At 64.6% G+C, this 57,671-nt stretch carries 43 protein-coding genes (1 of these 43 running past the window's edge); 12 read left to right on the forward strand and 31 right to left on the reverse strand.

The features are described 5' to 3' along the window. Positions 1–70: 70 nt before the first annotated feature. The gene (locus ACERNI_RS14850) at positions 71–1,402 is read right to left on the reverse strand and encodes a tyrosine-type recombinase/integrase (protein WP_448834035.1); all 1,332 of its coding nucleotides are present in this window, start codon (positions 1,400–1,402) and stop codon (positions 71–73) included. A gap of 290 nt (positions 1,403–1,692) precedes the next feature. Between ACERNI_RS14850 and ACERNI_RS14855 the strand changes: the two genes are divergently transcribed. Further along, positions 1,693–3,222, forward strand: coding sequence for a hypothetical protein (locus ACERNI_RS14855; protein WP_448834036.1), 1,530 nt, complete (start codon positions 1,693–1,695; stop codon positions 3,220–3,222). A 202-nt stretch (positions 3,223–3,424) separates the two neighbouring features. On the opposite strand, the gene ACERNI_RS14860 is transcribed toward ACERNI_RS14855, so the two are convergent. From ACERNI_RS14860 to ACERNI_RS14870, 3 genes are read right to left on the reverse strand one after another with little or no spacing between them, the layout of a single operon-like run. Beyond that, positions 3,425–4,360, reverse strand: coding sequence for a plasmid partitioning protein RepB C-terminal domain-containing protein (locus ACERNI_RS14860; protein ID WP_448834037.1), 936 nt, complete (start codon positions 4,358–4,360; stop codon positions 3,425–3,427). Further along, positions 4,353–5,258, reverse strand: a complete 906-nt coding sequence (locus ACERNI_RS14865; RefSeq protein WP_448834038.1) for a plasmid partitioning protein RepB C-terminal domain-containing protein — start codon at positions 5,256–5,258, stop codon at positions 4,353–4,355. The genes ACERNI_RS14860 and ACERNI_RS14865 overlap by 8 nt, the downstream gene beginning before the upstream one ends. Continuing rightward, a complete protein-coding gene (locus ACERNI_RS14870; RefSeq protein WP_448834039.1) occupies positions 5,258–6,751 on the reverse strand; it encodes a recombinase family protein in 1,494 nt (497 codons plus the stop codon). Before ACERNI_RS14870 ends, ACERNI_RS14865 begins: the two co-directional genes overlap by 1 nt. Positions 6,752–6,942: 191 nt before the next feature. On the opposite strand from ACERNI_RS14870, the gene ACERNI_RS14875 reads away from it, so the two are divergent. Together ACERNI_RS14875 and ACERNI_RS14880 are read left to right on the forward strand one after the other, a co-directional pair. Beyond that, the gene (locus ACERNI_RS14875) at positions 6,943–7,572 is read left to right on the forward strand and encodes a hypothetical protein (protein WP_448834040.1); all 630 of its coding nucleotides are present in this window, start codon (positions 6,943–6,945) and stop codon (positions 7,570–7,572) included. A gap of 156 nt (positions 7,573–7,728) precedes the next feature. Beyond that, on the forward strand, positions 7,729–8,013 hold the full coding sequence (locus ACERNI_RS14880; RefSeq protein WP_145752293.1) for a helix-turn-helix transcriptional regulator: 285 nt from the start codon (positions 7,729–7,731) through the stop codon (positions 8,011–8,013). Here ACERNI_RS14880 and ACERNI_RS14885 read toward each other — a convergent pair. Beyond that, entirely contained in the window at positions 7,991–9,247 is a 1,257-nt protein-coding gene (locus tag ACERNI_RS14885; RefSeq protein WP_160985201.1) for a tyrosine-type recombinase/integrase, read from the reverse strand. The genes ACERNI_RS14880 and ACERNI_RS14885 overlap by 23 nt on opposite strands. A 387-nt stretch (positions 9,248–9,634) precedes the next feature. Between ACERNI_RS14885 and ACERNI_RS14890 the strand changes: the two genes are divergently transcribed. Then, the gene (locus ACERNI_RS14890; protein ID WP_448834041.1) at positions 9,635–9,847 is read left to right on the forward strand and encodes a DUF4287 domain-containing protein; all 213 of its coding nucleotides are present in this window, start codon (positions 9,635–9,637) and stop codon (positions 9,845–9,847) included. A 116-nt stretch (positions 9,848–9,963) separates the two neighbouring features. Here the strand turns inward: ACERNI_RS14890 and ACERNI_RS14895 are convergent, their stop codons facing one another. Both ACERNI_RS14895 and ACERNI_RS14900 read right to left on the reverse strand, forming a co-directional pair. Continuing rightward, entirely contained in the window at positions 9,964–13,005 is a 3,042-nt protein-coding gene (locus ACERNI_RS14895; protein WP_448834042.1) for a cytochrome P450, read from the reverse strand. A 2-nt stretch (positions 13,006–13,007) separates the two neighbouring features. Beyond that, positions 13,008–14,525 (reverse strand): acyl-CoA synthetase, encoded by a 1,518-nt coding sequence (locus ACERNI_RS14900; protein WP_448834043.1) that lies wholly within the window; start codon positions 14,523–14,525, stop codon positions 13,008–13,010. 359 nt (positions 14,526–14,884) lie between these two features. On the opposite strand from ACERNI_RS14900, the gene ACERNI_RS14905 reads away from it, so the two are divergent. After that, positions 14,885–15,679 (forward strand): GntR family transcriptional regulator, encoded by a 795-nt coding sequence (locus ACERNI_RS14905; RefSeq protein WP_448834044.1) that lies wholly within the window; start codon positions 14,885–14,887, stop codon positions 15,677–15,679. 213 nt (positions 15,680–15,892) lie between these two features. Here the strand turns inward: ACERNI_RS14905 and cls are convergent, their stop codons facing one another. Both cls and ACERNI_RS14915 read right to left on the reverse strand, forming a co-directional pair. Then, positions 15,893–17,353 (reverse strand): cardiolipin synthase, encoded by a 1,461-nt coding sequence (gene cls, locus ACERNI_RS14910; protein WP_448834045.1) that lies wholly within the window; start codon positions 17,351–17,353, stop codon positions 15,893–15,895. 75 nt (positions 17,354–17,428) lie between these two features. After that, on the reverse strand, positions 17,429–18,220 hold the full coding sequence (locus tag ACERNI_RS14915; RefSeq protein ID WP_448834046.1) for an AraC family transcriptional regulator: 792 nt from the start codon (positions 18,218–18,220) through the stop codon (positions 17,429–17,431). Positions 18,221–18,343: 123 nt separating this feature from the next. Here ACERNI_RS14915 and ACERNI_RS14920 point away from each other — a divergent pair, with 123 nt between their 5' ends. Beyond that, entirely contained in the window at positions 18,344–19,561 is a 1,218-nt protein-coding gene (locus ACERNI_RS14920) for an MFS transporter (RefSeq protein WP_448834047.1), read from the forward strand. Positions 19,562–19,589: 28 nt separating this feature from the next. Here ACERNI_RS14920 and ACERNI_RS14925 read toward each other — a convergent pair whose 3' ends face one another. Beyond that, complete coding sequence (locus ACERNI_RS14925) at positions 19,590–20,015, reverse strand: PaaI family thioesterase (RefSeq protein ID WP_448834048.1); 426 nt, start codon at positions 20,013–20,015, stop codon at positions 19,590–19,592. A gap of 503 nt (positions 20,016–20,518) precedes the next feature. Here ACERNI_RS14925 and ACERNI_RS14930 point away from each other — a divergent pair. Further along, positions 20,519–20,857, forward strand: coding sequence for a hypothetical protein (locus ACERNI_RS14930; RefSeq protein WP_448834049.1), 339 nt, complete (start codon positions 20,519–20,521; stop codon positions 20,855–20,857). A 440-nt stretch (positions 20,858–21,297) separates the two neighbouring features. On the opposite strand, the gene ACERNI_RS14935 is transcribed toward ACERNI_RS14930, so the two are convergent. The 4 genes from ACERNI_RS14935 to ACERNI_RS14950 form a co-directional block, all read right to left on the reverse strand. Next, entirely contained in the window at positions 21,298–21,504 is a 207-nt protein-coding gene (locus ACERNI_RS14935) for a hypothetical protein (protein WP_448834050.1), read from the reverse strand. A gap of 324 nt (positions 21,505–21,828) precedes the next feature. After that, a complete protein-coding gene (locus ACERNI_RS14940) occupies positions 21,829–23,037 on the reverse strand; it encodes an ABC transporter substrate-binding protein (RefSeq protein ID WP_448834051.1) in 1,209 nt (402 codons plus the stop codon). A gap of 426 nt (positions 23,038–23,463) precedes the next feature. Continuing rightward, positions 23,464–25,392: a glycogen debranching protein GlgX gene (glgX, locus tag ACERNI_RS14945; protein ID WP_448834052.1), complete on the reverse strand. Its 1,929-nt coding sequence runs from the start codon at positions 25,390–25,392 to the stop codon at positions 23,464–23,466. A 49-nt stretch (positions 25,393–25,441) separates the two neighbouring features. Beyond that, on the reverse strand, positions 25,442–27,925 hold the full coding sequence (locus tag ACERNI_RS14950; protein ID WP_448834053.1) for a glycogen/starch/alpha-glucan phosphorylase: 2,484 nt from the start codon (positions 27,923–27,925) through the stop codon (positions 25,442–25,444). Positions 27,926–28,707: 782 nt separating this feature from the next. On the opposite strand from ACERNI_RS14950, the gene glgA reads away from it, so the two are divergent. The 4 genes from glgA to malQ all read left to right on the forward strand — a co-directional run bounded on the left by glgA (position 28,708) and on the right by malQ (position 35,152). Next, positions 28,708–30,240 (forward strand): glycogen synthase GlgA, encoded by a 1,533-nt coding sequence (glgA, locus tag ACERNI_RS14955; protein ID WP_448834054.1) that lies wholly within the window; start codon positions 28,708–28,710, stop codon positions 30,238–30,240. A 97-nt stretch (positions 30,241–30,337) separates the two neighbouring features. After that, positions 30,338–30,607 carry a DUF2934 domain-containing protein gene (locus ACERNI_RS14960; protein ID WP_448834055.1) on the forward strand — a complete coding sequence of 90 codons (270 nt, stop codon included), beginning with the start codon at positions 30,338–30,340 and terminating at the stop codon, positions 30,605–30,607. Positions 30,608–30,863: 256 nt separating this feature from the next. Further along, positions 30,864–33,104, forward strand: coding sequence for a 1,4-alpha-glucan branching protein GlgB (gene glgB / locus ACERNI_RS14965; protein WP_448834056.1), 2,241 nt, complete (start codon positions 30,864–30,866; stop codon positions 33,102–33,104). Next, positions 33,101–35,152, forward strand: coding sequence for a 4-alpha-glucanotransferase (malQ, locus tag ACERNI_RS14970; protein ID WP_448834057.1), 2,052 nt, complete (start codon positions 33,101–33,103; stop codon positions 35,150–35,152). Before glgB ends, malQ begins: the two co-directional genes overlap by 4 nt. Before the next feature lie 100 nt (positions 35,153–35,252). On the opposite strand, the gene ACERNI_RS14975 is transcribed toward malQ, so the two are convergent. The 17 genes from ACERNI_RS14975 to ACERNI_RS15055 all read right to left on the reverse strand — a co-directional run bounded on the left by ACERNI_RS14975 (position 35,253) and on the right by ACERNI_RS15055 (position 57,507). Beyond that, on the reverse strand, positions 35,253–35,972 hold the full coding sequence (locus tag ACERNI_RS14975; protein ID WP_448834058.1) for a carbonic anhydrase: 720 nt from the start codon (positions 35,970–35,972) through the stop codon (positions 35,253–35,255). 227 nt (positions 35,973–36,199) lie between these two features. Next, positions 36,200–37,408 (reverse strand): ABC transporter substrate-binding protein, encoded by a 1,209-nt coding sequence (locus tag ACERNI_RS14980; protein WP_448834059.1) that lies wholly within the window; start codon positions 37,406–37,408, stop codon positions 36,200–36,202. A gap of 239 nt (positions 37,409–37,647) precedes the next feature. Continuing rightward, positions 37,648–38,280: a TetR/AcrR family transcriptional regulator gene (locus ACERNI_RS14985; RefSeq protein ID WP_448834060.1), complete on the reverse strand. Its 633-nt coding sequence runs from the start codon at positions 38,278–38,280 to the stop codon at positions 37,648–37,650. Between the two features lie 260 nt (positions 38,281–38,540). Continuing rightward, a complete protein-coding gene (locus ACERNI_RS14990) occupies positions 38,541–40,073 on the reverse strand; it encodes an acyl-CoA carboxylase subunit beta (RefSeq protein ID WP_448834061.1) in 1,533 nt (510 codons plus the stop codon). Continuing rightward, on the reverse strand, positions 40,060–41,697 hold the full coding sequence (locus ACERNI_RS14995; protein WP_448834062.1) for an AMP-binding protein: 1,638 nt from the start codon (positions 41,695–41,697) through the stop codon (positions 40,060–40,062). The genes ACERNI_RS14990 and ACERNI_RS14995 overlap by 14 nt, the downstream gene beginning before the upstream one ends. 27 nt (positions 41,698–41,724) lie before the next feature. Beyond that, on the reverse strand, positions 41,725–43,293 hold the full coding sequence (locus tag ACERNI_RS15000; RefSeq protein ID WP_448834063.1) for an ABC transporter substrate-binding protein: 1,569 nt from the start codon (positions 43,291–43,293) through the stop codon (positions 41,725–41,727). Between the two features lie 56 nt (positions 43,294–43,349). After that, on the reverse strand, positions 43,350–45,005 hold the full coding sequence (locus ACERNI_RS15005) for an acyl-CoA carboxylase subunit beta (RefSeq protein ID WP_448834064.1): 1,656 nt from the start codon (positions 45,003–45,005) through the stop codon (positions 43,350–43,352). Between the two features lie 355 nt (positions 45,006–45,360). Then, positions 45,361–47,100 (reverse strand): protein kinase domain-containing protein, encoded by a 1,740-nt coding sequence (locus ACERNI_RS15010; RefSeq protein WP_448834065.1) that lies wholly within the window; start codon positions 47,098–47,100, stop codon positions 45,361–45,363. Between the two features lie 165 nt (positions 47,101–47,265). Then, positions 47,266–48,111, reverse strand: coding sequence for a formate/nitrite transporter family protein (locus ACERNI_RS15015; protein ID WP_448834066.1), 846 nt, complete (start codon positions 48,109–48,111; stop codon positions 47,266–47,268). A 73-nt stretch (positions 48,112–48,184) separates the two neighbouring features. Beyond that, positions 48,185–48,517 (reverse strand): nitrite reductase small subunit NirD, encoded by a 333-nt coding sequence (gene nirD, locus ACERNI_RS15020; protein WP_448834067.1) that lies wholly within the window; start codon positions 48,515–48,517, stop codon positions 48,185–48,187. Further along, entirely contained in the window at positions 48,514–50,964 is a 2,451-nt protein-coding gene (gene nirB, locus ACERNI_RS15025; protein WP_448834068.1) for a nitrite reductase large subunit NirB, read from the reverse strand. Before nirB ends, nirD begins: the two co-directional genes overlap by 4 nt. 508 nt (positions 50,965–51,472) lie before the next feature. Next, positions 51,473–52,996, reverse strand: coding sequence for a siroheme synthase CysG (gene cysG, locus ACERNI_RS15030; RefSeq protein ID WP_448834069.1), 1,524 nt, complete (start codon positions 52,994–52,996; stop codon positions 51,473–51,475). 383 nt (positions 52,997–53,379) lie between these two features. Beyond that, positions 53,380–54,723: a CmpA/NrtA family ABC transporter substrate-binding protein gene (locus ACERNI_RS15035; protein ID WP_448834070.1), complete on the reverse strand. Its 1,344-nt coding sequence runs from the start codon at positions 54,721–54,723 to the stop codon at positions 53,380–53,382. 4 nt (positions 54,724–54,727) lie between these two features. Beyond that, positions 54,728–55,336: an ANTAR domain-containing response regulator gene (locus ACERNI_RS15040; protein WP_448834088.1), complete on the reverse strand. Its 609-nt coding sequence runs from the start codon at positions 55,334–55,336 to the stop codon at positions 54,728–54,730. Positions 55,337–55,675: 339 nt separating this feature from the next. Continuing rightward, a complete protein-coding gene (locus ACERNI_RS15045) occupies positions 55,676–56,020 on the reverse strand; it encodes a DUF2322 family protein (RefSeq protein ID WP_448834071.1) in 345 nt (114 codons plus the stop codon). Between the two features lie 199 nt (positions 56,021–56,219). After that, positions 56,220–56,843 (reverse strand): ABC transporter substrate-binding protein, encoded by a 624-nt coding sequence (locus ACERNI_RS15050; protein WP_448834072.1) that lies wholly within the window; start codon positions 56,841–56,843, stop codon positions 56,220–56,222. Positions 56,844–57,036: 193 nt separating this feature from the next. Then, positions 57,037–57,507, reverse strand: a complete 471-nt coding sequence (locus ACERNI_RS15055) for an FAD-dependent monooxygenase (RefSeq protein WP_448834073.1) — start codon at positions 57,505–57,507, stop codon at positions 57,037–57,039. Between the two features lie 158 nt (positions 57,508–57,665). Here ACERNI_RS15055 and ACERNI_RS15060 point away from each other — a divergent pair, with 158 nt between their 5' ends. After that, positions 57,666–57,671, forward strand: the start of a protein-coding gene (locus ACERNI_RS15060; RefSeq protein WP_448834074.1) for a helix-turn-helix domain-containing protein. 471 nt of this gene lie beyond the right edge of the window; 6 of the gene's 477 nt are visible here — the first part of the coding sequence; its start codon is at positions 57,666–57,668; its stop codon lies off the right edge, out of view.

Raw genomic sequence — 57,671 nt, forward strand, 5'->3', positions numbered from 1 at the left:
TTTTTACACAGCCTCAGTCAGAACCAGTCCCCGCGCCTCGTCGTTTGAATTTCCTGGACTGGGTGCAGATTCAGGGTTGAGCTTGGCGTTCGCTAGGGAGGCGCTCGGGCGTTCGCCCGCGCCTCGTCGCGGAAGGGACCTTCCGCGCTCTAGGAGGCTTGCGCACATTGATCGCCGACGCGTCGAGGGTGTTCTTGATGTGCGAAGCGTAGAATTTCTCGATCATCTCGACGCTGGTGCGGCAGTTCTTTGCGATCTGATAGATGTCCGCGCCCTCCATGAGACGTAGGCAGATGTAGGTGTGCCTCAGGCTGTACGCGGTGCGTGGATTGCCCTCCCGGTCGGTCTTGAGCCCGAGCTCATCCAGAATGGTGTTCAGCAGTTCGCGCTGCACTTTCCCAAAGATCAGATCCGTTGGCCGCGGATCGTGCCGCTTCCGGAGCCGAAGGAGCGGCTGTACGGCGCCGGGCATACTCTTGCAGTAGCCCACACCCCGCTTTCCGCGGACCTCAATCTCCAGGATCCGTTGGTTGGTCTCATCGTCGACGACAACGCTAACGTCACGGTACTCAAGCCTCGACGCTTCGTCAGGCCGGAGCCCCGTGTTGACCATGAACAGCACGAAGTCGTGGAGCTGTTCGCACTCACCGCGCCAGCGCTCATTCTTTGGGTTGCGCGCGCGTTCTCGCGTTGCCACGTAGAGCTGCTTGTACTCATCCGGAGAGAACCAGGCTCGATGTGAAATCTTGCCTGAGGCTTTGTAAGGCGCCGACATGTCCGGAAGCGCGGCGATCCAGCCCTTGCGGTTCGCGGTCTTCAGCACCTGGCGAAGGGTTACGAGCTCCTGGTGCATAGTGCTGCGAGCCGGACGCTTCGGCAGCGCCTTCGCCCGGCCCCGGCTGCGCTTATCCTGCGGAACCTCCGACGGGTTGAGCCTATGAACCCGATACTCCTGGATTAAGCCCGCCGTGATCTCATCGAGGGGTCGATCACCAAAATACGGGAGCAGGTACAGCCTCAAGTGCCGCGATTTCTGCTCAACGTATTCGGCATTCCGCTCGCCGCGAGTGATCACACCGTATTCGGCCACGAAGGCCTCGGCCGCCTCTCGGAATGTGGGCCCCGCAGGCTTGGCCTTAGGCCTCGGCCGAAGGAACAGGGGCTCACCTGCCGCGGCGCGCTCATCGTCCGTCGGCAACGGCAGCCCACGTCGGCGCAGCCGATCGTCGGCGTACCGCTCCATGTACCACTCGCGTGCAAAATCCATCGCCAAGGCGAGGCTCTTCTGGCGCGTGGTCTGGCGGTGGTTTCGTCCGCCAAGGAACACAGCGCACTGCCAGAAGCGGCTGTTCTCGCGGCGGTACACATGGACTTTGCCGTCCATGAGGGTGTGGCTTTCCATTGGCCTGCCTCACATCCCGGGTCACGGGGTTTATGTGTAAGGCATGTGTAAATTCGATGCACCACGTTAAGCCGCTGAAATGACTACGTAAGTTTACGACTTTTTGGCCCGAAAAGCGCTTTTGAGTCACCAATTGCTTCAAGCCGCCCAAAGAGGGTTGGGGAAGCGCCAAGCTCCGTGCCCTCAACGGCCTTGTGCCAACCGAGGCCCTTGCCCTTCCGTGGGTGTTGCCGTCGCTGACTTGGTGGGCGCCTTCCGGCCCATGGGCAAAGGTGACGCAATCGCCCAAGATGCTGATCTTCAGCCGATTCAGGGCCACACCGCAAAGCCTGGCAGCCCTTGTCAGCCTTGAGGTCGAGCGCAAATGCGTGGCGAAAAGCAATCTTCCCTACGCTGCCGCGTGGAAGAAACGCCACCTGAACCCGAAGCCGAACCAAGGCCCCACGCTCGCCCTGTTTCACCCGAGCCCTTTCCTGATCCGCGCTGTCGATCCCCTAGATGTGAAGGGCAAGGCTGCGATCAAGCAGATCCGGGCCAGGGCGCGGCAGCAGATCATTCAGGCGCTGCCCCCGTCCATCGCGCCGGAGGCTCCGAATGCGCGAAGCAACCGACGGCGCAAACCGGCGTGGGCGATCCTCGCGGCCATTGAGCGCGCGCAAAAGGCGCCGCTGGCTCGGGAGTTCGCGGCGGTCCAGAAGAACTGGGGTCGGGTCGCCCCGAAGGATGCAACACTTCAAACCTTGCTCAAGCAGCGCCAAGAGGCCGAGGCGATCACCTGGCTAAGCCGATGGGAGCTGGACGCTCTGGTGGATATGGCTCTCGGCGCCCCTGGCGTCGTGACGGGCCGAGCACTCTATCGCCACCTTCCTGAGCTTTTCGATTACCAGGAGCAGCATTTCGCGCGGCTTGTGCGCTTCTGCTGGACGAGGCTGCGCACCTATCTGGATCGCCCCGTTTTCTGGTCGATCTTGCCCGGTGAGGACGCCACGCAGAAATATCAGAATGCGTGCGTTGATGGCTGCCTGGAAGCCGTCCTTGACGAACATTTCTGGCTGCGCAAATCCAAGGTCAATCCTGATGGATTGATCGAGGATCTGTCGGCGGCGCTCGCAGCGAACGTCGGCACTTTCGGGTTCAAGGGCGCGAAGAAAAAGGACAAGATCCGTATCCGCTGTCACGCTGCGGTGCCGTTTGGGGGCACTGAGACAGAGACGCATCGGCAGGATCATGATGTCAATGAACCGCCACCGGCGCGCTCTGAGGAAATCCGCAGCGCGTTCAATACGCCGTTCTGGCCCCATGTCCTGGCAACGACCTCTGTCGGACAGGAAGGTCTCGACTTCCATAGCTGGTGCGACCGGCTGGGCCACTGGGATCTTTGTTCCAGCCCGGTTGACCTGGAGCAACGAGAAGGTCGCGTCCAGCGCTTCGGCGGACTGACTGTCCGACAACCGCTCGCCCGAAAACTAGGCGAACAAGCGTTGGCGCAGGCACGCGGCCAAGCATCGTCGCCGTGGGACATCATCGCACGCGACGCCGACAAGGCGTTCGCGGACGACAAAACCGGCCTCAGCCCCTGGTGGGCGATGGAGGGTGCGGAATTGAAGCGACATTTGTTCGCGCTTCCCCAAAGTCGCGATATTGACCGATTCGCAAAGTTGAGGACGCAGAGGCTGCTCTATCGCCTTGCTTTGGGGCAGCCGGACCAGGAGGATCTTGTCGATCTCCTGACCCATCACGACGTGGAAACGACGCGGTCGCTGCAAGCATTGACCCTCGATCTGTCTGCATTCTCACGACAGAAGCATCCCGATGAATAACGTGCGTGCCGGCCGGCGCGTCCGGCACGCACGTCCTGCTCATGCGGGGGAAGCGCCCCCTCATGCGGCTGGCTATATGTGGACCAGCCTGGTGGGCTTCATGCGGGTTCGCCGCCATTCCCACCACCATGCTTGATCCGCCCCACGGTGCGGCTTCTCCCATGGTCCCCGCGCTTATCGGGTCCGGGTCCCCATATCTGACTCAGGCGCCCGGCGTTTCCGCGATCGGGCCGAGCGTGTCGATCTCGGCGATCTTCTGAAACTCGCTGAGATAGTCCTGTTGATGGGTCGCCAGCCAGCGAACCACCCGGTTGTTCGCCAGCAGCTTGGCGACATAGCCGCGGGCGACGGTCAGATGCAGATTGTCGATGCCGTAGGTTTCCTCGACCGACTTCACCTGGGTCTGGAGCGCCGCCAACTCGCGTTCCATGCGGGCGATCTGCTGGCCCGAGGGCGTTGGCTTGCCTCCCCCTTTTCCTTTGCGGGTGGCGGCGAGTTGGTTCTCGGACGTCGCCGCACGCAGCGCACGCGCAAACATCACGGTGAAATTGTTCTGACCGATCATCAGGTCTGCGGCTTCGATCTGCCTGACCGACGTCATCTGGCGCAGGATGTCGAACACCTTCATCGAACAGGGCGTATCCTTCAACATCTCGGCCGCCTCGGGGCTGATCCCTTCCAGGAGCCGGAAACGCCGCAGCACAGACTCGACCTGAAGGTTCAAGGCTGCGGCGATGTCGGTCGATGACACGCCCCGGTCCATTGCCCGCACGATCATCCGATGCTCCTGGATCGGCGGTATGCGATTGACGCGCTTGTTGTAGGTGTAGGTGTCGTCGTCAGCCGCAAGCAGGCACTCGACCTCGGAGATGCCGAGTTCCTTCAGCGCCTCAAGCCGCAGATGACCATCGAGGAGAAACCAGGTTCCGGCATTCTTTTCGTCTGCCATGACGACGGGCGCTTCGATCAGGCCGATCGCTTTGATCGAACTCAGCACCTGCGAATAGGATCGGCTCTCCCTGGCGCCGGGCGGCAACGTCTTCAGCGGCACGATCGCAGCGACGGGGATCGTCAGAAAATCGCGGTCGAAGCCAAAATGGATACGGCCGTCATCCCGATCCTTCGGTTCTTCAGTCATGATCGTTTCCCGACACACGGACCTTGAGCGCGCGTGGCATGGTCGCCAGCCCCTCCGCCCTCAACAGATTGATGAAACCGTCATTGCCAAGCAGATCCTTCAGCGCCTCGACGACGAACAGCAGCCGGGTCTGGGTGAAGTCCGACTTCTTGACCAGCAGACGCTGCTTTTCCGCCTCCCGCTGATAGACCTGCATGAGATCGGCGGCCGTCATCCGACGGACGCCGGTGCCCTTTCGGCCTAACCGCCCGACAGGCAATCCACCCTTGCGCTGGCTGCGCATCCGCATTTCCAGCAGACGTCGAACCGCGGCGAGTTTCTTGCCCCGAAGCTTGCCGGTCTCATAGGCATCGAGGAGCAGGTTCTGCGCCTCTTCCGTTTCGGCTTTGGAAATCTCCATTGCCAAGGTGATCGGAATGAGCCCGGTTTCGACGGCGGACACCAGCCGTTCCTCGCCACGCTCGAGTAGCGACGCGATCATGTTCACCCAGGATGCCCCGACACCGATCTTCTCCGCGATGGCAGCGTCGTTGTAACCGCGAGATCGTAGCGCGCCGATCTCCTTCATGAGGTCGATGGGCCGCGGCGTGCGCCGGGCGATATTCTCGACCAGGCTCATGACGAGGCACTCGCTTTCGCTGGCCTCGATCACCACGGCCGGAATCTCGGTCTGACCAAGCATCTGGAAGGCTTCCAACCGGCCCTCACCACAGACGAGATCATATCTCGGCCCGCCTGCGCCATCGCGGCGGCTCACCGTGATCGGCCTCTTCAAGCCGATGGCTTCGATGTTGTTCACGATCTCCAGATGCTGGCGCTTGTTGCGTGCGCGAGGGTTCAGAACCGTGATCCGGGAGATAGGGATCATTTCGATCTTGTTCGGTCGAACAGCAGGCATCAGGCGGCCTCCCCAAGAGGAACAGGCGCGGCGATGTCATAGAGAAGCTCAAGGTCGTCGAAGCGGTAGGCATCGAGCGCGAGCGCATTCTCCTCTCCTAGCCGCAGCTTTTCGAAGAGCATGTCAATGCGGGGGAACAGATAGAAGTCGAACGGCGCGCGATTGGCTCTATCCATCCGCGCGACAATCGTGATGTCGGGCGCGAGCGAGGTATCGAAGTGCAGGTTCCACCGAAGGAGCCCGGTCGGCGTCTCGATGCACCGCGCGATCACCAACGAGACGCTGAACTCACCGTTGACGACTATCCGGTCGGCCTCGATATCCTGCCAGGCATCGCTGCCCGTTGCCCGCAATCCATCGAGCACCTCACGAAGAATGCCGGGATGGAGCTTTCGCAGTTCGCGGTTGATTTCAACGTAGCGGTAATCGCGATCCGGCGTGAAGCCCACGAGACCGTAGGCGCGAAGCAGGCTGCCAAAGCGGGAGCTGTAGGCGCTGCTGGACGGCATCCCATCGGATTCGTCGATGACGATGCCGGAGAGCAAACCTTTTTGCTGATAAAGCGCCCTCAGAGATTGCAGCATCTCTTCATCGCTCAGCCGAAAGGAGCGCACACCGATGATGGTCCTGGCCGCCTCGAACAGTTCGCGTTCGATGACGGCCGCAAACGCATCCTGTGCCCTGATCCACATACCGGGATCGTTCCGGACGCGCTTCTTCTTCAGCTTGAAAGAGCGGCGGTTCCATACGTTGTCGCCGACATATTTCTCGTTGATGAGAATCTGGTGGACGGTTCCCCTGGTCCAGGGTCGTCCAAGGTCGGTGGAAATACCCCGTCTGTTGAGATCGGCCGCGATCTCGCTCTCGCTATACCCTTGATGGACGAACGCCCGGTAGATTTCGCGAACCAGATCGACCTCCTCGGCCGGGCCGAGTGTCAGGATCACGCGGTCAGTCTGGAGACTCTTCTGCTCGCCCCGTTCAAGACATCCCTTGATAGCGCCGTGCTCATCGATGAGCGTTCGCCGTAGTCCAAAACCCGCCGGGCCTCCCTGACGATACCCTTTCTCGATCAGGCGCCCCTGGCCGGCGAAAACCTTGACGGAAAGCTCACGGCTATATTCCCCGGCCATGGCGCTCTTCACGCCCTTGATGATGGCCGCGATCGGGCTTCCGTCATTCTCGAACTGTTCGGCGCAGTATTGGACACGAACGCCGGCGCGCTTGCAGATATATTCGTAGTAGGCGCTTTCGTCGGTGTCCTGGAAGCGCCCCCAGCGGCTCACGTCGTAGACGAGGATCATCTCAAAGTCGGCGCGGCCTTCCACGACGTCCGCGATCAGCCGCTTGAACGCATCACGGCCATCGACGCTGAGCCCGCTCTTTCCTTCGTCGGCGTAGGTACAGACGATCTCGATTCCGCGCGCCTCGGCATAGTGCTTGATCGCGTCGGATTGGTTTTCCGTCGAATACTTCTGATGATCCGTCGACATGCGGACGTATTCGGCAGCCCGAAGAGGACGTTCGGGCTGCTCTGACCGCTCATTATCGTAATCTCTCCGGCTCATCACATTACGCCTCACGAACTTGCCTGCGGCGGTCCGGGCGACCTACCGCCGCAGCGCATGACGGGGCTCTGCCGTCACTCCGCACTGGAACAGTTTAGCTGCGGAGAAAACGGAAGATGTTGCCGAAAACGGGCAGGAAATTACCCCTATGGACAGGCGTTCTTGGCGGACGCGAAGTCTATGCGCGGACCATCGCTGAGCTGCTACGCAAAGAGCATGGCGACAGTCGCCGCGCGATTAAGCAGCTCATGCGCCAGACGGACGCAAGCGAGCGAACCGTCAAGCACTGGCTCTCAGGCCAGCACGGGCCAGACAGCGTCTATTTCCTGCGGCTGGTGGTCTCGTCCCCAGTCATCAGGGCCTTCGTTCTCGGCCTGATTGATGGGCCGGCAGCCATCCCGCTGACCGGGCCAGTGGATCGCATTTCCCTGGTCAGAGCGCGCGAAGCCTATGCCGCCGGGGAAGCCGCAGGGGGACGATCGGCAACGGGCGCGCGGAAAAATGTCCCTGAACGTGTCCCTGAACGCGACCCTATAAATGTCCCTGATCGGGCCGAACTCAACGAGCGGCAGCACTGGTTTCTCGACCGAGTCGCGGCAGGTCGAAGTGACGCACGGGATATTGTGGCAATGTGGGCGGTTAGCCTGAAAACCGCGCGTCGGGACATCGCCGCGCTCAAGGCGGCAGGTCTCATATGCTACGTCGGCTCACGCCGGAAAGGCCGGTATCGACGGTCATCCAAATGAATCGATTGGAGGTCTGGCTGGGTGCGGCGAGGGCCGCGCCTCATCCGATATGCACGCCAGAGCGCGATACCGTTCTACGCCTCTCAATCCGGGCTTTCTTTAAACGTCGTCTATCGACTTCTATCCGTTGAACCCAATGGCTGACGGACTCCTCTGATGAAATCACAAGAACCTCCCGCCGTGACACGGACCATCCGGCGCCATGAGCTTCGGCAAATCGTCCCGTTGGCCGACACGACCATCTACGACATGGAGCAGCGCGGTGAATTTCCGCAGCGCTTCTATCTTACGTCTCGCTGCGTGGTCTGGGACCTCGCCGAAGTCGAAGCCTGGCTCGAGGAGCGCCGCCGCGCCTCGCGCGCGAAAACCGTGAAACGCGCCCCCATGCCCGATGTCCAGCTTCGCAAGACCCGCCCCATCAAACATCCGGCTCGGGCGTAAGCAGGTCCATAGTCGGCGGATAAAGGGTCGGCGTGTATTTCTCCCCCACGACCCAAGCGTCCACGATGTTGGACCATTCCTGGATCATGTGCCGGCGCTGATGCTCATATTCCGCCTTGTTGTAGATGCCCCGTGAGGATCGGCCATCCTCGTGCGCCAAGCACTTCTCGATCCAGTCGCTGTTGAAGCCCAGTTCGTTCAGCAGAGTCGAGCCGGTGCGTCGGAGATCGTGAACCGTAAAGGACTCCAGCGGCATTCCTTCCTTCTTGGCCCGCACCACCACCGCCGTCGTGACGCGATTGAACGTGGCCCGCGACATCGGCGCGTCAGCGTCGTAGCGCGACGGCAGGACGTATTTCGAGTTACCGGCGCAGGTCTTGAGAGCGATGAAGATGTCGAGCATTTGCTGCGATAGATAGACGTTGTGCGCCTTCGAGCGCTTCATTCGCTCCTTGGGGATCGACCAGACGGCGTTCTCAAAATCGACCTCGTCCCAAACTGCATCCTGCAATTCGCTCTTTCGCACCATCGAGAGCAGAATCAGCTTTATTCCGAGACGGATCGTCGGCAGCGTCGGGACATGCTCAAGCTGTCCGAGCATGATGCGGATCTCCGCGGGAGATAGCGACCTGTCCTTCGGCACGAAGGTCGCGATCGACGATGGGCCAACCTCGTCGGCCGGGTTGGCGACCTTCTCCCCGTGCAGGATGGCGAAGGCGAAAACCAACTTCACAATGTCTCTGACGTGGACCGCTGTTGCCGGCGCCCCGCGTTCCTTCACCTTCGCGCACAACCCGCGCAAATCCTCCGGCAGGATCTCGGTTAGCAGTCGATTGCGAAAAGCCGGGAGGATGTCGCGCTCGAAGATCGACCGCCGCATCGCGCGCGTACTGTCCGCCATCCTCGCTTCCTGAAGCCAGCGTTCACCGAACTGGCCGAAGCTCTTGGCTTCCTTGATCCTCCGCTTCTCGCGCTGCTTTTCCTGCGCCGGCGAGCGACCCTCGGAAATCGCGCGCTTGGCATCAATCAGCTTCTCACGCGCCCGGGCCAGAGACAGACCCGCCGGGCCATAACGACCCAACGTCAAGGTCTCCCGACGGCCGTTGAGCCGGTAGTCCAAGCGGAACACGATTGAACCTGAAGGTTGGACCACGACGTACATACCGTCACGATCCACAATCTTGTATAATTTATCTTTTGGTTTCAGTGCCTTGATGGCGGTGTCGGTCAGCATCTGCACCCTCCAGATCGGTCAAAAAATGCAGGAGAGCACCCAATTATACCGTCAGGCCAAAATTGGGCCGCCTGACAGGATTTTTATCCAGCACTTACAGGTGTTTAGGCCAAAAAATATACCGTCAGAAGCTCTCTTGCCCCTGACGGTATATGCGTTTTTCGGTTGAGACAAGACGCGCCATACCGCCAGCCATACCGTCAAACGGGAGGCTAACCCGGCGATAGATGCTGAAAGTCTCAGAGAGATTTTTTTAGCATTTTCATTAACTTATGTCGTATTATAGCGTGATTTCGGATACGCCCGGAGGGGCAAAAATTATTCCCCTTCTATTGTGGAAGCAGGGCGCGGATTGTCCGCGTCCTGGAAACAGCGAAAGCGGCAATCATGGTTGATGACGTGGTCAAGGGCCCGGCCTCCTACTTCCCATCGATCGAGAAAAAGTACGGGCGGCCCATCAGCGAATGGAAGGAACTGGTGCGCCAGCGGCTTCCCGCGAAGCACATGGAACTGGTTGCGATGCTGAAGGACGACCATCAAATGGGTCACGGGCACGCCAACGCAATCGTGGCGCATACGCTGGCCGAAGCGAACAAATAAACCCATCGGTGCGCGTTCCGGGGCCATTTCCGGTCAAGATGGAGCGGGACCGCTCCAGCCGCCCTGTTTTGGGCGAATGCTGGTCGACCAGACGGTCCCGTCTGGTCGGAACCATTTTAACCGGAAGCCCAGACGTCGACGCGATAGCGGTTGTCGGCCCGCAGCCGGTCGAATTGTCTGGTCGCGGCGGCGGCGTCCACGCCGAGCTTCGCGCCGATGACGTCCGTGAGGGCCTGACGCACGCCTGGCTCCATCCGGCTGGCGTCGCCACAGACGTAAATGATCGCGCCCGCCTCCAGCAGCGACCATACGTCGTCCTGCTGCGCGCGGATCGCGTCCTGCACATAAACCTTCTCCGGCTGCATCCGGGAGAAGGCCAGGCAAAGCCCGGTGACCCCGGCCTGCCCGAAAGCATTCAGTTCATCGGCATAGATGAAGTCCTGGTCACGGTGACGACAGCCGAAAAACAGTAGTGACCGCCCGATGCGCTCCCCGCGCGCCTGCGCTGCGCCGCGCTCCTGCAGGAAGCCGCGAAATGGCGCCAGACCCGTGCCCGGCCCAATCATGATGACCGGCGTGGCGTGATCGTCGGGCAGGTAGAAACTGGTCTTCGTATCGCGCACGAAGCCATAGATCACATCATCTCCCGCCTGCCGGCCCACATAGCTGGAGCAGACGCCGGCGAACACACCCTGGCCGGATCGCGCTGGCCCCTTCACCGCGCCCACCGTAATGCTGCACCGGTCAGGCCCATCGGTCGGCGACGATGAAATCGAGTAGTAGCGCGGCGCCAGCGGCGGCAGCATTTCCAGATAGCTCTCCAGCGGCAGCCGGCAGGCCGGGAAGCGCTCCAGCAGGTCGATCACCGTTGTGCGCTTCAGCAGCACCTCCCGGCGATAGGCGTCATCATTGTCACTGGCCAGATTTTCCAGCGCTTCGCGGGTTACCGGGCAGACGGCGCACGCGGCCATGGCGCGGATATTGGCCCGCGAGGCGGTGTCCTGAAGCTCTACATAGTCCGACAGCAGCGCATGCACCGAGATGCGTTCGCCAACGGGCAGGAAGGTGCGTCGATCATTGCGCGCATGGATGCGGATGAACGCGTCCTTCTCAAAGCCAAAACGCGCCGCCACCCGGTGCACAAGCGTCGGGTTGTTGTGGGGAATAACCCCGAGATGATCACCGGCGCGATAGCTGACGCCTTCCGGCAGCGCCAGTTCAATGTGGCGGGTCGATGGAGCCAGCGGATCGCGCGCATCCGTTGTCTGCAACTCGCGATTGACCAGAACGCGCATGGGCAGGGCGCCGAGCGAGGTCACGAATGGGCTTTGCCGCTCGCCGGGAACAATCTCGATGGCGAAAGCCGGGCCCGCCGTCTGGCTTTCCAGCGCGACCCCAAGGGCGTCCGCGACTTTCGCCAGCAGCGGCGTGCGCCAGCTTTCCAACTGGCCGTCAAAATCGTCCGCCGCGTCGCCTTCGCCGCGAATATGCAGGCGCCGGGCGCCGCGCTGTTCGAGCAGATGATCGACCTTGCGGGGAATATCCTGAAACGTGGCGGCCCATTCATGGTTGCCGCAGCCGAACACGGCGTAGCGAACGCCTTCCAGCGGCTCCGCGCCGCTCCCGAGCCATTCAACGAAGCGGGCGGCGTTGTCGGGCGGCGCGCCATTGTAGGTCGCGGTGACAATGATCGCGGTGTCCCCGGCCCTGAGCTTGCCGGCGTAGTCGTCCAGCGCAGCGACGGTGGTGGCGAAACCATGCGCATCAGCATCGGCGCCAATCCGCTGGGCGATGTCTTCCGCCGCGCCAAAGTTCGAGCCGTAGAGCACCAGCAGGGGCGCGCCATGCCGGCTGGCCCCGGGCGCCGGAGCTGAAACTGAAGCTGTCTCGGCCCTGATGGCGGGGACCGAAGCTTCGCGCGCAAGCGGCCCCAGGCGCCTGCCTGGCGTGAATTTTGCCCGCATGTGTTTGAAGTTGGCAACGAAATTGGAGCGCATCCGCTCCGGCTCGCCAACGATTTCCAGGTCCGGCAGCCGCGTCAGCAGCTCCGTGAAAATTACCCGGGCCTCCATGCGGGCCAGATTGGCGCCAAGGCAGAAATGCGTGCCGTCTCCAAACGACAGGTGCGGGTTGGGCCCGCGCCGGATATCGAAAACGTCGGGATTGCTGAAGACCGTCTCATCCCGGTTGGCGGAGGCGTAGAACACCACCACCTTGTCGCCGCGCGCGATTTTTTGTCCCGCCAGTTCCGTATCCACGGCGGCGGTGCGGCGGAACTGGATAACGGGTGGGGCAAACCGCAGCATTTCCTCGATGGCGCCAGGCAGCAGGCTCATGTCGTCCAGCAGCAGCCTGCGCTGGTCCGGATGCTGGCTGAGCAATTGCATGCCGCCGCTGATCAGGCTGCGCGTTGTTTCGTTGCCAGCGATGACGAGCAACTGGAAAAAGCGGTCGAGTTGCCCCTGGCTCAGCTGCTCGCCATCCAGTTCGGCATTGGCGATCAGGCTCCACACATCGCCTGTGGGGCTGGCCCGCCGTTCGGCGGTGCGCGCCGAGGCGTAAGCGAACATCTCCTTGACCGTGGCGATGATCGCCGCCGCTTCCGCCGGGCCAGCGTCCGGGTCGTCATAGGCGATCATCGTGTCGGTCCAGCGATGCAGCATCTGCCGGTCGCCGGAAGGGAAGCCGAAGATGTCCGCCAGCACCAGCAGCGGCATTTCGGCGGCCACCTCCTCCAGAAAATCAACCGAGCCGCGCTCCACGATCGCGTCGACGACCTCGCGGGCGTGGTCCGCGATCGAATCCCGCAACTGGTTGACCACCTGGGGCGTGAACGCCCGGCTGACGATCTTCCGCATCCGCGTGTGATGCGGCGGATCCATGTTCAGCATCATGTTCCGGACGACGTCCAGGTCCCTGGGCCGCAGGTCCCGCAGGGTCGTGCCGCCGAGGTTGGATGAGAAGATCTCCGGGTGACGTGAGACGGTCTGGATATCGACATGGCGGAACACGGCCCAAAAGCCTGGCCCCCCGGCGAAATTGCCGCGCGCTGGCTCCGCGACCCAGCGCACGGGCGTCTCGCGCCTGTACCGGGCAAAGAGATCGTAAGGGATCCCGTTGGCGTAAAGCGCGAAGTCGCCAAGGTCGATATCCGTCATGGTCACGCGCCCCTGTACTGTTTGCGCAGTTCAACCTTCAGGATCTTGCCCGTGGCGTTGCGCGGCAGCGCTTCGGTCACTTCCAGGTGGCGGGGCAATTTGTACCGGGCGAGTTCGTTGCCGGCGAATTCCCGCAGTTCCTCCAGATCCAGCGAGGCCCCCGGAGCCAGCACGACAATCGCGGCGACGGATTCGCCCCATTTGGGATCAGGCAAGCCGATCACGGCGACGTCGGTGATGGACGGATGGCGGAACAGCACGCTTTCCACCTCTGCGGGGTAAATATTCTCGCCGCCGCTGATGATCATGTCCTTCACGCGGTCGCAGATGTAGAGGAACCCTTCTTCATCGGCCCACGCCACGTCGCCCGTGCGGAACCAGCCCCCCGCGTCGAACGCCGCCGCGCTGGCCTCCGGCAGATTCCAGTATCCAGGCGTGACGTTCGGGCCGCGCACCTGCACCTCGCCGCGCGCGCCTGGCTCCGTGAGGACCCGCCCCTCGCCATCGACCAGCCTGACCTCGGTGAACATCGGCGTGCGCCCGGATGAACCCAGCCTGGTGTTGGCGAATTCCGGCGCAAGGAATGTCACCATGGGCGCGGTTTCCGTCAGGCCGTAACCCTGCTGCACCGAGACGCCGCGCCTGGCGTAGGTTTCAAGCAGTGGCAGCGGGCATGGGGCGCCGCCGCAGACCAGCATGCGGACGGAGGACAGGTCGGCGGCGCCAAAGTCGGGATGCTGGGCCATGAACTGGAACATCGCCGGCACGCCAAACATGGTCGTGATGCGGAATTCACCCATTGCCCGCAGGGCCTCGACCGGATCGAAAGTCCTGAACAGAACCACTGTTCCACCCTTCTGGAGGGTGATGAGCGTGGTGACGTTCAGGCCGCCAATATGAAACAGCGGCGCGGCGACCAGCGTGATGTCATCCTGCAGGACATCCAGATTGTAGATGGCGTTGATATTGTTCCACCACAGATTGCCGTGGGTCAGGATCGCGCCCTTCGGCCGCCCCGTGGTGCCCGAGGTGTACATGATCACGGCCGGATCATCGCCAGTCACGGGCGTGGCGGCGGCCAGCGGCGTGGCAGGCTGCTCCAGCGCCAGCCAGCCATCGCCGCCGCCATCGGTCAGGAAATGCCGGACGCTGGCAAGCTCGCCGCGCACGCTGTCGAGAATGGGGCGGTGCGCCGCATCGGCGATCACCACGGCGGCGGCGGCGTCATTGATGATGAAAGCCAGTTCGGCGGCGCTGAGCCGGAAATTCAGCGGCGTGAAAATGGCGCCCAACCGGGCCGCCGCGAACATGGTGATCAGGAAATTCGGCTGGTTGAGGCCAAGGAACGCGACCCGGTCGCCCTTGCCGACGCCCAGCGCCGCCAGCCGCCCGGCCTGCAGGTCGATATCCCGCATCAGTTCAGCGTAGGTCCAGGTCTGCCCCTCGAAGACCAGCGCCTTGCGCTCCGGCGTGCGCAGCGCGCGCTGCAGGATCCAGTTTCCGAGCCCGATATCCGGCATGTTTCTCCCCCCAGTTGAACAATGTTGACCCATTCCGCGCCGCCGGTCTTGCGCCGGCCGGATGTGCGCGTCTGGAAAAATGCTAAAAATAGCACTAATGTCTGTCAAGCGGATTGGCGCGCTTTCCGGCTGGAGCGAGCTGCGGATCGGGCAAAATTCGCCCGAAACAGGGCGGAGAGACGCAGTATCCGCTTCAGATTGGGCGGAAACGGCCACAAACGGCCGTCGAATGGAAAAGCCGGACCTGCCAGGCGCCACCCACGCCGCGCGGGAGTATTCCTGTCCGATCCATGCGGACGGCTGCGCTTTGTTCCTGCCGGCATCCATGCGATGGATACCGGCGCAAGCAGGAGACCACGATGGCTGCCCGGGGCATCGACAGGGCGTCGGGAGCGCCCGGCCCACAGAACGACAATGACCGGATTGCGCTCTACATCCGGCTGTCGCGGGTGTTTCGCCAGCAGATCGTCTCAGGCGCATGGGGCGTGGGCGCGCGCCTGCCGACCATCGCCGAACTCGGGGAAACCTATGGGGTCGCGGCGATCACAGTGCGTCAGGCCCTGCGCCTGCTCGCGCATGAGGGCCTGGTGGAAAGCACGCGCGGGCGGGGCACCTTTGTAACGGGCGCGGCCCATATGCTCGACCCGGCCACCGGCGGCCCGGCGCTTGAGGCGCTCGCCAATCCCGAAATCCGGATCTTGCGCCGCATCAGCCCGACTGTTCTGCCCGACAGTCTCGAAGCGACGACGGCAGCCGCTGCCTACACGCGCATCGACAAGGTGCACTTTGCCGATGGCGCGCCGTTCGCACTGATGGAAATCTATATAGATAGCGACACTTACGCCCTGTTTCCTTCGGGCGCGGATGAAGTTGACAGGATCTCGGTGCTGTTTCGCAGATATGAGCGGGCGACCGTCGTGCGGGACCGCCAGGTTTTCATGATTGCGTATGCTGATCGGGAAACCGCCGCACACCTGGCATGCTCACTGGGAACCGTCCTGATCCACATGCGGGCATGGTGGTTCGATCAGTCAGACAGGGTCGTATTCGCCGGCTCGTTTCTCTATCGCGGCGACAGGTTCGCGCTGGAGCGCGGCGGCCCGCACCCCGTCGGCGGCCTGCTGCCAACGGCGCAAAGACAACCCGACATTTGACGATCTCCGGAGGCCCCGGGGCAACCCGCGCGAATTCCGGGATGGACGCCATCGCTGCGGCGGTCATCCACGCGACAGCCGTCGTTCGGTTGCCGGGCCGCCTGCCCTGGCGCGAGCCCGCTCCCTGTTTGCAGGACCTCGCATGGCAGGACCTCGCATGGCGGGGCCTGGCATGGCGGGGTGTGGCATGACGGAATCCTGCGCGCGCCCCATTCAGAGCACCGGCCCGAGCATGCTCACCGCGTTCTGCACCAGACGCGTGCGAAATGGCCAGTTTTTCACGGCGCCGGGCGTCACCTGCTGTGAAACGCCCATATAGCCCTGCTGACGCAACCGGATGGAAGCGACGAGGTCCGCATCGGCGGCCAGCAGATTGTTCTCGAAGTTAAGCTGCATGCTGCGCCGGTCCATGTTGGCGGAGCCAACCAGCGCGATCCTGCCGTCGATCGTGATTGATTTGGCGTGCAGCAAGCCCAGCGGATACTCGTAAATTTTGACGCCACTGGACAGCAGATCGGCGTAACAGCTGCGGCTGGAGCTGGCCACGAGCCAGGAATCGTTGCGCGCGGGCAAGATCAGCGTCGTGTCGACGCCGCGCCGGGGGGCCGCGCACAATGCGCGCAGTACGGCTTCGTCCGGCACAAAATAGGGCGTTGTAACAATGAGCTCCCTGTGGGCGGCGTATATGGCGCCGACGAACGACGCCGACATGACGTTGCCCTGGGTGGTTGGTCCGGTTCCGTACATCTGCGCCACGCAGCCGGATTCAAAGCGCGCGGGCGCCGGGCCGGCGACCGCGAGCCCTTCCAGCGCCTCGCCAGTTTCAGCTATCCAGGCGCACAGGAACAGGAATTGCGCCTGGCGCACGACCGGCCCCTCGCAACGCAGGAAGATATCGATCCAGGGCGCGTATTTCGCCTTGATGCGAAATGCGGGATCCGCACAGTTCTGGCTGCCGCAATAGGCGATGCGGTTATCGATCACGACAAGCTTGCGGTGATTGCGCAGATCGACCCGGCCGACGGCCAGATGCCCGAGACGCGGGATGTCGTTCATCGTCGCCACGACGCTCACGCCCGCGTCACGAAGCTGTCGCCAGCGGGGCCCCCGGATGAAGGCGCGCGAGCCCAGGGCATCGGCGATCACCCGGCAGCGCACGCCGCGTCGCGCCGCGTCCGCCACGGCGTCGGCGACCCTGCCGCCATTGTGATCGTCAAGCCAGATGTAGAAGCTGATGTGAATGTGATCCGCGGCCTGCGCGATATCCCGCGCCAGCGCGTCGATTGCGCTGTCTGAATCCCGTTCTGGCTGGCTGCTGGATGCGTCCGGGTCTCCAAGGAGCGTAATCCGGTTTCCAGCCACCGGCGCCAATCCGTCGATCGAACGGCACAGGGCGAACTGGCTGCGCGCCTCCGGATCCGCAAACTCTGGCGCAAAGGCGGCTTCTTCAGGCCTGGCCGTCCGGTCTTCCGCCGCCCTCAGCCGGCGCAGGCGCTCGCGCCCGATGCTGGTCTCCCCGAGAAACAGATAGGCAACCACGCCCAGCAGCGGGAGAAACATGATGACCGCAACCCAGGCGACGCGGGCCGCGGGCTCCCGGTTGGGGCGGGTGATCGCGCGGGCTGCCGTGAGGATGTGCAGGATGAAGAGCGACAGATCGAATAAAGTCCGCATTCCCGGATAACCCCTGCGATCAACAATGCGCCGTCTGCCGGCCCCGCCCTGGCCCGCGTGGCGCCGGGCCCGAACTCAGGCTTCCCGGCGGATATCCCTTAGCCCAAGATAGGCAAGCGGCGCGTGGCCAAAAGCGCGCCTGAACATGAGCGTGAAGGCCGCCGGGTTCTCATACCCCAGGTCAATCGCGACTGTCGTGACCCGCTCGCCCGCCGCCAGGCGCGGCACCGCAAACAACAGGCACGCCTGCTGCCGCCACGCCATGAAACTGAGACCCGTCTCGCGCTTGAAGCAGCGGGTAAAGGTGCGGCGGCTCATTCCCAGATCCAGGCGCCAGTCATCAATGGTTTCGTGAATGCGCGGTTTCTGGATGAACTTGCGGCACCTGGCGGCCAGCGCGCCGGTGGTCGGATATTGCAGGGAAAGCGGCAGGGCCTGAAGCTGCTGCATTTCGTGCCAGATCAAGGTCATCAGCGCCCCCGAACGGCCGCCTTCCTCGTACTCAAGCGGCAGATTCAGCGCCTCGGTCATCAGGCTGCGCATGAAGGGCGTTATGCCGACCACCTGGCAGGTTTCCGGCATCCCCCGGGCCGCGTCCGGCTCCAGATAGAGGCTCTGCACGCACACCGGACCGATCATGCTCACCCTGTGTTCGGTGGCGGGCGGAATCCACATGCCGCGCTGCGGCGGCATCACCCACGTCCCCTCCGGGGTGGTCAGCACGAGCACGCCGGAAGAGCTGGAAATGAGCTGGCCGCGCCGGTGCCGGTGCGGATCGATCCGGTGGCCATCGGGATACTCCGTGCCGATGGCAAGGATCGGGCGCGACACATGCTCGACATGATCGATATGAATGTCCCGCGCCAATGGCCCACTCCCGTAGTTGAATTGCCCGACATCGGTGGCAGGCCGCCACCATGGTTTCTATAGCAGTGGCGCCCCATTTCCAATGAGGGTTTGGAAGTCATCGACCAGGCCGGGAAACAAGACGTGTCTGCTGAAGCCATATCGCCGCATACAGCCAAATCCAGAACGGCGTTCCCCGTTTTGTGGGCCGCCAGCTTCTGTCACCTCCTGAATGACATGTTGCAGGCCCTGCTGCCTGCAGCCTATCCGATTTTGCAGGGCAACTTCGCGCTCACATTTGCGCAGGTTGGCATTCTGACGCTTGTCTACCAGATGACCGCGTCGCTGTTTCAGCCATTCATTGGCCACTATACCGACCGCAGGCCGATGCCATATTCGCTGCCCTTCGGCATGGGCGCTTCGATGCTTGGGCTGCTGATGCTGGCGTTTGCGCGCAATTACGGAATGTTGCTGGCAGGCGGCGTGCTGCTTGGCCTGGGCTCGTCGATTTTCCACCCGGAATCGTCCCGGATCGCGCGCCTGGCCTCGGGCGGCTCGCATGGGCTGGCGCAATCGCTGTTTCAGGTTGGGGGCAATTTCGGCACGGCGCTTGGCCCGCTGGCCGTGGCTTTCATCGTCCTGCCGCGCGGACAGCACGGCCTTGCCTGGTTCGCGCTGGCGGCGCTGGCCGGGATCATTGTCCTGACCGGGCTTGGCCGCTGGTACAAAGCCAATGGCCACGCCGAACGCCGGCCCGCGGGCGCGGCGATCATGCGTCACCCTTCCCTGTCAGGCCGCCAGGTTTTCTGGGCAATGACGATCCTGATCGCCCTGCTGTTCTCCAAGTATATCTATCTCGCCAGCTTTACGAGCTATTACATCTTTTATCTGATGGAAAAATTTCATCTCCAGACCCAGGACGCCCAAATCTACCAGTTCATCTTCTTTGCCGCTGTTGCGGCGGGAACCATTGCGGGCGGGCCCATTGGCGACAGGCTCGGCAGGAAACCCGTCATCTGGGTTTCAATCCTTGGCGTGCTTCCATTCACGCTCATTCTGCCCCATGTCGGCCTGCTGCCAACGGCGATCCTGAGCGCCATCATCGGTTTCATCATGGCCTCCGCGTTCCCGGCCATTGTGGTTTATGGGCAGGAACTGATGCCTGGCCGCGTCGGCATGGTGTCCGGCATGTTCTTTGGCTTCATCTTTGGAATTGGCGGCATTGGCGCGGCCTTGCTGGGGGGCCTGGCGGACTGGAAAGGCATCGCGTTCGTTTTTGACGCCTGCTCGGTCCTTCCCGCGATCGGCATGCTGGCGATGTTCCTGCCAGGCGCGCGCATCGCCGCGAACGGACCGGCATAGTTATCCGGCCCGCCGCCCAGGGACGCGGTTACTTCGGCCACAGGATCATCTGCGTGTTCCGGAACAGCGCGATGACCGCGTTGTCCTCCTCGCGCCGCACCTCGGCGTCCCACACCTGCGTGGTGCGGCCCTTGTGAACCGGACGCGCGGAGCAAACAACGACGCCTGAGCGCGCGGTGCCGATGAGGTTGCTCTTCAGTTCCACCGTGGTGAAGCCGCTGGCGCCCTCGGGCAGGCCCCTGACGGTGCCATAACCACAGCAGGTGTCTGCGAGCGAGGTCACTGTACCGGCATGGAGGTAGCCATTCCATGCGCCAAGGGCGCGGCGCACGTCCAGCGCGGCAACCACTTCATCCAGCTCCACCTTGATAAAGCGCATGCCGAGAAGGCCAGGCAGATAATCTGCGCCCGCAGCATTCCATTCTTCCAGTGTGGCGGGGACCTTGATGCTCATGGATCACCTCTGCTGCGCCAGCGCCCGTCGCGCCGGCAATATCGTCAGAACAGCGCAACGAAACCAGGCGAAAAGCCGCCAACACGCGGTACGGGCCATAACGCCAGTCCGGCGGCCCCGAGCCGCCGGATCGAAGACGACGCCACTGTCGGCAATTGCAGGCGGGTTGTCTGGTCCGGAATCTGGACCAGACGCCGGAGCAAGCGTCCGGGGTGATTGCCCAGGTCGCGCCGGCCGCCGGGGCCCTTCCCGAGCTTCGCCCAAACGCTCCCCGGGACCCGCCAATTTACTGGCCAGACACAAGCTGCCCCTGAATGCCCACCCATAAAACATGGCGAATTGACGACTCTCAGGGAGACCCGGCGCCAATGGCATGGATGGACCGGCAGCGATGCTCTCAAGTCACCGCACCATTCGGAACGGACCACGTAAAATACCGTCATTTCCTTGCGGGATCGTCCAAATATTCTCCATGTTGTCCGGCCTGCTGCGGTGGATAAGCCATGTGGGCCTATACGCTTCGTCGCCTGCTGGCGCTCATTCCCACCCTCATCTTCGCCAGCCTGATCGTATTTGCGACGGTGCGGATGATCCCCGGCGACGTCATCGACATGATGCTGTCGCAGAACGACATCAGCGCCGGTCGGTGTTTTTTCGCCCTGCGACAGGACGCGACCGGCGACAATCTCATGCGCTCCCTGTCGATCGTGATGCTGGCGGCGCCCTCGTTCTGGGCCGGCGCCATGGTCTTGGCCCTCCCCGCGATCTGGTGGGGATGGGCGCCCTCGCTGATCTACGTCCCCTTTACCCAGGCCCCTTGGGAAATCTGGCGCATATGCTGACGCCAGCCCTCATCCTTGGCATGTCCCTCTCGACCAATACCATGCGCATGATGCGCACCGTGATGCTGGAGGCGTCGGAAGCCAGCATTCGCAGCATCCGCGGCAACCGGATCGCCATGATCTTCCTTGAGCCTATGTCATCGCTGAACCCGGCGCTCACCGTCGGCCCGCAGATCGCGGAACCCTTGCAACTGCATGGGGGCTCACCTGGGCGAAAGCATTTGAACGGGCCAGAGAGTTACGTGGCAAAGTGCGCATTCCCAAAGCCTTTTGATGACGTGCGCGTGCGCCGAGCGCTCAATATGGCCGTCAACCAGCAGGAAATTGTCGATCCTGTTATGGTGGACACGCCGAAATGTTCGCCTGCCCCCAGCATCCTGACTACACCGGATATTACGAAACCTGGACAAGATGCCGGAAAGTATCCGCGAACTATATGTCTACACACCCCAGAGGGCGAAGAAGCTCCTGGTGGAGGCAGTTGCCCCAAAGGCTTCAGTTTCAAAGTCCAGGTCTGCACCTGCAATCTGGACCACATGGAGTTGCTGCCGCTTGTGGCCGTCTACCTCGCGCAGGTCGACGTCAAGCTTGAAATCCAGCCACTGGAGTACGGCGCTTTCCTCGCCACCGCCCTGGTGAAAACCCATACCCCTGGCTTCTTCACCTTGACCCCGCACAGCACTCCGACGACCACGTTGCGCACCGGCCTCCTGCCTGGCCAACAGGCGAGCGCCTCGATGTACCGGGCCCTGGAGACGGCGTGGTGGCCATGGGTCAAGAACTACGGCGGCGAACTGCGCGCGGGCGCCAACCGGCCAGGGCCGATCTATGCCCGCATCTGGATTGACCAGGCGATGAAAAAGAAAAATGGGCTTCTGACAAAGCTCGCAATCAACCGTCCGGGGCAAAAGCCCCGCCCCGGACGTGGCGACGCCAGGGATATTCCCCGCCGCCATACGGCGCCACAGGCGTCAGGTCAGACGTTCAACCGCCGTCCAGTCGCCATTCTCAAACCGGGAGAGTTCGAAGTTCTTGATCGGCGTGTAGTCCTGGGGCGTTGTCGTCAGCTGGATGCCTGGCAAATAGAGCGGCGTGGTCATGCCGTTCAGATTGGTCGCCACCTTGAGCAGGTTTTCCCGCGTGAGATTATCGCCGCAGCGCGCCAGCACCTGATGGAGCAGATTGGCCATGCCGTATCCGGCAAACCCGACGTTGTCGGCCCGGTCGAGGTTTGGAAGGGCGGCGTCGAGCAGGCTGTAATAATCCTTGACGGCGGCGTCGTCCTGCCAGCGGGGGCTGGAGACGTTGCGCGCCACCCTGATGCCCATGACATCCCTGGCGCCCTCGCCAGCGGGCTTTAGCAGCGAAATCGTGGAAGAAAGCCCCATGAGATACTGCTTCGGCTTCCAGCCGGCCTCATGCGCCTTGCGCAAGGACTGGGCGACGAATTTCCCGACCGTAAAGTTGAGGAAAATATCCGCGTTTGAACTGGCCAGCTTCAGGATCTGCGAGTCAACCGTGGGATCGGCAACCTCATAGGTTGCCTCGGCCACCATCATGGTTTTCGCTTTTTCACCCAGCTCATCGCGAATGGCGTTGGCAAATTCGCGTCCCAGATCGTCCATCTGATAGAGCATGGCGATCTTCGCATTGGGGGCCGTGCGCATGAGATAGCGCGCCAGCACCCGGGCCTCGGTCGCATAAAGCGGCGATCCCGGAGTGGTCCACGGGAACTCTTTGGGATTGTTGAAGCGCGCGGCGCCGGAGCCAATCAGGAGCTGGGGAACCTTCCGGCCATTAAGGTACTTTTGCACGGCAGTCTGGCAGCCGGTGCCGGTTGAGCCAAACATCGCGAGCACCTGCTCGCTTTCCACCAGCTTGCGCGTGGCTTCAACGGTTTTTGCAGGGCTATAGGCATCATCAAGGGAGATCAGGCTGATCTTGCGACCATTGATGCCGCCCTGCTTGTTGAGCCGGTCGAAATAGGCGAGCTGAACCCGCGAACCAACGCCGACGTAAGAGGCCGGCCCGCTGAACGGAACAGTCTGCCCAATGCGAATTTCTGTGTCGCTGGCGCCGACATCATATTTTTTGTCCCCGGCCATTGCCGGCGCGCCGCGCAAAAACAGGCCCACGCCAGCGCCCATGGCGCTGACCTTCAAAAACTGCCGTCTGTCCATGGTGTCCTCCCGAGACCCATTCGCTGCAACGCGCCTGCTAACCGCAGATCATTCCGTGCAGCGCATCCCATATGTTATTAAATATTAATTTAAATCTAACGCTTGATAACGTCAACTGAACGCAGCCTGAACCCAACCATCAATCACGCCGGTTTTCACATCAGGATTGTCTGCGTGGGGCGTGGCGATCGCAGAACGCCACCCGCCTGCAAGGCGCGGTTGAGACAGGAGAGATCCCCGGACCCAGGGCCTCAGGCCGTGGTATTGGGCCAGTTCGGAGGGCGCCGCCCCGAGGCGACGGCTGCCGCCTGATTTCCGGAGGCTCCTCCCAGGCGCGGCGAGAGCGTTTTCTACCAAACGGAAACGGCTGTTGGATCAGAATTCGCGCAAACCAGTGAAAGCTGGCGCATTTTCTGATCCATAGCGTCAGCCGCCGCCATGCCGGGCCCGTCGCCATAAAACCACGCCGCGGGCGGGGAGCGGGTCCGCGCAGTCACCGCAGGATGAAAACAGCCGCTCCCATTGGCCGGGAGGATGCGTCAGCATCATCCCAACCCGGCTGCGGTTAACGGCGATCAGCAGGCTTTCGTCCGGGCCGTTGAGCAGCAGGCAAAAAGCATCAAGCCCGCTCCATTCATGGCTGGCGACCGGCGCGCCGTCCGGCTTCAGCCACAGGGCGTCAGGCGGATCGCCCTTGCCGGTCAGGAAAGTGTTGGCGCACAGCAGCGGGTGTTGCCGGCGCAACGCGGCGAGCGACGCGACCAGGGCGACGCGCTCCATGTCGGCCCCCTGCCAATCCAGCCAGAAGTCCGGGTTATCCTGGGCGTAGGCATTGTTGTTGCCATGCTGGGTCCGCCCAAACTCGTCGCCGGCGGTCAGCATGGGCGCGCCGCGGGCAAGGAACAATGTCGCCAGCAGGGCGCTGACATCGCGGCGGCGCGCGGCGGCGATCACAGGGTCGCGCGTGGGGCCCTCGACGCCGCAGTTCCAGCTATGGTTCGCGTTGTCGCCGTCCCGGTTTTCCTCGCCATTGGCTTCGTTGTGCTTGCGTTCATGGGAAACGAGATCAGCCAGGGTAAAGCCGTCATGGGCGGCGAGAAAGCTGACGCCGGCCTGCGGTCCGCGATGGGCGCCGGCGAACAGATCGGATGAGCCGGCAAGCCGCGTCGCCAGCGCGCCGGCGGCGCCACCGTCGCCGCGCCAGAAACGTCGCGCGTCATCGCGAAACCGGCCGTTCCATTCGGCGAATGGCGCCGGAAACTGGCCAGGCTGGTAGCCGCCAGGGCCGATATCCCACGGCTCGGCGATCAGGATGGCCCGGGAAAGCGCGGGATCCTGCAGCAAGGCGGCGAATAGCGGCGCATCGGGCGAAAAACCCGTCTCCGTGCGTCCCAGCACCACGCCAAGGTCGAAACGAAAGCCGCTGACGCCGAGGCGCCGCCAATGCCGCAGCGCATCCATCGCCAACCGCACCACAGGGGCGCGGTCAAGCGCCAGGGTGTTGCCGCAGCCGGTGTCGTTGACGAGGCGGCCGGGATCATCGGCGGCATGGCGGTAGTAAACCGCGTTGTCGAGACCGCGCAGGCTGATGGTGGCGCCGAATTCGTCGCTTTCGGCGGTGTGATTGAGGACAATGTCGAGGATCACGCCAATGCCGGCGCGCGCCATGGCCCCGCAGAGCGCCGCCAGATCGGCCGGGCCGCCCGGCGCCAGTCGCGGGTCCAGCGCCAGAAAATTGACCGGATTGTAGCCCCAGGCATTTGTCAGGCCGTGCGGCGCCAGATGCCGCTCATCCATCCACGCCCCAACGGGCATCAATTCCACATGGCTGACCCCCAGCGCCGTCAGATAAGCGATAACAGGGGGATCGCGCAGGGCCGCGAGCGTACCGCGCAATGCCGGCGGCGTGTCCGGGCGCCGCATGGTGAAGGAGCGCACGGCAAGTTCATAAATGAACGACGGAGCCGCCGGGGCCGGCGCTTCACATTCCTCCAGCTGGGGCTGGACCACGCCGCGCGGCGCCAGCGCCGCGGTATCCGCGCCATGGCGGGCCAGCTCCGGGTCCCAGCGGAACGGCCGGTCGATCAGCGTGGCGTATGGATCAACGAGCAGCTTGGCCGGGTCGAAGCGGTGGCCGCGTTCGGGCTGCCACGGCCCTTCCACGCGCAGGCCATAGCGCAATCCGGCGCCGGCGCCTTCCAGCAGGCCAAAGTGAATGTCGCCCTCCCGGCATGGCAGGGCGAATTGCGCCAGTTCGGCCTCGCCCGCCTCATCAAAGACGCTGACGAGCACGCGCGCGCCATGGCGGGAGAAAACCGCGAAGCAGACGCCGCCCTCCACCAGGGAAGGGCCCATCAGCGCCGGGCGCGGGCAGGCCCGGATCCTGAAGGGCGGGGCCAACGCCTCAGCCTTGTCCAGGCGCCGACGTGGGCAGGTTCCAGATGCGCGCCGCATATTCGCGAATGGCGCGGTCGGCGCTGAACCAGGCGCAATGCGCGGTATTGTTCACTGACATGCGCCACCACCGGCTTTGATCCGCCCACAGGGTGTCGACCCGCCGCTGCGTGAGGCGGTAGCTCTCAAAGTCGTTCAGCACCATGAACCAGTCATTGGCGGTGAGGCCCTCGACAAGTCCGGCGTAGCGGTCCGGCTCGCCTGGCGAATAGGAGCCGCCGGCCACGGCGTCGAGCACGCCCTCCAGTTGCGCCGAGTCGCGGATAATATCGGCGCTGGAGCGCGGGTTGCGCCGCGCCGCTTCCACCTGGTCCGCAGTCATGCCGAAGATCATGATGTTGTCTTCGCCCACCCGCTCGCCGATCTCGATGTTGGCGCCGTCCAGCGTGCCGATGGTGACGGCGCCATTGAGGGCGAATTTCATGTTGCCGGTGCCCGAGGCCTCCATGCCCGCCGTCGAAATCTGTTCGGACAGATCGGCGGCCGGAATGATCGCCTCCGCGAGGCTGACATTGTAGTTCGGCAGGAAAACAACCTTCAGCCTGTCGCGGGTGGTGATGTCGTTGTTCACCACGGCGGCGACGTCGTTAATCAGATTGATGATCGACTTGGCGGTGGCGTAGCTGGACGCGGCCTTGCCCGCGAAAATCTTCACGCGCGGGGCCCACTCGCGATAGGGCTCGGAGCGGATGGCGTCGTAAAGCGCGATGGTTTCAAGAATATTCAGCAGCTGGCGCTTGTATTCGTGAATACGCTTGATCTGCACGTCGAACAGGGCGTCGGGATCGACAGAAACGCCGCAATCCCGGCGAATGATCTTCGCCAGCTTCAGCTTGTTTTCCCGCCGGATGGCGGCCAGGCGATCATGCACGGCGGGATCGCCCGCCCGCGCGCCGAACTGGCGGATGAGGCCGATATCATCCGTGACGCGCTCGCCGCAGGTTTCCCTGAGCAATTCCGTCAGGCCCGGGTTGGCGTTGAGCAGCCAGCGCCGGGGGGTGATGCCGTTGGTGACGTTGGTGATGCGGTCTGGGAAGACGCTGTTCAGCGGCGCGAACACCGTCTCCTTCATCAGGTTTGAGTGCAGCGCCGAGACGCCGTTGACCTTGTGGGAGCCAACGAATGCAAGGTGAGCCATGCGCACGCGCCGGCCGTGGTGCTCGTCGATCAGCGACAGCGTCGCAAGGTCCGTCTCAGGGCTGGCGCGCCGCACCCGGTCGAGGAAGCGGGCGTTGATGCGGAAGATGATCTGCATGTGGCGCGGCAGCAGCCGCTCCATCAGCGCCACGGGCCAGGTTTCCAGCGCCTCCGGCAGCAGCGTATGGTTGGTGTAGGAGATCGTCGCCGTGGTGACTTCCCAGGCGCGCTCCCATTCGAAGCCGTGCTCATCGACCAGCAGCCGCATCAGTTCGGCCACCGCGAGCGACGGATGGGTGTCGTTGAGCTGGATGGCCGCCTTGTCGGCGAGGTTATCGAGCCCGCCGTACTGGCGCAGGTGCCGCCGGACCAGATCCTGAAGCGAGGCGGAGGTGAAGAAGTACTCCTGCCGCAGGCGCAACTCCTGGCCCACAGGCGTTGAATCGTTCGGGTACAGCACCTTCGAGATCGCCTCGGCGCGATTGCGCTCCGCCACCGCGCCGGCCAGATCTCCCTGGTTGAAGGCGTCGAGCGACAGCGGGTGCATGGCCCGGGCCCGCCAGAGCCGGAGGGTGCTGACGTCCCGCCCCTTCCAGCCCACCACCGGCGTATCGTAGGCCACGGCGAAAATCGTCTCCCCCGGCGCCCAGGGCGCCTGCCCGGGTTCACTGGCGGGTGTCAGCGCGCCGCCGAAGCCAATCTTGTAGGCGCTTTCGCGGCGCTCAAACTCCCAGGGGTTGCGGAACGACAGCCAGTCTTCGGGCGTTTCCACCTGCTTGCCGCCGTCGATCCGCTGCTTGAACAGGCCGTGATCGTAGCGGATGCCATAGCCCAGGGCCGCGACGCCCACCGACGCCATGGCCTCCATGTAGCACGCGGCGAGCCGGCCGAGACCGCCATTGCCAAGCGCCGCGTCCGGCTCCATCGTTTCGAGCATGGCCAGATCAACGCCAAGCTCTTCGAGAGCATCGGCCATCGGGCCTGTCAGGCCAAGGTTGTTCAGCGTATCCGAGAGCGAACGGCCAATCAGGAATTCCAGCGACAGGTAATAGACCCGCTTTCTGCCAGTCGCATAGCTTTCCCGGGTAGAGCGGTGCCAAACGTCAATAACGTGCTCGCGCGCGGCAAGAATGGCCGCTGTCAACCAGTCATGCGCCTGGGCGACATCCGGGCTTTTGCCAAGTGAATAGGACAGTTTGCGCACCACCTGCGCTTTGATGCGCGCGATCTGGTCGTCGGGCGTTGATGGCGCTAAGGGTTCACGAGCGGGAGCGGTCAATGGAAAACCCTGGGTCATGTGGTTGGCCTGTTACGATCCTGTAAGGCCGTGGGCGCAGCAAGATCATAAAAGGTGCAGCCGTATGGCATGTCCCGGTGAAGCGCGCGTGACAGGCTGCGGTCCCGCCTTGCCATGGCGGACGGCTGGCGCGACGGGTTTCTGACAAGGGCGCAGACCCGCGCCTTCTGACGCGGCCCCATCCGTTCATCTCCGGTTGCCGCCGGAAACAGGGCGCGGCCGCCGCTTTGGCCCGCACAAACCCAGGCTTCTGAAGTTAGAGCGCTTTCCGATCAGAATTCGCTCAAAACAAAGAGAACTGGAGCAGATCAGACGGATATGGCGCGGCCCCGCCGCTGGCCGGCGTGGAGCTGTGGCGCGAAAAACGGCTGTTTCTTGCGCGCCGCAGCGCCCAAAATTTGACCACCAGGGGCGACTGGCGCGCCCCGGAAGGCAAGCACCATCCAGCGCAAGGCGCCGGAGCCGTGATGCGCGGCTGCTGGTGGGCCTGAGCCGGGTGGATCGTCGCGCCCTTCGCGGTCGCGTCACACCAGTTTCGTATTCAGGGCGCAATGGGAAAACGCCTCAATCCGGCGGCTCCCGGCAGGCTCGCGATGCGTGATGACGCCAATCGCAAATGGTGCGCCGGGGCAATTGGCGCCGATCTTGCTCGGTTGGCGCCAGTTTTGCTTCAGAGTTGCGAGTTGTCGCTGCGGGTTGCCCGCCGATTGCTGCTTTGCGGCAATGCTCGCGCCAGGAGACGGCGGTCTGTTGCGGTTCACGGGATGCGAAGGGGAAACGGGATGGCGGACAGTCTGGGTTTGGCTCGCGCCGGAAACGCGCCCGCAACGTCTGGTCATGCGCTGCATTTCGCGCCTGCCGTGAAAGACGGGTCTCACGACCGGCCTTCGCCGATCGCGGCCAACACCAGGCTGCTGTTTGTGACATCCGAGATGGGCGACTTCATCAAGGCCGGGGGCCTCGGAGAGGTCGCGACCGCCCTGCCCCGGCAGTTGCGCGCCTTTTGCGACGTGCGGGTGCTGTTGCCGGGCTTCCGGCAGGTCCGCAAGGCCATGCCGGCGATGGATGTGGTGCGGCAGATGCCGCGCGTCGCCGGACTGCCGCCATGGTCGCTTGGCCGCTTCACCACGAGCGACGGCCTCGTGATTTACACGGTGCTCTGTGACGAGCTCTATGATCGCGACGGTTCGCCCTATGGGCCGTTCAGCGGCGGTGATTTCGGCGACAATGACATCCGGTTCGGGCGCCTTTCGCTGGCGGCGGCGGAAGTCGCCGCCGGCGAGGCTGACCCGCAATGGAAGCCGGACATCCTGCATGTGAACGACTGGCCCTCCGCGCTCGCCCCCGGCTACATGCGCTGGAAGGGGCTGACGACGCCGTCGATCCTGACGATCCACAACCTCGCCTATCAGGGCCTGTATCACCCGCAACGCATGCGCCTTCTGGGCATTCCGGAGACCGCCTTCGACATCAACGGCTCCGAGTTTCATGGCAAGATTTCGTTTCTGAAGAGCGGCATTTTCTACGGTTCGCATGTCACCACGGTCAGCGAGACCTACGCCAGCGAGATCACGCGGCCCGAGCATGGCTGTGGCCTCGACGGTCTTCTGAAAACCCGGATGGACGAGGGCCGGCTGACCGGCATCATCAACGGCATTGATGACAGCTGGCATGCGCTGATCGATTCCGGCGCGCGCGGCGGTCAGGTTGTCCGCCAGTGGAAGCGCCGCAACGCAGCCGAAATCCGCAAGACTTTCGATCTGCCAGCGTCGCGCGGCCCGCTATTTTCCATCATCTCCCGCCTCGTGCACCAGAAGGGCGTGGACCTGTCGCTGGAGGTTGCGGAAACCATCGTGGCCCAGGGCGGCCAGCTGGTGGTGACCGGGCGCGGCGAGCCAGGCATCGAGGAGGCCGTGGAGAATCTGGCCAGGAAGCATCCGCACGCCGTCGCCGCCCGCATCGGCTTCGATGACGCCGAGGCCCGGCGGCTGTTCGCTGCCAGCGATTTCCTGCTGATGCCATCACGCTTTGAGCCCTGCGGCCTCAGTCAGATGTATGCCCAACGCTCCGGGGCGCTGCCGATCGCCTACCGGACCGGGGGCCTCGTCGACACCATTGAAGACGGCCTGTCGGGTTTCCTGTTCTCCAGCCTTACCGGGGCGGGGCTGACGGCGGCGGTTTCCCGCGCCCTGGATGCCTTCCGCTCCAGGCAGGCATTCCGGCGGATGCGGGACCACGCCATGGCCAAACGCTTTGACTGGCGCAACCCGTGTTTCCGTTATGCGGACGTCTACGCCCGCGCGCTCGCCAGCTGACAACCGCGACAGCACAACCTGAGGCAGCGGCAAACCTGCGGCCGCCGGCCGGCGCGGCCGGAGCCTCACATGTCCAGTCCAACTCTCCGGGAGGCAGATGATGAACACGGATCACACCATTCGCGCCGCCGCCTACGCAATCTGGGAAGCCGAGGGCCGGCCCCACGGCAGGGACGCAGAGCACTGGCGGCTCGCCGAGGAGCGCCTCGCAACCAGCCCTGGCGAGATTGCCGCGGCGACCGCGCCAATCCAGCGCAAGCCCCGGGCAACCGCGCCGCGCGCCAGAACGGCGACAAAGCCGGCGGGTGGCAAGGCGACGGGAGGCAAGGCGACGGGTAGCAAGGCCAGCGCAAAACCGAAGGCCTGAGCCCGCTGCCGATGGTTGAGGCCGTCGGCAGACGGCGCCTGCGCCACGGGCCGAAGCAGGAAAGCGCGCAACCGCGCAGCATTCCTGCCGCGCGCTTCCCGGCTCGCCGCATTTTCATGACGCAGGCCGCGCCCGGCCCGCCGGAAACCGCCCCCTTGCGCTCACCTTTTCGTGCTGCGCGTTTTCATGCCGCGTTGCGGCATGCTGATCCCTCCCGCCGGACGGAAATTCCCTGGCGTCCAGACAAGGCCTCTCCATGCGCCAGCCCACGCCTTCCCTGCCCGCCCTCGCGCCGCACGATCTGGCCCTGCTGCAGGACGGCCGCCACCCCGACCCCTTCGCCATCCTTGGCCGTCATGTCCATGCCGGCGGCGCCTTCGTGCGCGCCTGGCTGCCCGGCTGCAATTACGCGGAAATCGTCACCGGCGAAGTTGAAGGTGAAGCGCGCCGCGCCGCGCCCATGCAGACGCAGGGCGATGGCCTTTTTCTGGCGCCGGCGCCGGATGTCGGCCCCTACCGGTTGCGCATCTCCTGGCCAGACGGGATTGTCGAGACGGCCGATCCCTATTCCTTCGGCCTGCTGCTGTCCGAAGACGACATCTACCTGTTCGCCCAGGGCCGGCATTTCGATCTGTCGACGCGGTTTGGCGCCAATCCGCGCGTTTTCGACGGCGTCGGGGGGACGTTGTTCGCCGTCTGGGCGCCGAATGCCGCGCATGTCGCCGTGGTTGGCGATTTCAACGGCTGGGACGCCCGCCGCCACCCGATGCGGCGCCGGCTTGGGCCTGGCGTCTGGGAGCTGTTCATTCCCGGCGTCGCGCCGGGCGCCGTCTACAAATACGCCATCACCGGCGCGAACGGCGAAGCCCTGCCCTGGAAGGCCGACCCGCTGGGCCGCCGGCAGGAAGAGCCGCCGCGCACCGGCTCCATCGTCGCCGCCCCGCCAGATTTCACCTGGAGCGACGCCGCGTGGCTGGAGCAGCGGGCGGGCGCCAACCCGGGGGCGGAGCCGCTCGCCATCTACGAGGTTCACATTGGCTCATGGCTGAGAACCGAATGGGGCGAAATGGGCAGCTGGGACGACGCCAGCGACAGGCTCATTCCCTATCTGCAACACATGGGTTTCAGCCATGTTGAACTGCTGCCGGTCACCGAGCATCCCTTTGGCGGCTCGTGGGGCTACCAGCCGCTCGGACTGTTCGCCCCGACCGCGCGCCTCGGGCCGCCGGAGGCCTTCGCCCGTTTCGTTGACAGGTGCCATGCCGCCGGCATTGGCGTGATCCTCGACTGGGTGCCGGCCCATTTTCCCACTGACGCATATGGCCTGGCGCGGTTCGATGGCACGGCGCTTTACGAGCACGAGGACCCACGCCAGGGCTTCCACCGCGACTGGAACACGCTCATCTACAATGTTGGGCGCAGCGAGGTGCGCGGCTTCCTGATCGCCTCGGCGCTGTGGTGGCTGGAGACCTTCCATCTTGACGGGCTGCGCGTCGACGCCGTCGCCTCGATGCTCTATCGCGACTACAGCCGCGAGCCTGGCGAATGGACGCCAAACCATCTTGGCGGGCGTGAGAACCTGGAGGCGGTGGCCTTTTTTCAGGAGCTGAACACGCTGATCGGCGCGCGTGGGCGCGGCGCCATTTCCATCGCCGAGGAATCCACCGCCTGGCCTGGCGTTACCGCTCCGGTTCACCAGGGTGGCCTCGGCTTCCATTTCAAATGGAACATGGGGTGGATGCACGACACGCTGCGTTATTTCGGGCGCGACCCGGTGCATCGCGGCTATCACGGCGACGACATCACCTTCGGGCTGATCTACGCCTTCTCGGAAAACTTCGTGCTGCCGATCTCCCACGACGAGGTGGTGCACGGCAAAGGCTCGCTGATTGCCCGCATGCCCGGCGACGACTGGCGGCGTTTCGCCAATTTGCGGCTGTTCCTGGCGCTGATGTGGACCCATCCTGGCAAGAAGCTGCTGTTCATGGGGTGCGAGTTCGGTCAGGAGCAGGAATGGAACGTCGATGCGCCATTTCCCTGGCCCGCTGACGACGACGCCCCAAGGCGCGGAACAGCGCAACTCGTGCGTGAACTCAACGCGCTCTATCGCCGCCATCCGGCGATGCACCGGCGCGATCACAGCCCGGAAGGTTTTGAATGGGTTATCGGCGACGACCGGGCCAACGCCGTGTTCGCCTTCACCCGCTCCGCCGGCGACGGCCAGCCGCCGCTCCTGGTGGTCGCCAACATGACGCCGGCGCCGCGCCATGACTATCGCGTGGGCGTCGCCTCCCCTGGCCTCTGGACTGAAATACTCAACAGCGATGCGGAAGCCTGGGGCGGTTCGGGCATCAGCAATGGCGGGCCGGTCACCGCCGGCGCCATCGCCGCGCATGGGCAGGCCCAGTCCCTGTCGCTGACCCTGCCGCCGCTGGCGCTGATTGTGCTGGAGCATGTGGGCCCGGCTGGCGCCAATGATGGGGGGGCGGGACAATGACCGACGACCTGTTGCGCCAGCTGGCGCGGCGCGCCGGCGTCGCGCCCGAATGGACCGACCAGACCGGCGCGCGGCGCCAGGTTTCTCCCGACAGCCTGCGCGCCATCCTGGGCGCGCTTGGCCTGCCAGCCGGTTCCGGCGCCGCATTGCGGGATTCCCTGGCAACGCTGGACGCCGCGCCGGCGGCCGGCCCGTCGCGCCTCGTCACCGCGCGGGTTGGCCAGCCGGTCGAGCTGCCGGGCGACCTGTCAGAGGCCGAAACGCGCGGCGGCCGCGTCGAGGTGATGCTGGAGGACGGAACGCAGCGGATCGTGACGGTGGAGAAAACCGGCGGACGCCGCGTGCTGCCAGCCTTCGACGCGCCTGGCTACCACCGCGTTATCATTGGCGACGGGACCACGACGGTGGCCGTCGCGCCGGCGCGCTGCGTCACCTTCCGCGACCTCGCGGGCGGCCGGTCGGGCTGGGGTCTCGCGGCGCAAATCTATTCGCTGCGCAGCGCCCACGACGGCGGCATCGGCAATTTCGCTGGCGTCGCCGCGCTGGGCCGCGCCGCCGCCAGCCTCGGCGCCGACGCCCTGGCGATCAGCCCGGTGCATGCGCTTTACGGCGCCCGGCCCGACCTGTTCAGCCCCTACTCCCCCTCCACGCGGCTGTTCTACAACCCGCTGCACGCTGATCCCGCCGCCGCGTTTCCCGGGGACCTCATCACCCGCATCGCCGGGCAAGACGGCTTTGCCGCCGCCATGACGCGGCTGTCTGACGCCAGCCAGATCGACTGGCAGGCGGCGACGCCGCTGCGGCAGCATTTTTTGCGCGCGCTGTTCCATGCGCTGGACGAAGCCGGCGAAAGCCGCGACGCCTTCGAACAGTTTGCCGCCAGCGCCTCGCCGCTACTGCGCGCCCACGCCACCTTTGAGGCGCTGCACGCGGTGGAGCTGGCGCGCGATCCCACCCTGCAATCCTGGCGCAACTGGCAGCCGGGCTTTCGCGAGCCCGACAGCCCTGCGGTTGCCGGCTTCGCCCGGACGCACGCGGAGGAGATCCGCTACCAGATTTTCCTGCAATGGCTCACCGGCCTGTCCTGTGACGCCGCGCAGCGCGCCTGCCGGGAAGCCGGCATGACGGTTGGCCTCATTGCCGATCTCGCCATCGGCATGGATGGCGCCGGCAGCCATGCCTGGAGCCGCCAGAACGACATCCTGCACGGTCTCGGCATTGGCGCCCCGCCAGACTATTACGCCGCCAATGGCCAGAACTGGGCTCTCACCACGTTCTCGCCACGGGGCCTGGCCTCCAGCGGCTACGCGCCGTTTATCGAAACGCTGCGGGCAAGCCTGCGCCACGCGGGCGGCATCCGCATCGACCATGTGATGGGCCTCAGCCGACTCTGGCTCGTGCCCGATGGCGCAACGGCGCTCGACGGCGCCTATGTCAGCTTTCCCTCTGAAGCGCTGTTTTGCCTCGTGGCGCTGGAGTCCTGGCGGCATCGCGCCGTGGTCATCGGCGAGGACCTTGGCACCTTGCCCCACGGCTTCCGCGATGATCTGCGCGCGCAGGGCGTCGCCGGCCTGCGCGTCCTGCGTTTTGAGCGAACCCAACATGGTTATGTCCGCCCGTGGGACTGGGACGGGGATGCGGTGGCGATGACCAGCACGCATGATCTCGTTCCCACCGCCGGGTGGTGGGCCGGCTCCGATCTCGATCCCGCCGACGCCAACGCTGAGCCCGCTCGGGCGTGGGATCGCGGCGTGTTATGGGGCGCCTGCGTCGATGCGGGCCTGGCGCAGGGCGAGAGGCCCGCGCCCGACGATACCGGCCCCGTCGTCGACGCGGCCATCCGCTACGTCGCCGCCACCCCCTGCACGCTCCATCTGATACCGGTCGAGGACGCCCTGGGGCTACGCGTGCAACCGAATGTACCCGGCACGACGACAGAAAAGCCGAACTGGCGCCACCGGCTTCCAGGCGACGCGGCGACGGCGCTTGATGGCGCGGCGCCCCGGCGCCGGCTGGCGCCGCTACGCGCCGCGCGCTCCGGCTGCTAGCGCGATTTCCGGTCCGGGCCATCGCGTCATGGTTCTGGCGTCGCCAGCGCAAGACGCGAGAGGTTCCGGGGAATTGCCGGAACCCGCGACGCGAAGGACGCTACACCAGGGTGACTTTGCCTGTCGCCAGATCATAGACGCCGCCAACCACGCGCAACTGCTGTTTCGCAATGAGATCGGCCAGGATGGGGCTCGCTTTCTGCAGCCGCGCCACATTGTAGTTGACATTGGCGATGGTCGCCCGCGCGACCAGATCGGCGCCGCCCGCCTTGACGACGGGTTCAATGCCCGGCTTCATCGCGGTCGCCAGGCCGGCAATGTGTCCTGGCAGTTTATTGCCAGCCTGGAGCGCCTCGACTGTTGCGCTCACCGCGCCACACCCGGTGTGGCCCAGCACCATGATCAGCCGGGTTCCCAGCACCGCGGAGCCAAACTCCAGACTGCCCAGCCCTTCATCCGTGACGAAATTGCCCGCCACCCGGACGACGAAAAGATCGCCTGGCTTCTGGTCGAACGCCAGTTCCGGCGCAACGCGTGAATCGGCGCAACCCAGGATCGCCGCGAATGGCTTTTGCCCCTGGGCCGTGGCCGCCCGCCTCGCGGTAAACTCGCGCTCGCGCGGCTTGTCGGCGGCATAGCGCGCATTGCCCTCGACCAGCATGGCCAGGGCTGCCTCAGGCGTTTCGGCGGCGCGCGCAGGTTGCGCCATGGCTTGGCCACCGGCCGCAGCGCCGCCGATGACGGCCGCGCCCGCCAAGGCGGCGGCGCCCCTCAGCAATCCCCGCCGTCCGATTGCAGCACTGTTACAAGACTCACACATATCCTGACCTCACGATTCCTTCTGAAAAGCGTACGCCGCCAGACCAGGACGGACTTGTGGAGCGTAGGCGAGGCCGGCGCTTCAGGCAATATTGGGGCGATCGTTACTGGCCGGACACGTATTATGGAAAATCGTTCTGCGTTGAACGACACAAGACGCGGCCGGCCCTGGCCGGATCCCGCCTTCTGTCGCTCAAGCGCAGGGTTCACGCCAATTCCGGCGCGGGATCAGTGAGTGGAAATCGGCTCGCCGAGTTCGCGCCAGGTTGCGCCGTCAAATTCCTGCAGCTGCAGCTTGTTGTAGATATTGTAGCTGTCAGGCGTGATGGTGATGCTGATGCCAGGCAGCAGCATCGGCGGACGATAGTCGCGCACCTGCTTGGCCGTGGCCATCAACCGCTCCTGGGTAACGTCCTTGCCAGTTTTCTCAATGATGTGACGCACGAGGTCGCCGATCATGTAGCCAGCGGCGTTGCTGCCGTTGGTCTTGTCGCCACGGGGATAGTATTTGTCCATCCAGGCGAGCCAGGCGACAACGTCAGGGTCGCTCTTCCAGCGCGGATCCGTCGGGTCCTTCCGCACGGTGGCGGTGATCACGCCTTTGGCGTTCTCCAGGCCGGCGTTCATGAAGGTGGGGCTGACAGACGCGCCAATGTAGCTCATGTAAATCTTTGGCTTCCAGCCCATGGCGGCCATTTTTTGCAATGCCTGGCTCGCCTGCTTGGAATAAACGCCCATCACCAGCGTATCGGCGCCGCTGGATTTGAGCGCCAGGATCTTGGAATCCACCGTGGGGTCGGTCAGCTCGTAGCTTTCCCTGGCCACGATCATCTTGTCGGCCCGCTCGCCAAGGCCGGCCTGCACGCCCTTGAGATAGTCCTTCCCGAAGTCGTCGTTCTGGTAGAAAACGCCAATCCTGGCGTCCGGGTTATTTTGCAGGATAGCTTTCGCATAGATGCGGGCTTCACTGTCGTAGGTCGGCAGGCCAGGCATGCTGAGCGGCGCGTTCTTTGGCTCCTGAAAGACGTGCGACCCGGACATGACGAACAGTTGCGGAATGCCTTTGACGTGCAGGTATTTCTGTACTGCGATGCCGCCGGAGGTGCCGCTCTGGCCAAACAGCGCGAAAATATCGTCCTGCTCCACCAGCTTGCGGGTTTGCTCAACGGTCTTGGGCGGGCTGAGGGCGTCATCGCGAAGCAATAGCCGGATCTTGCGACCGTTGATGCCGCCTTCATCGTTCACCTTGGCGAAATAGCCTTCAAAAGCATAGCCAAGAACGCCGTAGGCGGACGCCGGGCCACTTAGCGGCTGGAGGGTGCCCAATCTGATTTCAGTGTCCGAGACCCCTGGAGCGTTGGCGGCGACCGCCATGCCTCCAGTGAGGGCAATGGAGATGCAAATAGCGCCCGCACCGAGCCTGCGCGTGATTTTCATTGTGTTTCCTCACCATGCCGGCTGTTATTTTACGTATGCGCCGGCTTTGGAGAGGTTAGACACCTGCCGGCCCGACCGTCAAACAAGACAAGGATCAGGACAGAGGCGTAGACAGTATGCCGTTCTGGCGCGGCGGCAAAGCTGCACATGCACCCGCGACCTGCAAAGTCCACATTAACGTGACGCACGTTGCTGCCGGACATGCCCAGACAGGGGGAAGCCGGATGCGGATGTCATATTCAGTCCGCTGACGCCGCGTGCAACGGCCGCAAGGACCGGCGCACCAGATCGGCATACCGGTCAGCGAGCCCCTTGCCATCCTGCACCTGCCAGAGCTGGCTCAGGCGGGGGATGCCAAGCGGCGGGCTCAGGATCCAGCTTGCCGCGACGCGGGCATTGTCCGTCTCGATGCTGCCATCCTTGCGCCCTTCCTCGATAAGCCGCACCAGACGCCGGCCAAACGCGCGCTGGCGTTTGCGCACAGCAGCCAGATCATCGGCGTTCAGGGAGTTCAGTTCGGTGAGAACCGCACAGGCGCCCATTTCCGAGGTGATGCCGGTGACGTAGGCGTGCATGAAACAGGCCGCCTTCTCCAGCCCGCAGGCATCGAGCGCCTCGGCGCGATCCAGCGCCGTCTCGGCAAGTTCAAAGCCGATTTCCACGCAATTTTGCAGCAGATGGTTCTTGTCGCGGAAATAGTAATAGAAAACAGTCTTCGAGATGCCGAGGCGCGCCGCCAGTTCGTCCAGCGATACGTTGTGAAAGCCACGGTCGGTGAACGCCGCGCCAGCCTCCCGCAACAGCAGGCGCCGTTTGATCGCCTGCTGCTCCGCGGATGTCTCGAATTCGCCATTCCATCGTTTGCGGGCCACGGCGCTTTCCTGTTCGTGTTGATCGCATTCGCGCTCGGGACGTCGCCAGACGCCATATTCGCCGCGATCTTCACTGGCGCATCATCATGCGCTGGCAAGCCGTCCCGTTCTGGATGCGAGGAGAACCACAGGGCGATCCGCCTGGCAACATGCGGCGCCGTCCAGGCGGGACGGAGAACAGCGATCCCCGTCCCGTCAGCAATGCCACCACTCCTGCGAGGTCTGGTTCACCACGCCGGCCGGGCGCCATGCGGCCACTGTCAAAGGCTGGTGGGCCAGGTGGCGAGGCGGTGTTTGCCGACGCCCGCCGAAGGCCGGCGGGCATAGACCTCCAGCATGCCAGCGATCCAGTCGCGGGTTTCTGCAGGCTGGATCACCGAATGGGCGGCAAATATGCCGGCAAGGGCATAGGGGGAATTGCTGGCGACCATATCCTGCATCAGCTCCGCATAGGCCGGATCGTCCGGAGCGGGTCGGCGGTTGTGCACCACGCTGACCGCGACCGACGGATCGACGAAGCCCACCTCCCCCGTTGTCATAACGGCAAGGGCGTCGGCGCCCGCGCCGCCCAGATTGAGATAGGCCTGGCCATAGCTTTTGCGCACCACGACAGCGATCTTGGGCACGCTGGCCAGATGCAGGGCGCGCAGATTGTTCATGATCTTGCCGGCGACCGCCTCATGCTCGGCCTGCAGACCGACGAGGAAGCCGGGCGTATCGGCCAGCAGAACCAGCGGAATGTTGAAGCTGTCGCACAACACGATGAATTCCGTCATTTTGTCGCACGATTTGCCGTCGATGGCGCCGCCCTTGCGCATGGGATTGCTGGCGATAATGCCGACGCTGCGCCCGTTGATGCGCGCGAGCGCGGTTTCAAGCGTCCGGCCAAATCGGGTGCGCCACGGCAGAACGGAGCCGGCATCGGCGACAAGCTCCACCAGCTTGCGGCCGTCGTAAACCTTGCTGCGCGCGTGCGGGATCAGCGCTGCGATCCTCGCGCCATCGTGGGCCTCCACGGGCTCGCACCCCAGGGGCGGCGTTTCCTGGGCATGCGACGGCAGGTATGACAGAAAGCGCCTGAGCGCCGCGATGCAGTCCGCATCCGTTTCGCCCACATGGTCGGCAAAGCCGGTGATTTCCGCGTGCACGTCGGCGCCGCCGAGCTCTTCCGGCGACACCTCCTGGCTCAACGCAACGGAAACAACCTTGGGGCTCGACACAGAGAACGCGGCGTCCCTGCGGACGCTGGTGAAATCCGATTGCACGGCGTACCAGGTCCCCATGCCGTAGCAGGGGCCAAGCACGGCGCTGACCCAGGGCGTATCACGGTCCCGGTTGTTGCTGTTGAGCAGGCCAATGCGCCCCATGCCCGCGGCGCCCTGGATGTCGGGCATGCGGGCGCCCGCGGATTCGATCAGGAAGGCGCATGGAACGCCAGCCCGCGAAGCGCTTTCCTTGAGAAAGCCAAGCTTGCGGATATTGTTTTGCGCCGAGGAGGCGCCGAGCACCGTCAGGTCGAAAGATGCAACCGCGACCACCCGCCCCCCAGCCTTGCCGAAGCCGGTGACAATGCCATCCGCCGGCGTCCTGGCGGCGTCATCCTGACGGACGGAGTGGGCAAATTCGCCGATTTCCATGAAGCTGCCGGGGTCGCACAGGGCGTCGATGCGCTCGCGGGCGTTCATGACGCCCGCATCCCGGCGCGCCTTGAGCTTGGCGCCGCCGCCCATGGCGCGCACATGCGCCCGCCGTTCCTCAAACGTCGGGTCCGCGTTGATCTCACCGGATTGCATGAGCCTGTTCCCTGTCGCCGGCGCCAAGGCGCTCTTTCTTCAAAACAATGCCTGCCTGTTCACGGTCCCAGGCGTCGCCCGTGACGCCATCAGCGCGCAGCAGGTGCTTCTGCACCTTTTCCGTCGGCGTGCGCGGCAGATCGTCCATGATGCGGAAATAGCGGGGCACCATGAAATGGGCGAGGCGGGGCGTCAGGAACGCCACCAGATCCGCAAGATCAATGGTGCGACCGGGCGCCGGCGCCACCACCGCCATTACCTCGTCCTCGCCAAATTCGCTTGGCACGGCGACGACCGCCGCGTCGCGCACGTCCGGATGGGCGACAATCTCCTTTTCGACCTCGAAGGACGAAATGTTCTCCCCGCGCCGGCGGATGGCGTCTTTCATGCGGTCGACGAAGAAGAAGTTGCCGGCCTCATCGCGCCGGAAGGCGTCGCCCGTATGGAACCAGCCGTTGCGCCACGCTTTCGCCGTCGCCTCCGGATTGCGGTGATAGCCGTGGTTGAGCGCCCACGGCATATCGGCCCGGATGATCAGTTCACCAGTTTCGCCGTGCGGCGCTTCGCAGTCGTTTTCATCGACGATGCGCAACTCCACGCCGGGGCGCGGGCGGCCGCAGGTTCCCCGAACCGGCGGATCCGTCACGAACAGCGGCGAGGAGGTCTCGGTCATGTTGAAGCTGGTCATGACCGAGACGCCAAACCTGTCGGCGAACTCGCGGTGCTGGTCGGACAACGGCACCATCACCACCTTCTTCAGGGAATGATTGCGGTCGCCCGGCGATGGCGGCTCTTTCAGCAGGAAGGGCGTCATGGCGCCGAGCAGGATGGTGTGCGTCACCTCAAAGCGGCGCACCACGTTCCAGAAATCCTGGGTGCGGAAGGATTCGACCAGCGCAAAAGAGCCGCCGCGCATCAGCGACGCCCAGATGGGACCGGCGCCGCCCATATGGAACATGGGCAGGGTGACCAACGTCCGGTCCGACGGCAACATGGAGTTGTTGGGAATGAAGGTGGACCATACCTGCAACGCCGACGACAGCACCCCTTTGGATGGCCCCGTGGTGCCTGACGTATAAATGACCGACAACGTATCCCAGGGCGCGATCTCCCGCTCCGGGTCGCTCAGGCGGGCGCCGTCTCCCTGCAGCGCGTCCTCGGGCAGGAAATTGAGTCCGGCCGCCGTTTTGACCGGCGCGCCGCCCACCGTCACAACGTCCTGCAACGCCGCCGCGTCCACGTCGGCGAGACGGTCGGCAAGACGGGCGTCGGCGACCATGAGCCGGGCGCCGGAATTCTCGATGACATGCGCCAGCAGGCCGCCGCGATAGCCGGTGTTGATGGGGACATAGACCGCGCCGAGATAGTTCAGCGCGAACATGACGCGGACGCAGTCGCGCCCGTTCGGCAACCAGCTCAGCACGAAATCGCCCTGCCTGACGCCAAGCGCCTGCAAGGCCGCCGCACAGTTGCGCACTTCGTCGCGCAGGCGGCGGAATGTCCACGCCTCGCCATCGGCATAAACGACGAACACGTCGTCACCGATCTCCCTGGCGTGTCGGTCGATCAGGTCGCGCGCCACGCAGGCGTCGCGCGGCGGCATACGGGGATCGGCGCGGGTCATGACGGAATTCCTCCTGTTGGGGCGGTTTCAGCCGACCGACACATTCTCGAAACGGGGACGGCCAAGGAGATTCGGGATAAAGCCCTGCACCCTTTTGTTCATCGCGACCACGTTTGGGTCGAAGGCCAAAGGCACGTAGACGGCGTGTTCGGCGGCGATGCGCTGCACTTTCGCCAGAGCGGCCTGGCGCGCCTCCTGGGTGGCGCCGACGCGTGATGCGGCCAGCGCCTCCTCCATGCCCGGAATTTCCTGCCGGCCGCCGTTATAGGGCGAAGTCTTGCCGAAGATTGTATAGGGGACCATCGACGGATCCGGCCGCGACGTGATGGCGGCGATGAAACTGTCGACCGCGCGCTGGAAGAAGAAGGCGGTTGACGCCTCGGCGACGGTGGCCGCGCGCAGTTTGGCGTTGATCCCGACCTTTCGCCACATCTCCATCAACACTTCCTGGCGTTGCACCGCCGCCTGGTCAGCGTAGCCAATGGCGGTGAACTCCACTTTCGGCAACCCGGCTTCCTTCAGCAGGAAACGCGCCTTGTCCGGATCGTAGGCCAGCAGGGCGGCGGCGGCCTTGTCATGGGGCCAGTATTTCTGCGGGTAGCAGGTGGAGGCCGGCTCCCCGAGCCCCGCCAGGGTCGCCTTGTTGAACAGCTCCCGGTCGACAGCAAGGTTCATGGCCTGGCGCACCCGCAGTTCATTGAACGGCGGTTTGGAGAAATCCAGATAGACCATGTGCAGATACAGGGAAGGTTCGCTGGAAACCTCCAGTTTGCCGCTTTTTTGCAGCACGGCCCGCTGCATCGGCGGCACATTGAGCACCATGTCGTTTTCGCCGGCGATGACCGATCGCACTCCGGTGGCCACCTCGGTGATGACGCGCAGGTTCAGGCGCGCCACCTTCGGCTGCTCGCGGTTCCAGTAGTCCGGATTACGCTCGTAAGCGACGAGCGCGTTGTTTTCCCATTTGACGAACTTCCATGGACCGGCGCCAACCGGTGCGCGGTCGACGCTGCCGCCGCCAGCTGCGACCGCCTTCGGCGACACCATCATGCCGGCGCGGTCCGTCAGCACCAGGGGCAGCGACCTGTCAGGCGACTTCAGCTTCAGGATCACCGTGGTCGGGCCGCTGGTTTCGACACTGGCGACAGATGCCAGATCCACCTTAATGTTGGATTTCTCGTCGGCGCGGCTCCGGTCGAGATTGAATTTCACCGCCTCCGCGTCAAGCGGCGTTCCGTCATGGAATTTGAGGCCAGGGCGCAGTTGCAGCGCCAGGGTGAGTTCGTCGCGATATTCCCAGGAGCTGGCCAGTCCTGGCTTCGGCTCAAGGGTCGCCGGCTCCCACTGGACCAGCGTGTCATATATCGGGAACAGGAACTGGTGGTCCCCGCCGCTCCGGCCGGTGACCGGGTCCAGCGTCGAGGGATTGACGTTGATGGACACACGCAACGCATCCGCCTGCTGGGCTGCGGCGGGACGGGCGCCCGGCAATTGAAAAGCCAGGGTCGCGGCCGTCGCCGCGCCAAGCCCAAGCAGTCCGCGCCGGTTGAGTTCCGGGCCGGCGGCCCGTCCATCGGGAATACGCTGATCGCTCATGTTTTCCTCCCTGGACGGCTGCTCCGCCGTCTCGATTTCTGTTTTCCCGCGCCGCTTCAGATCGGCGAGATGTCGTGGAATTTCGGCGGCGCCGACGATGCGCTGCGGCGCGGCGCCGTGCGGGCCAGCGCCTCGATCAGCACGGGACGGGTGTCACGCGGGTCGATAATGTCGTCGACGCCGAAGCCTTCCGCCGCGGCAAGCGGGCTGACCCGGCTGCGGAATTTCCCGATCAGCTCGGCGCGCCGGGCGCCGGGGTTTTCCGCAGCATCAATGTCCTTGCGGAAGGCGACGTCGACAGCGCCTTCGATGGACATGGCGCAGATCTCGGCCGTCGGCCACGCCACGGTGAGGTCCGCGCCGAATGTCCGGCCGCCATTCATGGCGATGAAACCGAGCCCGTAGCCCTTGCGCAGGATCACCGAAAGGCGCGGCACCGTCGCCCGGCCAAGTTCGTAAATAATGCGGGCGCTGCGCAGGGCGAGCCCGGAGCGCTCCGCCGGAGAGCCCACATGGAATCCGGGAATATCGACGAAAAACACCAGCGGCAGCCCGAAGGCGTCGCAGACGGAAATGAAATGGGCGACCTTTTCGCAGGCCGGACTGTCGAGCGTGCCGGCAAAGTGTTTTGGCTGGTTGGCGATAATGCCGACGGGCCGTCCATCCAGCCGGGCGAGCGCCGTCACCACATTGCGCGCATAACCGGGTTTCAGCTCGAAGACGCTGCCGCGATCGGCCACCGCCTCCATCACCCTGCGGACGTCATAGGCCCGGCGTGAATTGGGGGGAACCATCTCCAGCAGCGCCGCGTCGCGCCGGTCAACCGGATCATCACAGGGGTGAACCGGCAGGGGCGCGCGGGCGTTGGGGGGGAAATAGCTGAGATAGCGCCGGATGGCCGCGAGCGCCGCGACGTCGGAGTCCACCGCCAGATCAGCGATACCGTACCGGTCCACCTGCACCGATGCGCCGCCAAGCTCCTCCTTGTCCAGATCCTCTCCGGTGGCCGCCTTGACCAGCGCAGGGCCGGCGATGCCCATGGTCGAAGTTCCGCGCACCATGACGACAAAATCGGCCAGGGCGGCGAAGTTCGACGGCCCGGCGAAGCCCGGCCCCATCATGGCGGCGCAGATCGGCGTCCAGCCGGACAGGTCGACCATCTTTTTGAAGGGCGTCGACACGCCGGCGAAATGGCGGCTGTCCAGCCCCTCCTGGATGCGATGGCCGCCGCCATCCATCAGCGACACATAAGGCAGGCCATGGTCGATGGCGTACTGGATGGCGCGGGCGCTTTTCAGGCCGCCAGCCTTGCCGCTGCTGCCGCCCATCACGGAAAAATCAGTGGCGGAAACCACCACGGGGCGACCATCGACGCGCACGTCCCCGGTAATGACCCCATCGGCCGGGGCGTCCAGCATCACGCCGTGCTCCGGCAGCGGCCGCACCAGGGCGCCCGCCTCGCGAAAGCTGCCGGGATCGCCGAAGGCGGCGATGCGCTCGCGCGCCGAAAGCTTGCCAAGGGCATGCTGGCGGGCGATGGCCTGGGCGCGCGCATTATCACCGCCGGCCGCCCGTTCATGTTCAACGCGCGCGAGAATGTCCGCCACGGCGAGATCCGCCCCAGGGCCGGCGGCCAGCGGCGCCCCTGCTGCAACGGCCGGCGGACGGGGTTGCGCCACGCGTGAATGCTCCGCCGTTTCTGGCGTTTCCATCTTCCCCTCCCCGATGCATCGCCGCCGGTTATGTCCGCGTGCTGCTTCCCTGATCCTGGCCTTGGCCCTGATCCTGGCAACCGCGCGCCTTCCTGCTTCGGAAGGCGTGCGCGGGAAACTTACCATAAGATCTGTTATCTTACTTCAACGTAAGTTACAATACGACGTCGTCACCTGCGCCCGGCTGGCGGCGCGCTGGATCCGGAGGAATGTCCAGCTGGCAGGCAATGCGGCGCCTGCCGCCAGCCGGGCCTGCCTATCAAAAACGGAAGCATAGGCCCCATCGTGCGTGACCAGGGGGATGCGCCGCGCGGCGGCGCGGGCGCTTCCTGGGCGGATTGCCTGGCGATCTGGATCAGAACTGGTTTGCGGCGCGGGACAAAAGCCACAGCAGCGCCACGACGACAACAGCCAGACCCGCCGACACCCCTTGCCAGAACCGGGCCGGATGTCGCTGGATCAGCGGCTGGCGCCCGGCGCCCGGCAAATCCGGGTTGGGCCGCCGCAGGTCATGAATGAATTCATCCACGTCCTGATAACGCTTCCAGGGATTGGGATGGGTCGCCTTGCGGATGGCGAGGTCGAACCATGGCGGGACCTCGGGTCGCCATCCGGCCACTGGCGCATAGGCCAGCCGGGCCTGCTGCATGCGCGTGCGGGTTTTCGCGATACCGGCGCCATAGGGCAGGCGCCCGGTGAGCATCTGGTAGACGATGACGCCGAGGGAGAAGATATCGGCCCTGCCATCGCCCTGTTCGCCAAGGAAATACTCTGGCGCCGTATATTGGACGGTTCCGAGAATCTGGTCCCAGTCGGTGGGGCCGGCCTCGGCCACGCCGGCCACCCGGGTCGCGCCAAAATCAATCAGCTTCACGGCGCCGAAGCGATCGATCATCACGTTCTGCGGCCGCAAATCCTGATGAACCATCTCGGCGCGGTGGAAGGCGCGCAGCCCGGCGGCAATCTGCGCCGTGATATTGCGGATGGTTTCAAGATCCGGCTCCGGGTGGTCCGCCATCCATTGGGCCAGGGTCTGCCCTTCAATGTACTCCGTCACCACATAAAGCGCGCTGCGACGGCGCCTGCGTGGCGGCGTCCGCATGACATTCGGGCTCTTCAGGCGTCGCGCGATCCACTCCTCCATCATGAGCCGCCGGAGGCTGGCAACATCGCTGCGCAGTTCGGTGGCGGGCGTCTTGAGGGCGACGGTCTCGCCGGTTTCCGTGTCGGTGGCGAGAAAAACGTGACTGCGGTGGCTGACATGCAGCGGCCGAATGATGCGATAGCCATCAAGCAGGACGCCAGGCTCCGGCGGTGCGGCGGGCTCAAGCGCCGCGTCAGGGAGCCAGTCGTCCGCGTCGATGTCCGGAAGGTCGTCGATGCGGACGATCTGCACCGTGACGTTGTCGCCGCTACCCGCCGCGAGCGCCGCACCGGCGATGTCGCGGGCGGTTGCATCGGCATCGTCCGGATGGGCGGCGATGGCGGCGGCGATGTCTTCGCCCGTCACATGCTCGTGCACCCCGTCGCTGGACAGGACAAACACATCGCCGATGTGCAGGTCCGTGGCGCGATAGTCGATTTCGACGCCCGGACGGGCGCCGAGGGCGCGCGCCAGATAGCTTTGCCGCGACGAAACGACAAGCCGGTGGTCTTCCGTCAGCGGCTCCAGCGACCGGCCATGCAGGCGGCTGATCCGGCAATCGCCCACATGGAAGATGTGAGCCTGGCGCGCTTTCAGCACCATTGCGGAGAACGAACAGACATGCCCCCGGTCAGCGTCGCCCACATCGGCATGCCGGCGGGTTTCGGCGTGGAGCCATGCATTGGCCGCTGTAATGACGCGTTGCGCCGAGGTTTTGACCGTCCATGCGTCAGACGTGCAGTAGTAATCGGTCAGAAAGCTGCGTATCGCCGCTTCAGCCGCGACGCCGCCCACCGGGCTGCTGCTGATGCCATCGGCAATGGCGATGGCCACGCCCTTCATCGCCAAAGCGGCGCCCTCGGGGATGAGCGCGCCATGGAAATCCTGGTTGATCTCCTTCCGGCCCCGGTCGGAGTGCTGGCCAATCGATATCGCAAGAGATCCGGGCATGGGTGCTCCACATGGAGCGTCTTCCGGTCAGCCGGAAACGGCTGATCGATCAGAATTCGCTCCAGCCAGGGAGAATTGGAGCAGTTTGCGATCCGGATTGATCGAAAACTGCTCCAGGAACGTCCCGCCGGACCGGCGGGAAGACGGAGACTGGCGGAAAACCGGCTATTCAGCCGGCGCGATGCTGGCGCGGAGGTTCGCGCGGGGCGCGCGCTTCGCGCCAGTGCGAACGTGCGTGGTGTAAAGCGTGAGGCCGACAAAGGTGAGGCCGCCGACAAGATTGCCCAGCACGGTCGGAATTTCATTCCAGACCAGATAATCCATCACCGAGAAATGGCCGCCGAGCAGAAGACCTGAAGGGAACAGGAACATGTTTACAACGGAGTGCTCGAATCCCATGTAGAAAAACAGCATGATCGGCATCCACATGGCGATGACCTTGCCGGAAACTGACGTCGACATCATGGCGCCAACAACGCCAGTCGCGACCATCCAGTTACACAGCACGCCGCGAATGAACAGGGTCAACATGCCGGCGGCGCCGTGGGCTGCGTAGCCCACGGTCCGTCCCTCGCCAATCACGCCGATCTTCTGGCCCACCGCGTCCGGCGCCTGGGTGAAGCCATAGGTGAAGATGACGGCCATCATCAGCGCCACGGTGAGCGCGCCGGCGAAATTGCCAAGAAACACCAGCCCCCAGTTCCGCAACACGCCCCCCCAGGTCACGCCAGGGCGCCGGTCGATGAGGGCGAGCGGCGACAGCATGAGCACGCCGGTCAGCAGGTCAAAGCCCATCAGATAGAGCAGGCAGAAACCGACGGGGAACAGGATGGCGCCGGCGAGAGGCTGCCCCGTGTGTACATTGATGGTGACGGCGAAGGCAGCGGCCAGCGACAGGATGGCGCCCGCCATGAAGGCGCGGATCACCGTGTCGCGGGTCGACATGAAGATCTTGGATTCGCCAGCGTCAACCATCTTGGCGACATATTCGGCGGGGGGAAGGTATGACATGGTGCGTCCTTTCGGGGGACAGGCCGGCCTTGATGCGACCTTTGGCGCGGCCGTCGTTCAGCTGTGCGGCGGTTCAGGCCGCGTATTGGCGGAGGGCTGAAGCGGCCAGCAGGATCCGCTCGCCGTCGATCCGCACTGGAATCTTGCCGGCGCAGCCATGATCGGCGCCTTGCGCCTGCCCGGTTTCCAGGCTGATGACCCAGTTGTGGAGCGGGCAGGTCACGGCGTTTCCGTGCACCATGCCCTCCGAAAGCGGGCCGCCCTTGTGCGGGCAGCGATCGCGCAGGGCGAAGATGGAGCCATCCGCCGTACGGAACACCGCGATATCGCCAACGGGGGCTGCGACAACCCGGGCGCCCTGAACCGGAATGTCGGTGATCCGGCCCACATCAATCCATTCAGTCATTCCGCCGCCTCCAGCAGTTTCAGATTGGCCATCGGGGTGAATTCATGCGCCTCGCGCCCTGCGGCCCGTTCGGCCCATGGGTCGATCTGCGCCTTGCGTTGCGAGATGACGAAGCGTTCGAAGAGGGCCCGGCGCTTTTCCGCGTCACCGACGACGGCTGCGCGGATGGCGTCGACGCCAACCCGTTCGGCCCATTTGTACATGCGCTCCAGATAGCGCCCCTGCTCGCGATACAATTGGGTGAGCGCGGCGATGACCTCGATGCATTCGTCCCCGGTTGCCGTGCGGGTCAGCAATTGCGTTCCCTTGATGTGCAGGCCTGCGGCGCCAGCGAAGTGAATCTCGAAGCCGGAGTCGACGCAGATCACCCCCACGTCCTTGCAGGTCGCCTCGGCGCAGTTTCGCGGGCAGCCGGAGACGCCCATCTTCACCTTGGCCGGCGTCCACGAACCCCACATGAACTTTTCGATCTGCACGCCAAGGCCGGTCGAGTCCTGGGCGCCAAACCGACACCAGTCGGAGCCAACGCAGGTCTTCACCGTGCGCAGACCCTTGGCGTAAGCGTGGCCGGAAACCATGCCGGCCCTGTTGAGATCTGCCCAGACAGCGGGCAGGTCTTCCTTGCGCACGCCCAGAAGGTCGATGCGTTGCCCGCCCGTCACCTTCACCGCCGGAATGTCATAGCGCTCCGCCACGTCGGCGATGGCGCGCAACTCGCGCGGATTGGTGAGGCCACCCCACATGCGCGGCACGACCGAATAGGTGCCATCCTTCTGGATATTGGCGTGGACACGTTCGTTGACGTAGCGGGAGCGGGCGTCGTCCTCGTATTCTTCAGGCCAGTCGCACAGAAGATAATAGTTGAGCGCCGGGCGGCATCTGGCGCAGCCGCCAGACGTCTTCCAGCCAAGCTCCTGCATCACGGCCGGGATCGACCTGAGGGATCCGGCCCGGATCAGACGGCGCGTCTCGTCGTGGCCAAGGTCGGTGCAGCCGCACATCGGCTCCACCGCCGCCGGCGCGAACGCCGCCCCCAGCGTCAGCGACATCAGTTGCTCAACAAGGCCGGTGCAAACGCCGCATGAGGCCGAGGCCTTGGTATGCGCCCGCACATCGGCCAGCGAGGTCAGTCCCTCCCCCGCGATCGTCTGGAGAATTTTGCCCTTGCAGACGCCATTACAGCCACAAATCTCCGCGTCGTCCGGCAAGGCCGCGACTGCCGCCGCCGGATCCTGCGGCGCGCCCGCCGCGAACGACTGGCCATGGATCAGCGTGTCGCGCATCTGCGAGACATCGGTTCCCCGGCGCAACAGATCGAAGAACCACGAACCGTCAACGGTATCGCCGTAAAGCACCACGCCGGCCACCCGGTCGCCTTCCAACACGACGCGCTTGTAGACGCCGCGCGCCGCGTCGCGCAGCACCACTTCCTGACGGTCGTCGCCATCGCCGAAATCGCCAGCAGAAAACAGATCGACGCCCGTAACCTTGAGGCGGGTGGCCGTGAGCGAGGCGGTGAACGCAGCCGTCGCGTCGCCCGCCAGACCCGCCGCTGCGACCTTCGCCATGTCATAGAGCGGCGCAACGAGGCCGTAGCAGACGCCGCCGTGCTCGACACATTCGCCGACCGAGAAAATATCCGGATCGCTGGTCCGCATGTCGTCGCCAACCAGCACGCCGCGGTTGACGTCAAGACCAGCCGCGCGCGCCAGCGCGGCGTTGGGCCGGATGCCGATCGCCATCACCACCAGATCCGCCGGCAGTTCCTCCCCGTCGTCGAGCCTGACGCCCGTGACATGCGCATCGCCGAGAATGGCGTGGGTGTTCGCCCGGCAGCGGATGGCAACGCCCCGCTGCTCCATGGCCCGTTGCAACAGATAGCCCGCGGAGGGATCGAGCTGACGCTCCATCAGCGTGGGCATCAGGTGGAGAACGGTGACGTCCATGCCCTGCGCCGCCAGCCCAGCCGCCGCCTCCAGACCGAGCAGACCGCCGCCGATAACCACGGCGCGGCCGCCCTTGCGCGCCGCCGCCAGCATGGCGTCCACATCGTCGAGGTCGCGAAAGCTCACCACGCCGGGCAAATCGGCGCCCGAAACCGGCAGGACGAACGGCGACGACCCGGTTGCCAGCAGCAGCGCGTCATAGTCCGTGACGGAGCCATCGGCGCCGAGCACCTGCTTCGCGGCGCGGTCGATGTGGGTGACCGCCACGCCGCGCCGCAGGTCAATGCGGTTGGCCGCATACCAGGCGTCATCGTGAATCAAAATGTCTTCGTAGGCCTTTTGTCCAGACAATACTGGAGAAAGCATGATGCGATTGTAATTGACGCGTGGTTCCGCGCCAAAAATTGTCACCGAATACGCATCCGGGTCACGGGCGAGCAGCTCATCCAGCGCGCGGCCGGCCGCCATGCCGTTGCCGACAACAACAAGCTTTCGGGGCATCTCAGGCCTCCTTTCCGCGCAGATGCATGATCTGACGCGTATCTGAAGTGGAAACACAAAAAACGTCGCAGGAACGCGCCGGCAGATCGCGAGTGGATCTGGGCTGTTCGTGCGACGCCGTTGTCGGTTGGGATGCCAGTTAACTGGCCGCCGTCCGCCAGATCTGGCGGGAATGGCTGGGGAGCGATGACGTCTTTGTCATGGCTCCGATGTATTTAATGCTATTAAATCAACCCGTTGCGCTCAAGGAGATAGTTTGGGCGCCGCGAACAACATATCATCAGCTTGGCGCCTGAAATCGGTGCAACAACTTGCATGTTCGGCGCCTGGACGTTGCAATCGTCATGTCCGTGCAAAGAAAAAAGCTCCTTCCGTTTCCGGAAGGAGCGATCCGCGAACGCGGCCTGGTGTGACAACCGCGAAAAACAGGTTCCTCACGCCAGATCGCAACAATACTGACGCATTCCCAACCTGCCCCTCGCCATTCTTCGTTGCGGGCGACGGAACATCATGCCTGCGCCGGTTGCAGCTTGTCCGCTGGCATTTGCCAGTATTTGGCTTTCAAATATCCAGTTTTCTCTTGCTTGTCTTGATAATGTCCAGCCTGCCCAGGCCTGAATGCGTCCCTGAATACCTCGCCGACACCGATGAGCACGGGCTGGCCCGGGTCCCGGCCGCGCGCCGCATCGCCAAGGGCGCGGAGCGGGCCGTTCCAGCGGGTTTCCGCGCGCGATACATTGCTGACCATCACCGCAGGCCCATCGGCGGGATAGCCGGCCGCCATCAATTTCCCGGCGATCTCCCGCGCCGTGGCGCCGGCCATGTAATAGATTGTTGTCGTCCTGCGATCCGCCAGTCCCCGCCAGTCAAGATCCGCGGGCAACCGCCCGGTTTTCGCGCACCCGGTCACGAACCGCACGGATTGCGCCGCCTCCCGGTGGGTGAGCGAGACGCCCAGTGATGCGGCGGCGGCGATGCCGGCGGTCACGCCGGATACAATTTCGACCGGCACGCCAGCGCGCCTGAGACACGCGATCTCTTCGCCGGCGCGGCCGAAAATCATCGGATCGCCGGACTTGAGCCGGACAACATGCTTGCCCTCAAGCGCCAGCCGCACCATCAGGCTGTTGATGTCGTCCTGGCTGCAGGAAGCCCGGCCACCCCGCTTTCCCACCATCAGGCGCCGCGCTTCCCGGCGCGCCAGCTCAAGCACGTCGTCGGACACCAGATCGTCGAACAGGATCACATCAGCAGATTGCAGCGCCCGCATGGCCTTGAGCGTCAGCAGTTCGGCATCGCCTGGCCCGGCGCCGACCAGCGTGACCCGGCCCGATGCATGGGGTGCGATCGCCATCGCATCACACGCGGCGTCCAGATCCGTCAGGGATGCTGGCGGACGCCCCCCGAGCGCCAGGCCGGCAAAGCGTTCCCAGAAAACGCGGCGGGCCAGCCCCTGGGAGGCGCGCTCCAGAACCTGACCGCGGATGTTGCGCGCCAGCGCCGCCCACAAGGCAAGCGAAGGATGCAGCAGCGTCTCAATTTTCTGGCGGATCGCCTGCCCCAGGATCGGGGCGGCTCCATCGGTCGAAATGCCGATCACCACCGGCGAGCGGTTGACGATGGCCCCGAACTGGAAGTCGCAGAAAGCAGGGTTGTCGATGACATTCACCGGCGCGCCAGCGGCGCGGGCAGCGGCGGCAAAGGCCGCCGCCTCCTGATCGTCCCCGGCGTCCGCCACCGCAATCGCCGCGCCGTCCAGAGCGTCCGGCGTCCATCGCCGCTCATGGATCGTGAGGCTGCCGTCCGCCGGGCCATGGCGCAGCAGGTTTTCCATGTCCTCGCCCGTCGATGGGGCGTAGATCTCCACATGGGCTCCGGCGGCGGCCAGCAACTCGGCCTTCCAGGCGGCGGCGCTGGAGCCGCCGGCAACGACCGCGCGCCGCCCACGCAGGTCATGGAATACCGGCAGCTTCGCAAGCGGGCCCAGCCTTCCGGGAGCCGCCGGCTCTGGCTTTCTCGATCGCAGGGGCATTGGTGATCCTCCGGACTGGCAGTTGCGGGCGTGTGAGGGCGACGCGCGTCACATCAGGCGCGCACGGGCGCGCGGCTGGGGCGACAAAGGGGACAAGGGGCGACGTCAATGTCGGAAAGGAACGCCGTGGCGCGGCGTTTCGGGGAGACCGCCATCAGCCAGGCCATCACCGGCCAGGGCTTCCCTGGTCAAGTCTCCGCCGGCCATGACGTCGTTGTCAGGCCGGACAGTACAACGATAGGCGCCCCGGCGGCGGCCCTCAAGACGGCAGATGACCCACGGCGCCGCTCCCTGCGTCACGCTGCCTGCGAAACGGGCATTCCGCGACAGTGTCCCGACCCGCGGGAGCGCTTCGTCCGCCTCATCCCGGGCGCCCTTCAACCTCAGGCGCGGATCGGGAAGCCGCGCACATATTCCGGCAGGTCTTCAGGATCAAACATGCGCCCATCCAGAAATGGTTGCGCCGCCAGTTGCAACTGCCCCCCGTTTGTCGCCACCACGGTTGGGGTGGCGGCGCCCTCAGGCTTGCTGTCAACCGCCGGAATGTCCTGGGCCCGCCCGGAGAGCGCGGCGCCGTAGATGTCGGGCCGGTAGGCCGCCGCAACACTGTCCAGCCTGGCTGGATCCCAATGGGCCTGTCCCCAGCGGATCATCTGGCTGTAGATCCACCGCGCCTGGCTGAGCCACGGGAAGTTCACGCCGCCAGCGTGGTAAGTGACATAGCTGTCGATGCGCCGCGTCTGGCCAGCCGGGTCAACGGACAGCTCCCCCCGCAGCAGGCGGCGGATCATCTCCGGCGCCGCGCCGATGCAGGCCGGATCCGCCAGCATGTCGGCGAGATCGCCATGATTGTCCGGGACATCGCACCAGCGCGCCGCCGCATCAAGGGCAACGATGAGGCGCATCAGGGTTTCGTCATTCGCCCCGGCCCAGGCCGGGCTGACGCCAAGCACTTTTTCGGGCGCCGCCGGCCAGATGTCCGCTTTGGTGGCGACAATGCGCCCGACGCCGCTCTCCACCGCGATGACATTCCAGGGCGCGTTGACGCAAAAACCATCAATCACGCCGGAGGCGAGCGCATCTGCGGTCATCGGCGGCGGCGTCACGATCAATGCGACGTCACGGTCGGGATTGATGCCCCCCGCGGCGAGCCAGAAGCGTAGTTCATAGTTGTGCGATGAAAACGGGTAGGTCATCGCCAGCACCAGGGGCCGCTCGCCGTCGCGCTTGCGCCGCGCGATCACCGCTCGCAACGCCCGCGCGTTCGCCAGCGCGCCCTCGGTTCCGCTGAGGCCCGCAAGCTGTTGCATCTCCCGGTACAGGGCCACCGACAGGGTGATGGCGTTGCCGCCGCCGCCAAGCGCGAAGGGGGTGAAACAGGGCGCCGGATTCGAGCCAACGCCAATCTGGGCGGCGACCGGCATTGGGCTCAGCATGTGCGCCACGTCAAACTGCCGGACCGCGAGCCGGTCGCGAATGTTCGACCACGACACCTCGCGCGCCAGTTCGAGGCTCACCCCTTCCCGTCGCGCAAATCCCTGACGCTCGGCCGCAACGAGAACAGCCATGTCAATGAGTGGAATGAAGCCGGCGCGCACGACGCGCCGGGGCGCCCTGACGGCGCCGCGCGCGCCGGAAACATGGCCCGGACCGGCTGCCGGCGCGCCAACCCCATCCGCGCCGCCGGCGTCCCTGAGCCCGTTCCTGAACATTGTGTCGCGTCCCATAGATCTACTTCCCGAGCAGCGACGCCGCCGTCACAAGGCTTTGGGCGATGTCGACGAGTTTTCGCTTTTCATTCATCGCCGTCTGGCGCAGCAGCGCATAGGCCTCCTCCTCCGTCATCTGGCGGCTCTGCATCAGGATGCCCTTGGCGCGTTCAATAATCTTGCGGGCGGCGAGTTCGTTGCGGGCCGCGTCAAGCTCGCGCTGCAGGCGGTCAAATGCCTGGAAGCGGGTCACCGCCATGTCGACGATCGCCTTGACCCGCTCCTTGCGCAGGCCGTCCACGACGTAGGCGGACACGCCCGCCTCGACCGCCGCGCGGATCATCTCGCCATCCGAGTGGTCAACGAACATCGCGACGGGCCTGGCGACCAGCCTGGACATCTGGAACATCTGCTCAAGCACGTCGCGGCTGGGGTTTTCGATGCCGATGATGATGACGTCCGGCTCCAGGTCGGCCAGCCGGCGGAGCATCTGGCCGGTTCCGGCGACCACATGGGTGTCGAGGATCCCTGCGTCGTGCAGGCCATCAACAAGGATCGCAGCCCGGATGCTGTTCTCCTCCACAATGGCAACGCGGAGCTTTTGTCGCTGTTCTGGCGTTCCGCCGCTCATGTGAAGCCATGTGATCCCGTTTCGCCCAATAGCGAAAAGCAATAATTGTGCCAATTTCTCGCGGCGGGTCATATGCCTGTTGCGGCGGTTTCAGCCTGATGCGGAACCGTGGCGGCTGGCATCGAAGGGCGCGACAGTCCAGGCGGCAAGATCTGCACAGCCTCCCGGACCCCGGTGGCTCCGGCTTTGGCTGGCGGCGCTGGCGCCGCGCCCTGCGCGCCGGTTGCGGCGCGAAGGCGGCGGCGTCCTTCACGGGCTCGCCGCCGCAGTTCTGATTTTGGCTTTGTCTTTGTTTTCGGCTTTGGTTTCGCCTGCCGCGCAGCGCGCGGCTGGGTCAGATCAGCAACCGGCGGCGATGACCTCAATCTTTAGCGGCGCGCCGCCAGCGACGATGGCGAGCAGGCGGTCGATATTCGGGTGCGCGCCCGGGCGGCTGCGCGCATCAGCCGTATGCTCGGCGAACACGTCGAGGCCGTGCCCGGCCGCCCTGGCGTCGAGGACGGCAAAGGCCTGCCTCAGGTACTGATAGACAGCCAGGGAGCCTTGCTTGCCCGGCAGGTTTTCGATGCTGGCGATCACGGCGCCATTGCCATCCAGAAGATCGATGCGCTGCACGCCATCAATGGGCGGCAATTGCTGCAGATTGTCCCTGAACGTCGCGCCCGGCTGAATCATCGCCTGCATTCCCCAAATCCCTGAACTGGTTGCCTGCGGGCGTGTAACACCTTGTCCGCGTCTCCGCCATTGCGCCGCTTCCGGTCGCGGCCTGGCGACGGGGAGGTGGCCCCCTCCCCGCGACGCGCCGTTACAACCTCACCAGCTTGCAGCGCGATTCCGCGAGCGGCTGGAACGCTTCATCACCGGGAACAACTTCCCTGATTGTCTAATAGTCCCAGTCTTCAGATATGTCGGTTGGCCTTTTCACTTCCACAATATTCAGATCGTACACCATGCGCCCATCTTCCCGGATGCGCCCGTTGCGGGCGTACATGTCGTTGATGGGCTGGGATTTCAGATATTTTATCACTACGGCCGGGTTGTCCGCACCCACGGCTTTCACCGCCTTCAGATAGTTCATGGTGGCGGAATAGGCGCCCGCCTGGACGAAATTCGGCATCTTGCCCGTGACGTCCCTGTATCTCTTGCTCCACTTGCGCGAACTCTCCGACTGGTTCCAGTAGAAGGGCTCAAGCATCAGCATGCCTTGCGTGGCCTTGGGCCCGGGCGCGTGAACCTCTGTAATCGCGCCGATGATGGGCACGAGGCGCTGGCCCGGCGCCACCGCGAAATCATTGGCGGCCTTGATCGAGTTCAGCAGGTCGCCCCCGGCGTTCGCCAGGGCGACGACCTTCGCCTTTGAAGCCTGGGTCTGCAGAATGAACGACGAGAAATCAACGCCAGCGCCAGGGCGATGGCCAGCCCGCCGCCGGCCGGCTCGCCCGAGAGACAGATGCTGGCGGGGTCGAAGCCGCCCGCAGCAGAGCGCGACAGGCGACCACGGCGTCATCGATCGCCTGTCCGGCGTCCGCCGCCAGGAACGTGACCATCGGATGCGCCGCGTCGCCAAGCAGCGCCACCCGCCCTTCCGTCCATACGTCGATGGGGTCGCGGTAACACATACGGTAATGAACGAGGTCTCGCACTGCCGCAGCATCTGCAGCGCGCGCGGGCAGGCGTCCGAAAACGAGGCGAGCATTTCATCAATGTCGCCACTGTCGGACCAATCTCTCCCGCGTCACTTCGCTGGCGGGGACCGACGCCAGGATGCTGTAGAGGTTCTTCGGCCGGACCCAATAGGTGATCAGCGTCCGCCCCGGGCCGAACCAGTAGTTGCCGCGTTCCTCAAGCCCAAGCCCCTCCAGCTTTTCAGCGGGGATCAGCGATCGCCACATCAGAATCCGCGCGTCGTGCTTTTCCTCATCTCCGCGCATGGCCCGGCGGACAGCGGAATGGATGCCGTCGCATCCGATCAGGACATCGCCTTCAACCGTTTTGCCTTCCGCCAGCGTAACGGTGACGCCGGACGCGCTCTGGCTGATGGATTCGCACCTGGCGCCCAGTTTGAGGCTGCAGTCCGGCAGCGCGTCGCGCAGCAGGTTGATGAGATCGGCCCGGTGGACGTTGTACATCGGCGCGCCGTAGCGCTCCTCCGCCAGTTGACCCAAAGTCAAGAGCCCCGGAAGGGGGACGCGCGCCTTCAATCCAGACCAGGGCGCAACTCATACCAGAATGCGAAGATGCTGACGCATCCGCATTCTGAATTGCTCAAGCGCCGCACGGGCTTCACCAAGGCCCGGTGAGTCAAGCTCACCGGGCCTTGGTATCAAGAATGGCG

The organism is Camelimonas sp. ID_303_24 (assembly GCF_053543495.1).

Coding starts and splice junctions, on each gene's coding strand:
- ACERNI_RS14905 (WP_448834044.1), top strand. CDS start 14,885: ATGGCTGCCCGGGGCATCGACAGGGCGTCGGGAGCGCCCGGCCCACAG.
- ACERNI_RS14860 (WP_448834037.1), bottom strand. CDS start 4,360: ATGACTGAAGAACCGAAGGATCGGGATGACGGCCGTATCCATTTTGGC.
- ACERNI_RS14980 (WP_448834059.1), bottom strand. CDS start 37,408: ATGAAAATCACGCGCAGGCTCGGTGCGGGCGCTATTTGCATCTCCATT.
- ACERNI_RS14990 (WP_448834061.1), bottom strand. CDS start 40,073: ATGCAATCCGGTGAGATCAACGCGGACCCGACGTTTGAGGAACGGCGG.
- ACERNI_RS14870 (WP_448834039.1), bottom strand. CDS start 6,751: ATGTCGACGGATCATCAGAAGTATTCGACGGAAAACCAATCCGACGCG.
- ACERNI_RS14875 (WP_448834040.1), top strand. CDS start 6,943: ATGTTGCCGAAAACGGGCAGGAAATTACCCCTATGGACAGGCGTTCTT.
- ACERNI_RS14885 (WP_160985201.1), bottom strand. CDS start 9,247: ATGCTGACCGACACCGCCATCAAGGCACTGAAACCAAAAGATAAATTA.
- cysG (WP_448834069.1), bottom strand. CDS start 52,996: ATGCCCCTGCGATCGAGAAAGCCAGAGCCGGCGGCTCCCGGAAGGCTG.
- ACERNI_RS15000 (WP_448834063.1), bottom strand. CDS start 43,293: ATGAGCGATCAGCGTATTCCCGATGGACGGGCCGCCGGCCCGGAACTC.
- ACERNI_RS14940 (WP_448834051.1), bottom strand. CDS start 23,037: ATGGACAGACGGCAGTTTTTGAAGGTCAGCGCCATGGGCGCTGGCGTG.
- ACERNI_RS14950 (WP_448834053.1), bottom strand. CDS start 27,925: ATGACCCAGGGTTTTCCATTGACCGCTCCCGCTCGTGAACCCTTAGCG.
- ACERNI_RS14900 (WP_448834043.1), bottom strand. CDS start 14,525: ATGCCGGATATCGGGCTCGGAAACTGGATCCTGCAGCGCGCGCTGCGC.
- ACERNI_RS14995 (WP_448834062.1), bottom strand. CDS start 41,697: ATGACCCGCGCCGATCCCCGTATGCCGCCGCGCGACGCCTGCGTGGCG.
- malQ (WP_448834057.1), top strand. CDS start 33,101: ATGACCGACGACCTGTTGCGCCAGCTGGCGCGGCGCGCCGGCGTCGCG.
- ACERNI_RS15040 (WP_448834088.1), bottom strand. CDS start 55,336: ATGAGCGGCGGAACGCCAGAACAGCGACAAAAGCTCCGCGTTGCCATT.
- ACERNI_RS14850 (WP_448834035.1), bottom strand. CDS start 1,402: ATGGAAAGCCACACCCTCATGGACGGCAAAGTCCATGTGTACCGCCGC.
- ACERNI_RS14925 (WP_448834048.1), bottom strand. CDS start 20,015: ATGAGCATCAAGGTCCCCGCCACACTGGAAGAATGGAATGCTGCGGGC.
- cls (WP_448834045.1), bottom strand. CDS start 17,353: ATGCGGACTTTATTCGATCTGTCGCTCTTCATCCTGCACATCCTCACG.
- ACERNI_RS14935 (WP_448834050.1), bottom strand. CDS start 21,504: ATGGGTTTTCACCAGGGCGGTGGCGAGGAAAGCGCCGTACTCCAGTGG.
- ACERNI_RS15010 (WP_448834065.1), bottom strand. CDS start 47,100: ATGCCCGGATCTCTTGCGATATCGATTGGCCAGCACTCCGACCGGGGC.
- ACERNI_RS15035 (WP_448834070.1), bottom strand. CDS start 54,723: ATGGGACGCGACACAATGTTCAGGAACGGGCTCAGGGACGCCGGCGGC.
- ACERNI_RS14895 (WP_448834042.1), bottom strand. CDS start 13,005: ATGACGGATATCGACCTTGGCGACTTCGCGCTTTACGCCAACGGGATC.
- ACERNI_RS15050 (WP_448834072.1), bottom strand. CDS start 56,843: ATGACGCCGTGGTCGCCTGTCGCGCTCTGCTGCGGGCGGCTTCGACCC.
- nirD (WP_448834067.1), bottom strand. CDS start 48,517: ATGACTGAATGGATTGATGTGGGCCGGATCACCGACATTCCGGTTCAG.
- nirB (WP_448834068.1), bottom strand. CDS start 50,964: ATGCCCCGAAAGCTTGTTGTTGTCGGCAACGGCATGGCGGCCGGCCGC.
- ACERNI_RS15045 (WP_448834071.1), bottom strand. CDS start 56,020: ATGCAGGCGATGATTCAGCCGGGCGCGACGTTCAGGGACAATCTGCAG.
- ACERNI_RS15015 (WP_448834066.1), bottom strand. CDS start 48,111: ATGTCATACCTTCCCCCCGCCGAATATGTCGCCAAGATGGTTGACGCT.
- ACERNI_RS14890 (WP_448834041.1), top strand. CDS start 9,635: ATGGTTGATGACGTGGTCAAGGGCCCGGCCTCCTACTTCCCATCGATC.
- ACERNI_RS14865 (WP_448834038.1), bottom strand. CDS start 5,258: ATGCCTGCTGTTCGACCGAACAAGATCGAAATGATCCCTATCTCCCGG.
- ACERNI_RS14975 (WP_448834058.1), bottom strand. CDS start 35,972: ATGTGTGAGTCTTGTAACAGTGCTGCAATCGGACGGCGGGGATTGCTG.
- glgA (WP_448834054.1), top strand. CDS start 28,708: ATGGCGGACAGTCTGGGTTTGGCTCGCGCCGGAAACGCGCCCGCAACG.
- ACERNI_RS15005 (WP_448834064.1), bottom strand. CDS start 45,005: ATGGAAACGCCAGAAACGGCGGAGCATTCACGCGTGGCGCAACCCCGT.
- ACERNI_RS14855 (WP_448834036.1), top strand. CDS start 1,693: ATGCTGATCTTCAGCCGATTCAGGGCCACACCGCAAAGCCTGGCAGCC.
- ACERNI_RS14930 (WP_448834049.1), top strand. CDS start 20,519: ATGTGGGCCTATACGCTTCGTCGCCTGCTGGCGCTCATTCCCACCCTC.
- glgB (WP_448834056.1), top strand. CDS start 30,864: ATGCGCCAGCCCACGCCTTCCCTGCCCGCCCTCGCGCCGCACGATCTG.
- ACERNI_RS14880 (WP_145752293.1), top strand. CDS start 7,729: ATGAAATCACAAGAACCTCCCGCCGTGACACGGACCATCCGGCGCCAT.
- ACERNI_RS14960 (WP_448834055.1), top strand. CDS start 30,338: ATGATGAACACGGATCACACCATTCGCGCCGCCGCCTACGCAATCTGG.
- glgX (WP_448834052.1), bottom strand. CDS start 25,392: ATGGGCCCTTCCCTGGTGGAGGGCGGCGTCTGCTTCGCGGTTTTCTCC.